Here is a 57,671-nt window from a genome sequence, read left to right as displayed (position 1 = left end):
GCACTATACCGAAGGCCTGCGAAACTGGAACCCGATCTGGCGGAACCACGGCATACGCATTCTGCCGGGGCCTTCCTCCATGTGGTTCGACGCGACAGGAAATCGCCTTCCGGCACCTTATCTGCCCGGTTTCGACACGCTGGGCACTCTCAAGCACATCCTCTCGACGGGATACGATTATTCATGGTTTATCCTGACCGAGAAGATCATCCGCAAGGAGTTTTCCCTGTCCGGCTCGGAACAGAACCCGGATATTACCGGCAAGGATTGGAAGCTTCTGCTCAAAAGTCGTCTCGGCAAATCCCCGCCTCCCCCGGTCAAGGCATTTCTCGACAACGGCGCGGATTTCCTGACCGCCGGAAATCTGGAAGAACTCGTTGCCGAAATGAATGGGTTGACACGGGAAAAGCTCCTCGATCCGGCGCATATCCGGCAACAGATAGAAGCAAGAGACCGCGAGATCATGAACCGCTATTGCAAGGACGCTCAGCTCATGGCGATCAACAATGCCCGAGCCTATATCGGCGACCGTCTTACGCGAGCTGTGTCACCTCACTGTCTACTGGATAAAGCGAATGGCCCGCTTATCGCCGTGAAGCTTCATATTCTGACCCGCAAGACGCTCGGCGGGCTGCATACCGACATGAAAGCGCGCGTGCTGAACGAGGCAGGCGACCCGGTGCCAGGTCTCTATGCGGCTGGTGAAGCCGCAGGTTTCGGCGGCGGAGGTTATCACGGTTATAATGCCCTGGAAGGAACCTTTCTCGGTGGCTGTATTTTCTCGGGCCGGATAGCCGGACGCTCGGTGGCAACAGCGTAGGTAAAGATTGAAAACTTGTTGAATCAGCCGCATTATACTTCGACAAAAAGGAGCATAGTCTGTTGGCCAAGCAAAGCCTGTCCGATGCTCTCAACCGCCCGGAACCAAGGCTTTGTCAAACCCTGGACCGCCAGACAACAGGTGACGGAGGTACGTCGTGGTCGAACTGGTCAACAATATCGAGAATCTCGAATTCATCATCGCCAAAGCGCGGGAATATGACGTTCAGGTTCCTGCCGTCGACGAGAATTCCGGCTCCAATCCCAGTGACGACGAGGATGTCGATATCCTCGACGCCTCCTCTGACAACCCCACCCGGAAAGAACTCTTCGCGGCCATAAGGTCGCTTAACATCGATGAACGTCAGGAATTGCTCGCGCTGATGTGGCTGGGGCGCGGCGATTTCAGCGCGACCGAATGGGAGGATGCCCTTTCGACCGCCGCCGACCGGGACAATGGCCGGGAAGCCAAGTATCTGATTGGGACGCCACTTCTGGGAGACTATCTGGAAGAAGGTTTGGCTGCTCTCGGTTTCGACATCGAGGCCTACGATAACGAATAAGAAAAATTTATCTTTCCTTAGAGCCTGAATCAAAAAGCGACATGTCTGTGCGAAAATGGTGATTTTCGAGTACCGGAGCTTAAATAGTACTGGACGTACATGAGCACCGGAACGGAGGCAAATTGCCATTTGCAGCCACTCATGGCGACTTTTGGAACAGGCTCTTGAATTCTTCTGTTTTGACGCCGCCTTATGCGAACATTAAGGTCGTGTAATACTGGATCGTTCGGTATGCTGACGCGATAATGATAAAAACGTCGGTCTATGTCAGATCGGCTTTTTTGTTGAAGATGACAATAGTGCGGCGATGTGCGGAAATTTTCGCAAAATTACCAGGAAACAGGATTAGCAGAACGGTCGTCATATCCGATGTTCCTGTCAATAATTCCAGTTTAAAAATCATGGCAAACGCGCGAAACATGAACTGCAGTTGCTCACGAGAGCGCCGCACATACCCCCGCGCCCATCCCGCGTGTTCGGCATAATGCGCTACCGATCGTTACGGGATGGGCCAATGGCGCTCTAAATCCTTGCGCGAACGTGACGATTACGCCAAAGCTCCGCAGCTTTTTCCATAAACTGTCCATAGCTTTCATTTTCCGCAGATACCGTTGTCATCATCGCCATCGCAGCAGAAGCGACGATCGTATTCTCCGCCCGCTTGTCAACAGCCGCTCCGGACCAGACGCTGTACCAGAACTCGAAGGAACTGAGACTTGAATGTCTGTCGCTGCTTTCCCTGGAAAGCGTCGGCAACAGCAGGTCACTATGATGCCCGTTCAGCAGTCTGTAGATCGTATGCGATCTATGCGGGACTAGTTCCGCTACATCACGGCTGGTCGATACCACCGAGACAGATTGCGTCCCCAGCAGAGCACTGGCGTCCCGGTGCAGTTCCCTGTAAGCCGGTTGTGTAACACCCAGAAACGAAGCCTGCAGATTCATTGGGTTGAGCAGGTGTACGAGGCTGTTCATCGACGAGCGCGATTCGAACAGGGGATAAAGCGCCAGAAGGGCGTGGATTTGCGGCGCGAAGCCGACCAATGGCATAAAGCAGATACCATGTGCCTCCAACGTGCTTCGAGCCATGGAAAGCGATGTCGCTATCGGGAGATTGATCGCTTCCGCAGCCTGTTCAAGCTTGCCTGAAAGTTCCCCCGTGCCGCAATTGCCGTGCAACACAACCGGATATCCCGCCCGGGCTACCAGCATTGCCGAAAACATAAACCACGGCAACTGGGTGGAATTGGGGGACAGGTAGGCCGGCCAATCAAGCGACGGAATGTCGATGCCGCTGTCTGTTGAATAGAACCGGCGTGCCGCACGGGCCATACCAGCGAGTTCGGGAGCGGTCTCACCGCGATAGTGGATCAGGCGTATCAGCGCACTGATCTGCATTGGGTCGGCGTTACCGGAAAAGACGGTCGTAAATGCATCGTCCGCTTCGGCCATTTCCAGCGGACGGGTATGCCCGGCCTTGCGTCCGATCACCGCGATATACTTGGCAAGTCTGCGTATGGGATCTTCAACACTCTGAATGTTTGCAAACTGGTTGGCAAGCTGTTCCGGGGTCGGATGGTTCTCAAGTTCAACGACTTTGCGGATTCCAAGTGGCGGTGGTGAAACGATAGCGCTTCGCTTCCATCCGTGATGTCCGCTGCAACTCGGCTTCGACATTTCGGTTAAATCCATATCCAGAAGCGTTTCCGCCTCATTTGCCAACCGCCGCAATCGTCCGCGTAAGGCTTCAGCCTTGGGCGTAGCGACCATGTTGCGTCCGGAACGAACCAGAATGGGATCGTCGAACGCCTCACGAATCTGACCAAGCAAGCGACTCATGGCGGCAATACTCAACCCCATCTGCCTTGCGGCCCCACCGACGCTGCCTTCCACAAGAAGCGCATCGAGGGCAACAAGCAGACGCAACTGCCCCAGACGAGAGCTTTCATTCCCGTCCGTCCGCGTTCGTCGCGGGGTTTTCGTCAATGTACCCGCCATAGCCTTATTGCCCGCTCAATTGCGAATTTCGAAATTTAGAATGCTTATAAAACATGACGATTGACGTCACCTTATTGTCTTACATAAGGAGAGTTTAAAACTCAACTTTAAACGGTGACGAAAATGACCAGCTTGTTTCGGGGATTGTGGACCGAGAGTGCACAAAACAGGCATTTGGCCAGCAAATCGCTCGTTTCGGGGGCGATACTTGCAGGGACATGCCTTTCCACGGCGTTATTGATGAGCGGAGGCACCTCCCTCGCTCAAACCGCATCTGAAACGGCCGAAGAAACCGTAGGAAAAAAAGAAGCTGCGCAAACGGTCGCTACAACCGCCGATGGCGCGATCAAGCTCAACCAGATTGTGGTGACTGCGACCGGCTTCGAGCAGAACATCACCGACGCTCCTGCGAGCATTACGGTCGTTCCGGGCGAGGACCTGGAAAAGGGCGTATATCGCGATCTCACCGATGCGCTGAAAGATGTTCAGGGCGTTGCGGTTACTGGACCGGCAGCGGAACGTGACATTTTCATTCGCGGCCTTCCCGGCTCCTATACGCTGCTTCTCGTGGACGGCAAACGCCAGAGTACTCGTGACGCCCGCACCAACGGCAATTCCGGTTTTGAGCAAAGCTTCCTGCCGCCAGCGAACGCTATCGAGCGCATCGAAGTCATTCGCGGTCCTATGTCCTCGCTTTACGGTTCGGACGCCATGGGCGGCGTTATCAACATTATCACCAAGAAAGTATCCGATACGTGGAGCGGTTCGTTCACGATCGACGGAACAGTGCAGCAGCATTCGAAATTCGGCAATTCGCTGCAGGGTTCATACTACATGACCGGGCCTCTGGTTCCCGACCTCGTCGGAATCCAGATTTGGGGGCATGGTCTCAAGCGCCAGGAAGACAGTATCGTCAGCGGCACTCCAGAGCAGAAAGATATCGACATTACAGGGCGGATCACCCTCACCCCTAATGAAGATCACGACATTCAACTGGAACTGGGCACGACGCGCCTTCGCCGCGATTCGACTGTCGGCAATACAACCGCATCCGGTTCCGATGCGTACAACTACAACGATCGTGACCATTGGTCGATCAGCCATATCGGTCGCTGGGGACCGACAACGTCGGAATTCTCCTTCCAGCAGGAATGGGCTGAGCGCACCAACTTCAACTGGGACGGCAAGACGAAAAGCTACGTTGAAAACCTGCGCTCGCCGCATATCCGCAACTCTGTGCTCGACGGCAAGTTCACGACACCATTTGAATTCCACGGCAATCACACGCTGGTAACGGGCGGACAGTTCATGCAGTCGGTGCTGACCGACCAGAATCCCGGACGGCGCACCGGTCTCGATGAGGAGTTTAGCGTTCGTCAATGGGCGCTTTTTGCCGAGGATGAATGGTGGATCACACCCGATTTCGCCCTCACCGGCGGTCTGCGTATGGACGATCATGAAATTTATGGCTCGCACTTCAGCCCTCGCGGCTATGCCGTCTGGCACGCCACCGAACAACTGACGTTGAAGGGGGGCATCTCGACCGGCTTCCGCGCCCCGGAAATTCGCACGATTGCACCGGGTTACGCCTATACGACTGGCGGCGCGGGCTGTTCATACGGCCCGAATGGCACGTGCGGCGTAATCATCGGCGATCCTGATTTGCAGCCGGAAAAGAGCACCAGCTATGAAGCAAGCATCCTTTGGGACAATCAGTCCGGCCTTCGTCTCGGCGCGACGTATTTCTATACGGACTTCAAGGACAAGATCACCAATGCGCTGGTGACGGATGCAAACGGCGATCCGGTTCGCTGGAGTGAAGATCCGAACTATCGTCTTTGGTACAGCTTCAACATTGACGAAGCCGTTATGCAGGGCGTGGAGCTTACGTTCAACTGGGAAGCGACTGACACGATTACCCTGCGCGGCAACTATACCTATACGGACTCGGAACAACAGACCGGCGATTACGCAGGACTGCCTCTAGCGCGCACGCCGAAGCACATGGCGAGCTTGCGCGCAGACTGGATAACGCCGGTCGAAGGTCTCGGCGCATGGGCTGCGGGCAATTACCACGGCGAGGAAACCAATGCCGGCGCCCGCATTGGAACTGCCGGCGAACCAATCTACCGCAATGGGAAGGTTATCGCCCGCAAGTACAAGCCATATGCGACGTTTGATTTTGGCGGCTCATACGACTTCAGCGAGAACGTTACCCTGAATGCCGCCGTCTATAACGTCTTCGACAAGAAGGTGGATGTGGATGACTTCAACTTGGTTGTCGATGGCCGCCGTCTCTGGATCGGTATGACCTCCCGCTTCTGAATTCTGGAAACACGACGCCAGCCGAAACGCTGGCGCCCTCTCGCTTGAATGGATGATCTTATGAGCGTTTTGTTTAAGCTCGCAAAAAAGATGCCGCTTGCAATGGTCGGAATTTTCCTGACTTCAGTCGTGCAGGCCGAAGACCCCGTCACTGCTTCCTTCGATATGGAAGCCAATGGCATCGATTACAGAATCCTTACAGCCTCCCCGACTGAAGCACCTCCTGAAAACGGTTATCCCGTTGTCTATATGACTGATGGCAACAGAATGTTGCCTATCGCAGCCAGACTGTTGGCGGACAATCCCGCATTCAAGGCAATACTTGTCGGTATCGGTTATCCGACCGGAGACAAGGACGAGATCGTCCGCAAGCGCTATTTCGATCTCACGCCGCCAACGCCCGATCATCTCACTCCAGTTCATTTCAACGTACCGAAGACCGGTGGGCGCGACGCCTTCTTCGACTTCATCGAACATCGGGTAAAACCGGAGATCGAGAAGCGCTTTGCAATAGATAAGAGCAAGCAGGCCCTGTTTGGTCATTCGCTCGGTGGGCTTTTCACACTCTATGCACTGTTCAACCATTCGGATTCTTTCCAGGCCTACAGTGCTGCCGACCCGTCAATCTGGTGGAACGGCGGCTCCATCATTGCCGACAAAAATCGCTTCGTGGACACCTTCAAAGCTGCCCCCAGACCGCTCCGCCTGCTGATCGAAACATCGGGCAAGCGCGGTGAGCGTCCCGGACAGTCGAAAGAAGATATCGAACGCCTGAAGAAACTGCGTAGCGGACCATCCGGAGCGGATATCCAGGCGGAACTGAAACAGTTGCCGGATATGGATGTCGCCTACCATCGTTTTGAAAATGAGAGCCATGGCTCGATGATCCCGCTGACCGTTGAAGACAGCCTGAAATTCATACTGCTCGACCGGATTCCAGCCGCACAAAACAACTGAATTTCCTCCGTCCGGCTTTGACCGGAAGAAAACTGGACTATAAATCGCAAGATTGACGAAAGGACTGATTGTCATGCTGAAATTCAGCCGAGATGCCGCCCGTCTAGTCGGTGCGGCACTTGTTGCCACAGCGCTCGCCTCCAGCGCAAACGCAGCCGAGATTACCGTCAAAGATGCGCAGGGCGAAACGGCAGTCGCAGCCAATCCCGAAAAGGTGGTCGTGTTCGATTTCGCAACGCTTGATAATCTCGACCGCCTCGGTGTCAAAGTCATCGGTGTCCCCGGCGGTATCTCTTTCCCGGAATATCTGAAAAAATACGACAACGCCGATTACGCAAAGGTCGGCACGCTTTTCGAACCGGACTACGAAGCCGTCAATGCTGTGGAAGCCGACCTCATTATCGTCGGCGGACGCTCGGCTGCTAAATATGGTGAACTGGCGAAAATAACGCCGACCATCGATCTTACAGTTCCGACCAGGGAATTTATTTCGGGTATCGAAGCCAATGTCGAGAAACTCGGCAAGGTTTTTGCCAAGGAAGCGGAAGCCAAGGCAGAAATCGATCAGCTCAATAGCGAACTGGCTTCGCTGAAAGACAAGGCGAAGGGCAGAGGCAAGGGCCTGATGATCTTGACTTCCGGCGGCAGGGTCAGCGCTTATGGTCCCGGCTCCCGTTTCGGCGTGCTGCATGACGGTTTTGGCGTCGAGCCCGCTGCGCCCGACCTTTCGGTCGGCAATCACGGCCAGCCGATCAGCTCGGAATTCATTCTCGAAACCAATCCCGACTGGCTTTTCGTGCTCGACCGGGACGCAGCCATCGGCCGTGAAGGTTCATCCGCCAAACAGCTTATCGACAATGACCTCGTACGCCAGACCAATGCCTGGAAGAAGGGGCAGGTCGTCTATCTGAACGCACAGAACTGGTATCTCGTCGGCGGTGGTCTGGGCGCGCTGCACGATACGATCCAGCAGCTTTCCGAAGCATTCGACAAGGCGAAATAATCTTTTCGACCCAGTCGGTTCGGGTCCCCGCGATATGTGACCCGAGTTCACGATAAGGCATGAATACAGGAACTGAGCGTGAAGGCACTCGCCACAACCATCGTTGTCATTGTCGTACTGGCATTCATAAGCCTGTTTATCGGCGTCAGCGACGTGTCGCTTGACACTCTTTTCGGCACTGGCCGGACGGACCGCGCGACAGAAGTGCTATTGATCAGCCGCATACCCCGCACGCTCGCCATTATTCTTGCTGGGATGTCGATGGCGGTCGCGGGCATGATCATGCAGATGCTGACCCGCAACCGCTTTGTCGAGCCGTCTACCGCAGGCACGGTTGAATCAGCAAGCCTCGGCATCCTTCTGGTCATTCTGTTCGCGCCCGATACACCGGTCTTTGGCAAGATGCTGGTCGCTTTCGTCACGGCACTTGCCGGTACGGCCCTTTTTCTCCACATCCTGCGCAGCATCCCCTTGCGATCCGTTCTGGTCGTACCGCTTGTTGGTATCATGCTGGGCGGCGTCGTCAGCGCGGTCGCGACATTCATCGCCTATCGTTTCGATCTTCTGCAATCGCTCAATTCATGGACGACGGGCGATTTTTCCGGTGCCCTGCGCGGGCGTTACGAGTTGCTCTGGCTTTCCTTCTTCCTCACGGTCATTGCCTATGTTGCCGCCGACCGATTTACCGTCGCGGGTATGGGAGGGGATTTTACGACAAATCTGGGCCTCGACTATCGCCGCGTCGTGACACTCGGACTCATCATCGTTTCGATGATCAGCGCCTGTGTCGTGGTGACTGTCGGCATGATCCCGTTTCTTGGTCTCATTATACCTAATGTGGTGAGCATGTTCATCGGAGATAATATGCGCCGCGCCGTGCCGTGGGTGGCTGTTCTCGGCGCCGGACTGGTTCTCGCCTGCGATATTGTCGGACGCCTGATCCGGTTCCCGTATGAAATTCCCATCGGCACGATGATGGGAGTCGCGGGAAGCGCGATATTCCTCTGTCTGCTTTTGCGTCGAGGATCGCGCCTTGCTTAAACGTCCCGGCTTCGTCATCTCATTTCTTGCGATATCGGTTATTGTCGCCTGCGCTGCTTTTATGACTCTGGGAGCCAAGGGAAACTGGGCGTTTACCCTGGGCTTCCGCGGCACGAAGCTCGCCGCCATGATACTGGTCGCATACTCGATTGCGGTCTCCACCGTGCTGTTTCAGACCGTCACCGGCAATCGTATCCTGACCCCGTCGATCATGGGTTTCGATGCTCTATACATCCTTATCCAGACGGTTGCCGTATTTGTCTTTGGCGCTGTTCATATCAACGGAATCGGACCCAACGCCCGTTTTTTCGCTGAAACCGTAATCATGGCGGTATTCGCAAGCCTGCTCTACGCTTGGTTGTTTTCCGGTGTTGCGCGCAGTCTGCACCTCATCATGCTGGTAGGTATCGTGTTCGGTGTATTTTTCAGCAGCCTGTCCAATTTCATGCAGCGCATGATAGACCCGAATGAATTTGCCGTGCTGCAGGACCGCTTCTTTGCGAGCTTCAACAGCATCAACGCAGACATCGTGCTTCTTGCGACGATCATCGTCGCAATCGTTACACTCTACGGGCTGCTTTTTTTGAATGTCTTCGACGTCCTAACACTCGGGCGCGACCCGGCGATCAATCTCGGCGTCGATCATAGAGGCGTGGTACATCGCATCCTGCTGACCGTCACAATACTTGTTTCGGTATCGACAGCACTCGTCGGCCCAATTACTTTCTTCGGTCTGCTGGTCGCCAACCTGGCCTATATGATAGCGCCTTCATCAAAGCACCGGATCGTTCTGCCAATTGCAGTCTTGCTCGCCATTCTCTGCATTGTCGGAGGGCAGACCATTCTCGAACGCGCCTTCTCATTCAACACCGCGCTCAGCGTCATCATCGAATTTCTGGGTGGACTCGTCTTCATTATCCTTCTCGTCAGGGGGAACGCACGTTGATCGAAATAAGTCAGGTCAGCAAATCCTATAACGGCACCATCGTCGTCGATGGCGTGTCACTGCAATTGCCCGCAGGCGGCATCACATCGATCATAGGGCCGAACGGCGCTGGCAAATCCACTTTATTGTCCATGGTCAGCAGGCTTCTGCCAATGGATAAAGGTCGGGTTACGGTAGATGGACTGGATGTTGCGACCACGCCGGGCGATGTGCTGGCAAAGCGTCTTTCGATCTTAAGACAGGAAAATGCCATCAACTCGCGCCTGACCGTGCGCGATCTTGTAACGTTCGGCCGCTATCCGCATTCCAAGGGGCGTCCGACCCGCGAAGACCACGATCATGTGGAACGGGCAATCGGTTATCTGGGGCTTGGAGAACTTGGCGAACGCTTTCTGGATGAGCTTTCGGGCGGGCAGCGGCAGCGCGCCTTCGTCGCGATGGTACTGTGTCAGGATACCGATTATGTATTGCTCGACGAACCGCTCAACAATCTGGATATGAAACATTCGGCTTCAATGATGAAGTTGCTCCGGCGTGCGGCGGACGATCTGGGCAAGACCGTTGTGCTGGTGCTGCACGACATCAATTTCGCGTCCTGCTATTCCGACCATATCGTTGCCATGCGTAACGGCAAGGTCGTGCATCAGGGATCGCCGGAAGAACTCATTCAACCGGATATTCTGCGAGATATTTATGAGATGGAAATTGCCGTCGAAATGATCGACGGCAATCGTATCGGCATCTATTATCTGTGATCAGGCTAGCGGCTTGCTCGGGAAGAGAAGCTGCAACGCATCATACGCCGAGAGAACCGTTTCCATCTGTGCGGTATGTCCCTTTATGAAGGCATCGCCGTAGACGGTTTCATCGGGATATTCGGTAATCAACGTCAACGGCACTGTGTGGCGATCATCGACGCCGACCAGACACGGGAAGCCGTTGATGATGCGGAAGCCCGTTTCGCCAGCGTGCTGCTCGAAAAGCCGTATCTGCGCGTCATTGTAGTCAAGAAGACCGTCGATTGCGCCGAGATGCCTGGTCACATGATCGATAAGTTGCTCTGCCTCCTTTTCCCACGATGGATGATACCGAATGATCAGGAAAAAGCCCTTGGGCAGCGTCCACATAGCAAAGGAACGCGGAACATAACCCGACAGCGGTCGCGTCCATTCATGCGAAGGATAGCCGTGCAAATTGACGTGGAGCTTCGCGCCGGTGCGGGCCTCGGCCTCGACGCGGATCGCTTTTTCATAAAGGTTTTCGCCGCTGCGATATTCGAGATCGTCGCCCAAGGCGGTGTATCGTGCAGCATGATGCATATGATGCGGCTGTAGCATACAAAGGCGTTTGTGGATTTCGTATCCGTCGGGATTTTCCTGTGGCGAAATCGTGAAATGCGCCCCGTCTAGCTGCACCAGACGACTTGCAGCACGCAAAGCGCCAACGATACCTGTCGTCTCATTTGCGTGCTGGCCCGCGCTGATCATCATCGACGCGTGGTGACCTGCAACATAGCTTGCGCGGACTGTACGGCCCGAGCGCGTCCGCGCTTCGAATGGCGCGCCGCCAAGCTTTACCAGTTCGCGGCGTATCTGATCGGCAGAAAGCGGGGCTTGCGCCTTGTCCAACACCTGTTCCGCGGTCAGTGCATCGGTTGTCGAAAGCGGACGCGTTTCGACCTTCACTGAAGCTTCGGTATCGAGAAAGCGTACTTCCGGAACGATCTGGCCCGGCTGCAAACCACGGTCCCCGACCGGACGACCGGATTTCTTCTGGAAAATTTCCAGCAGCGAGAAATAAATATCCTCGTGCAGCGCTTCGGTAAGGCTCAACACTTCTTCGTCGTAAGGCAGACGGCGGTCGGTGATCGGCAGGCTGACCGAAATGTTCAGTTCGTCAAAATAAGGTTCACCCCTACCCCAGTCATGGTCCGCAATCGTGGAGATCGTGTCGTGAAACAGCTTTTCATAGGCTGTCTCGAAGCGTGCGTTTTCCATCTGGCCTTGATGTTCGACAATCAGCCAGCCGGTCGGAGAGACGAGCCTCTCACCAATGAAGTCTTCATGCACGCGGTTCGGCGCAAAAACGCGATGGCTTTCATTGCGGCCATCGGCAAAAACAAGATCGACTTCGTAAATAAAGTCGTCCTTGCCTGAAGCAGCAAAGCTTACCTTCGCCTGCGGCAGCAGCGCGGAAAGCGGATAGGTTTCCAGCAGAAAGCGGTTATCCACACACGCATCGTGACGCGGATAGCGGATGGACACCGACTTCAATGCGGGGCCATCGACCTCTTCAAGAAAGAAATGCAAAAGTGGCTTGTAGGCTGAACGCAGACGCGCATCGACGCCTGCTTCGCGCAGTTTCGTCTCCGCTGCATAACGGCTCGGCTCATCATCGAACAACCACGCCTCTATTTTGGCGCCACGCATTTCAGGCTTCGCAAAGCGTTCGATCAAAACGTTGACTGAACGCGCATAGGTCTTCTCGAAAATCATGCTCATCGGGAGGTTCTGCCGGTTGGATCAAGGCTGTCGCGCAGCCAGTCGCCAAGAAGGTTGAGGCCGAGCACGGTGAATAGAATGGCAAGGCCGGGAAAAAGGCTTACCCACCATGCCGTCTGGAGATAGGTGCGGCCGTCGGCGAGCATTCCCCCCCAGCTTGGAATGGTTGCATCGATACCGAAACCGAGGAAGGTCAGGCTGGATTCCAGCAGAATGTTGTTTGCGACATTGAGCGTCATCAAAACGATGACCGGCCCAAGCAAGTTCGGCAGCAGATGCTGGAAGATAATGCGCCTGTCCTTCACTCCGATGGCGCGTGCCGACAGGATAAACTCACGTTCACGCAAGGACAGCACGGAACCGCGCACAAGGCGGGCATATTGCACGCATTGCGACACGATCAGCAAGATGATCGTATTGACCAAGCCGCCACCGAGAATGGCCATAAAGGTGATCGCGAGCAGAATGAACGGCATGGCAAGCTGCACATCCACAAAGCGCATCAGCGCCATATCCCAGAAGCCGCGATAATAACCGGCAACCAATCCCATGACGGTACCGACGATTACCGAGCCGACAACAGAGACAAAGCCGACAAACAGTGAGATCTTGCCGCCAATGATGACACGCGCCAGAACATCGCGCCCAAGCGGATCAGTGCCGAAAATATGCGCCGGATTGACGAATGGCGGGGTTAGCCGGGCCAGAAGATCGATCTTGTTCGCGCCTGACGGAAACAGATAACCGGAGAAGATCACAGCCAGACAGATCGCGCCGGTCAACAGGAAACCGACAACGAATTCCAGGCTCGCGAAGCGGGAAAGCTGAAGCGTTGAGATTCTGGTTGCCATGGGCCCTATTCCGTACGAATGCGCGGATCGACAAGGCCGTAAGCGATGTCTACCAGTAAATTGACGCCGATAATCAGCATCGAGAGAATTGCTATCGTGGCCTGCAGAACCGGGTAATCGCGTCCGGCGACGGCATCGAATGCGAGCGTTCCCATGCCCGGCCAGTTGAATACGCGCTCGACCACGACGATACCGCCCAGAAGCCCGCCAAACTGAAGACCGATATAGGTGATCAGCGGAATGGCGCAATTGCGCAGCGCATGTTTGTAAAGGACCTTGTTTTCGCTCAGCCCTTTGGCTCGCGCCACCATGATATATTGCGATTGCAGCGTCTCGAGCATTGAGGTGCGGACCAGGCGAACATTGGTTGCTGTAAGAATGATACCCATGGTCAGCGCTGGCATGACGAAACTCGCCACACCGGTCATGCCACTTGGCGGCAGCCATTGCAGATAGATGCCGAACAGCAGCACCAGCATGGTGGCGAGCCAGAAATTTGGAAACGACAGACCGATAAGCGAGCAGACGCGGATGAGCTGGTCCGCCCACTTGCCGCGCGATACCGCAGCCTTGATCCCCAACGGCACCGAGATCACGATGGAAACGAACAGCGATGCGAAGGCCAGCATCAACGTCGCCGGCAAAGCGCTTCCAACAAGGACTGAAACCTTGGTGCCGCCGAGGAAACTCCGCCCAAGATCAAGTGTGAACAGCCCCTTGAGGAATTGCCAGTACTGAACAAGGAATGGCTGGTTAAGGCCAAGCCCTTCACGAATACGCTCAAGATCGGCTTCGGTTATACTGCCCGCGCCCTGTGTCAACATCAGTGCAGGATCGCCGGTAAGGCGGATCGCAAATGCGACGAGCAGCGTCATCGCGACCAGCACGAACAACGCCTGCAAAATTCGTTTTATGAGAAATCCGGCCACCAGAGCGCCTCCAGAATGCTGCGGCAAGCCGATAAACCGGCTTGCCGTATCAACTATTTTACTCGACGGTCACGTCCGTGAGACGCAGACGGCTATCTGGAACCGGCACGAAATTCTTCACGCGCTTGTTGACGCCGAAGATTGCCTTCAGGTTGTAGAGCGGCATTTCCAGAGCGCGGTCGGCGGCGTAATGCGCGATTTCCTGAAGCAGTTTCTCACGCTCGCCACGGTCGAGAACCGAACGCTGTGCTTCCAGCATCTTGTCCAGCTTTTCGTCCTTGTCATACGGGTTCCACTTTTCACCGGAATGGTACATCGAGTAAGCGGTATTATCGTAATCGAAGGTCCAGCCGCCCCAGGCCTGCTGGAACATTGCGCCGGTTTTGCCCTGCGGGATGATGTCGTTGAGCAGAACATTGGTATCGTAAGGCTTGATGCTTGCGTTGATACCGACGATCTGCAGGAAGCTTGCGACAGCCTGGGCAACTTCGTTAAAGCTCGCATCCTGGCCGCGCACATCGATCTGCACCGTAGCACCCGGCTGAACACCTGCTTCCGCAAGCAGCTTCTTGGCCTGTTCCGGATCGTAAGGAAGCGGCTTCATCTTCGGATCGAAACCGAAGGAAAGCGATCCCTGGAAGCTTGCGATCGCTTCAGCCTGACCGGCGAGGATCGACTGGATGATGGCATTGCGGTCCACGGCCATGATGAGCGCCTTGCGAACGCGTTCGTCCTTGGTGATGCCGTCGCGCGTGTTGAAGCGCAGTGCGTAAACCGATGGCCCTGCGGCGGTTGCCAGTTCCAGTTTCGGATCGCCCTCAATCGTCGGGATCATGCCGATCGGAATGGTTGGCGGGATGACAAGGTCGACGCGCCCGGCTTGAAGTTCCGCAACGGCGGTGGAAGGCTCGGTAATGAAGCGATACTCGACTTCCGAAAGCTTCGGCGCGCCACCCCAGTGGTCGGCGAAAGCCTCGAGTTTGATATTGACCTTCGGCTCGTATGAAACGAACTTGAACGGACCTGTACCAACCGGATGGCTATTGAAATAATCATCGCCCTTTTCGGTGATGTATTTCGGTGGAACGATCATGGCGCCATAACCGGCCAGCTTGGTAACCAGAACCGGATCGGGCGACTTAAGGTGAAAATCAACCGTCTTGTCGTCGATGACCTCCACCTTGTCGATAGCGATATAGTTGGAACGCTGCGGACCCTTGGCACCTTCGTCTCCGAGCAGGCGCTCGAAGGTAAACTTCACGGCTTCTGCATTGAAAGGCTCGCCGTCATGGAACTTGACACCTTCGCGCAGATGAAAGCGTATGCGCTTGCCACCGTCCAGTTCCTCCCAGGAGGTAGCGAGGGCCGGAACGATTTTCAGATCGGGGCCGCGATAAACCAGCCCGTCGAAGATATTGGTCGCTACCGACGCCCAATTGACCAGAAACGTATCGATCGGGTCCCAGCTGCCCGGATCCTGCGGCGACGAAATGGTGAGCTTTCCAGCCGCAAAGGCCGGAGTGGACGCAAATGCGACCGCCGATAGGGCGGATGCCAGCAGAGCGGTTTTCAGAACTTTCTTTATCATTATTTTCCCCTTTGGGTCTGGTTGAGCTTTGGGTAATCAGGCGCCTTCCGCAACGAAATGACCCGACGAAACCTCGCGATGAGGATAGATGGTCGGCTTGTCATCGATCCGGCGTGTCGTGCTTGGAATTTCGCCTTCCAGTGCCGCGCGTTCGGTACGGGCGGAAGGGTCGGCAACCGGCACAGCCGAAAGCAGGCGCTGCGTATAGGGGTGCGCGGGCGTCTCGAATACTTGCCGGCGAGAGCCAAGTTCCATGATCTGGCCAAGATAAAGTACCGCAACGCGGTGGCTCATCTTTTCGACAACAGCCATATCGTGACTGATGAAAAGATAAGCCAGATCATGCTCTTTCTGAAGGTCCATGAACAGATTGATGATCTGCGCCTGAATGGAAACATCGAGTGCCGAAAGCGCCTCATCGGCGATGATCAGCTTCGGTTTTGAAGCCAGTGCGCGCGCAATGCAAATACGCTGGCGTTGCCCGCCTGAAAACTCATGCGGATAACGCGAAGCATGTTCAGCTCCCATGCCCACCCGTTCCAAAAGTTCAGCCACACGCGCATCGATCTCCCTGTTATTGTCGAGGAGACCGTGGGTGCGTATTGGTTCTGCAATTGAGAAACCGACTGTTTTTCGCGGGTCAAGCGAGGCAAACGGGTCCTGAAAAATATACTGCACTTCACGGCACATCGCGTAGCGTTCCGAAGCGCTCATCCCTGAATAAGCCTTGCCGCTGAAGCGGACATCGCCCGAAAGCGGCGACTGGAGTTGCTGGATCGTGCGCCCGATGGTCGATTTACCCGAACCGGACTCGCCGACCAAAGCCAGTGTTTCACCTGGATAGATGTCGAAAGCGACCTTGGAAACCGCGTTGCAGACATGAGTGACCTTGCCGAACAGGTTCTTCTTGATCGGAAAGCGCACATAAAGATCATCGACCGAAAGAAGCGGCTGGTCACTATACCGGGCCGTATCCTGAATGCGTTCCTCACCCGACAGGACCGGCACGCCATCGCGCATAATCATCACCGGCATCCGCTTCGGAAACGCTTCGCCCGTCATGCTGCCAAGCCTCGGAACCGCCGACAGAAGGGTCCGTGTATAAGGATGTTGGGGCGCCGCGAAGATGCGGTCGACAGGACCTTCTTCTACCTTCTTGCCCTTCCACATGACGACCACATCGTCGGCCATTTCCGCCACTACGCCCATATCGTGCGTGATGAAAATGACAGCCATTTCAAGTTCTTTTTGCAAATCCTTGATAATGTGTAATATCTGGGCCTGAATGGTCACATCAAGCGCCGTGGTCGGTTCGTCGGCGATCAGCAGCTTCGGACGGCAGGCAAGAGCCATCGCGATCATGACGCGCTGGCGCATACCGCCCGACAGCTGATGCGGATAACGCTTGAGCAATCCTTCGGCATCCGGCAGGCGCACCATTTCCAGTAACCGTTTGCCTTCCGCTAGCGCTGCGCTTTTGGACATCCCTTCATGGAGCATCAGCACTTCTGATATCTGGTTGCCGATGGTGAAGACTGGATTGAGCGATGTCATCGGCTCCTGAAAGATCATCGCAATGTCTTTGCCGCGAATACCGCGCATTACTTTCTGATCGGTTTTCAAGAGATCACGTTCGCCGTCGGACCCATTGAACAGGATACGGCCGGAAGGGAATTTCGCACCGCTCATATCGGCGAGACGCATGATCGAGAGCGACGTGATCGACTTGCCCGATCCGGATTCGCCGACCACCGCCAGTGTGCGGCCCGGTGTGACCGAAAAGTTCAGATTATCGATTACCCGGCTCGCACCGAATTCGACGCTGAGTCCTTCGACCGTCAGCAGAGGCTTTGAAGCAGATGATTTCAATCCCGTTCCGTTCAAGCTCGTGACCTTCTTATAATGTGATGGCAGACCGCGTGGCCTGATTGAACGCGCCAGACATGAAGCGCAGCAAAGCTGCCACTTCGGACAATGTCTCTTCTGACGGTCGTGCATTCGCTGTGGAATCGACCAGAAGCCGCTCGCGAATCTGGGCGTAGCGGGCGCAGGCTTCCGCCCCCTTCTCCGTGATTTTGACCGTCTTTTCCTTAGCGGCCCTACCGGTCGTGAGCAGCCCGGCTTTTTCCAACTTACGGATAGCGTAGGTGGCGATATGGGTATCTTCGATATCCAACACGAGGCAGATGTCCGCGAGCTTCTTTTCACGCCCCCGATGACGGATCGAATGCAATATCAACACTTCCATGGGAGACAGCCCCGGCAAACCAGCCGCCGCCATGCAGCGAACCATCCAGCGCGAGAAAGCGTGCGAAGCCAGAATAAGGCCGTATTCCACCTCGGACATTCCCGGAGAGCTGCCTTCGGCAAGATGAGCAGAAGAAACAATAGGGCCAAGCGAGGCAACCGAGCGCAAATGCTTCGGAAGGGAAACTTCATCGAAACCCTGCCCTGCGGCCATGGCGGGCATTTCAGGAACGAACTCCGATTTCCTCTTATTCCCCATTTTTACGCTCCCTTATTTATGTGAATTTTATGTCATCATCTTATCGACATTTTGTCAATAAAGTGGGAGTATCAAAATCTGAAAAGATTTCAAAAATGCACTGTCTTCATGCATGAGGGAGCCAAGAATGAGCGGAACGGGTAGCGGCGTATGGGATTTCTGGATCGACCGCGGCGGCACGTTTACCGATGTGATCGGGCGTGATCCGCAGGGTGCTCTGTACGCGCGCAAGGTTCTCTCCGAAAATCCGAGCGCCTATCGCGATGCTGCCGTCCATGGCATCCGCCTGCATCTCGGCCTCAAGACAGGTCAGCCGGTTCCCGCCGGACTGATCGGTGAAGTTCGCATGGGCACGACTGTCGCCACGAACGCACTTCTCGAACGCAAGGGCGAACGGCTGGCGCTCATCACCACCAAGGGGTTTCGCGATGCCCTGCGCATCGGTTATCAGGAACGCAAGAACATCTTCGCGACCGAGATCATCAAGCCGGAAGCGTTATATGAAAGCGTGACCGAACTTAATGAACGTATTCGGGCTGATGGAACCGTCGAGCAGGACCTCGATATCGCCGAGGCTGAAACGGCCCTGAAGTCCTTGAAGGATCTGGGTTATAAATCGATCGCGATTGCGCTCATGCACGCCTACAAATTTCCGCGGCACGAAGCGGAAGTTGCGCGCATTGCCCGGGAACTTGGCTTTGAGCAGGTATCCGTCAGTCACGAAGTTTCACCGCTGATCAAGTTGGTCGGGCGCGGCGACACCACTGTCGTCGATGCCTATCTCTCCCCTGTTCTCCGCCGTTATGTGGCGCAGGTTTCGAGCGAACTCGATGTCGAGCGCACCGGTGCTCGCGTGATGTTCATGATGTCGTCGGGCGGCCTGACCGCGGCCGACCTGTTCCAGGGCAAGGACGCCATTCTGTCCGGCCCCGCAGGCGGGGTGGTCGGCCTTGCCCGTACCGGCGAGACCGCTGGCTTCGGACAGGTTATCGGCTTCGATATGGGCGGCACCTCCACGGATGTTGCCCATTTCGACGGAGAATATGAGCGCGCTTTCGAGACGGAAGTCGCGGGCGTCCGCGTGCGTGCACCCATGATGCTGATTCATACGGTTGCGGCAGGCGGTGGCTCTATCCTGCATTACGACGCTGGACGCTTCCGGGTCGGGCCGGATTCGGCGGGCGCCAACCCCGGCCCAGCCTGTTATCGTAATGGGGGCCCCCTCGCCGTGACCGACGCTAATGTCATGCTCGGCAAGCTGCTTCCGGATTATTTCCCGGCGATTTTCGGACCTGAACAAAACCAGCCGCTCGATGTCGAACGCGTGCACACATTGTTTACCGCACTCGCCGGAGAAATCGGAGACGGTCGCTCACCTGAGGCAGTTGCGGACGGATTTATTCGTATTGCAGTCGCCAACATGGTCGAAGCGATCAAGAAGATTTCTGTTCAGCGCGGTTACGATGTCACCCGCTATGCATTGAGTTGTTTTGGCGGCGCTGGCGGCCAGCACGCCTGTCTGGTTGCGGACGCGCTTGGCATGAAGAATATTCTTCTTCATCCAATGTCAGGCCTGCTTTCGGCTTATGGAATGGGTCTGGCAGATATTCGCGCAACACGCCAAAAGGCGCTCGGCGTATCACTTGATGCTTCCGCGCCGGCATCGCTCAAAGCTCTCGGTGAGGAACTGGCGCGCGAATGTATTACTGAACTGGCTGGCCAGGGCATCGAGGAACGCGCGATTGGCCGTCATTTGCGCGCGCATATCCGCTATGCAGGCACCGACACGGTGCTTTCCATTGAAGCGGTCTTCCCAATGGAGGACAGTGCCGAACGTCTGCGCGCTGAATTTGAAGCAGCCCATAAGCGCCGCTTCGGCTTTATCGCTGAAAACAAGGCGCTCGTGATAGATGCCGTCGAAGTTGAAGCGGTAGGCGGCGGCGCGGCCGAAACCGAAACGAGCCAGCCGCTCGAAAGCGATCTGGAAGCTGAAACCACCAGACGGACGCGCTTCTTCTCGCAAGGAGAGTTCCACGATGCGGGAGTCGTTCTTCGCGAGCGGATTTGCCGCGGTCAGACGGTTACCGGCCCTGCGATCATCATAGAGAAGAACCAGACAATCGTTATCGAGAATGGCTGGCAGGCCCGCCTGACCGAACATGATCACATTGTTCTTACCCGCATCAAGGCCCTGCCCGCCCGTACGGCAATTGGCACGGAAGCCGATCCGGTGATGTTGGAGATATTCAACAACCTTTTCATGTCCATCGCGGAACAGATGGGAGTGACGCTTCAGAACACAGCTTATTCGGTGAACATCAAGGAACGCCTCGATTTCTCCTGCGCCGTTTTCGATGCGGAAGGAAATCTGGTCGCCAATGCACCGCATATGCCGGTTCATCTCGGTTCCATGGATGCCTCTGTCGCCACCGCCATCCGCGAAAACAGGGATATCAAGCCGGGCGATGTGTTCCTGATCAATGCGCCTTACAATGGCGGTACGCACCTGCCTGATCTTACCGTCTGCACTCCTGTATTCGATGACGACAGCCGTGAAATCCGCTTCTGGGTTGCCAGCCGTGGTCACCATGCCGACATTGGCGGCATTGCGCCGGGCTCCATGTCGCCGCTGGCGGTCAATATCGAGCAGGAAGGCGTCTATATCGACAATTTCAAGCTTGTGGACCGCGGCGCTTTCCGGGAAGACGCGCTTGCCGCACTTCTGACCGGTGCGACTTATCCGGTCCGTAATCTCACTCAAAACGTCAATGACCTGAAAGCACAAATCGCTGCCAACGAGAAAGGCGTAGCCGAACTCAAAAAGATTATCGGCCTCTTTGGCGAAGACGTCGTGAAAGCTTATATGGGGCACGTTCAAGACAATGCGGCTGAAAGCGTGCGCCGCGTTCTGGACAAGCTGCCGGACGGCCAATTCGTCTATGAAATGGACCAAGGTTGTCAGATCGAGGTCCGTGTGACCATTGATCGCGAAAAACGCGAAGCGACGGTCGACTTTACTGGAACGTCCGGACAGCGCGCCGACAATTTCAATGCGCCCGAACCCGTCACCCGGGCCGCAGTGCTTTATGTCTTCCGCGTGCTGGTCGAAGGCGACATTCCGATGAATGCAGGCTGCCTGCGCCCGATCAGGATCATCGTACCCCAAGACTCCATGCTATCGCCACGCTATCCAGCAGCGGTCGTGGCAGGTAATGTCGAAGTCAGTCAGGCCGTCACCAACTGTCTGTTCGGTGCAACCAAGGCGATGGCCGCGGCGCAGGGAACCATGAATAATCTGACATTCGGCAACGACGAATATCAGTATTACGAGACCATATGTTCCGGTGCTCCCGCCGGACCGGGCTTCAACGGTGCCGATGCTGTCCATACTCATATGACCAATTCCCGCCTGACCGACCCTGAGATCCTGGAAACGCGGTTCCCTGTCCTGCTGGAAGATTTTCATATCCGCGAAGGTTCGGGCGGCAAGGGCAAATGGCACGCGGGTGACGGCACCAAACGCACCATCCGCGCATTGAAGACGCTCGATTTCGCGATCCTCTCCGGTCACCGACGCGTAGCGCCGTTCGGTCTGGAAGGTGGAGAACCGGGCCAGACCGGCCGCAATGAAGTCCGCCGCAAGAATGGCACGGTCGAGGTACTTGGCAACTGCGACCAGACCGTGCTGGAGGCGGGAGAAGCCTTTACCGTCATAACGCCCACAGGCGGCGGCTTCGGTAAAGCGTAAAACGGCTCCGCCAAAAAGCTGTTACAGACCTTTCCTGATAGGACTTTACCAATGAAAATGCTGCCTCACGGCGGCATTTTCATTTCCAGTTGGAACGATAAATTGCGGAACTTCCATATATGGATTCAGTTTGCGCTGAACCCCGCATCAGAAGAAATAATTTCCTAAAACCGCATAATGGAGGTTATTTTCGACGCTTCATTAGAATGAAATTCCTGTATTCTGCATCTCATCGAATAATTTTACAGGCAGCCTCAAAATGAAGTTCGCAAAAATCTTCGCTACGGTCGGTGTTCTCCAGGCAGCGCTTTTCTCCACTGCACTGGCGGGCGAAAACCTCGACGCCATCAAGTCTGCGGGTGTGCTCAAGATCGGCACGGAAGGCACCTATGCACCGTTCACCTTCCACGACAAAGACAATAAGCTCGTCGGTTTCGACGTGGAAATTGGCGAAGCCGTGGCCCAGAAGCTGGGCGTGAAAGCCGAGTTCATCGAAGGCAAATGGGACGGCCTGATTGCCGGTCTCGACGCCAACCGCTATGACACCGTCATCAATCAGGTCGGCATCACGGAAGAGCGCCAGAAGAAGTTCAATTTCTCCAATCCATATATTGTTTCGAAGGTCGTTCTCATCGTCAATGAAAAGAACGATGAGATCAAAGGTTTTGCCGACCTGAAAGGCAAGAAATCTGCCCAGTCGCTGACCAGCAATTACGGCAAGATCGCCAAGGAGGCTGGTGCCGAACTCGTCGCCACAGACGGCTTCGACCAATCGATCCAGCTGGTGCTGACCGGACGCGCCGATGCAACGCTCAATGACAGCCTGTCTTTCCTCGACTTCCGGAAGCACCAGCCGAAGGCTCCTGTGAAGGTGGTGGCAGAGAAGGAAAATGCAGACGCATCTGGTATCATCATGCGTAAGGGCGATGACGATCTGGTGGCTGCAATCAACAAGGCGCTGGATGAGATCAGAGCCGACGGCACCTACGACAAGATTTCGCAAAAGTACTTCGGCCAGGACGTTTCCAAGTAAAGGCCGCGTTTTCCCTGTTGGCGAAGCCGGAAGCTGTTTCCGGCTTCGTTTCTTTGTGGTCTTTGCAAAATATTTTTCCAAGCCAAGGATGTCGGCCTGTATAAGATAGGCTCGACATTATTCTCGCGCTTGAAACAAGTCTGTCCTCACGCATTCATAAGGAGCCGAAACCAGTGCCCGATTGGCTTCAACTTATGTCAGAATCCCTTCCCACCCTCCTCTGGGCGGGACTGATATTTACCATTCCACTGACCCTGTTGTCTTTCGCCTTCGGTCTTGCGCTTGGGCTCCTGACTGCTCTCGTCCGGCTTTTTGCCCCGCTCTGGCTTTCGTCCGTTGCCCGGTTCTATGTGTGGATATTCCGCGGTACGCCTCTGTTGGTCCAACTCTTCGTGATCTTCTATGGCTTGCCAAGCGCGGGTATTTATCTCGATGCGTTTCCCGCTGCCGTGATCGGTTTCACGCTCAGCGTCGGAGCTTACAGTTCCGAAATCATCCGCGCGGTCATATCTGCCGTTCCAAAAGGTCAGTGGGAAGCGGCTTACTCCATCGGAATGAGTTGGCGCCAAGCGCTCGCCCGCACCATTTTGCCTCAGGCGACAAGAACTGCCGTACCACCGCTATCCAACTCGTTCATTTCTCTGGTTAAGGATACGTCTCTCGCCGCCGCGATCACCGTGCCAGAACTGTTTCAGTCCGCCCAACGCATCGTGGCAACGACCTATGAACCACTCATTTTGTATATTGAAGCGGCTTTGATCTATCTGGTGATGAGCTCTGTTCTGTCCGCGATGCAGGTAAGGCTGGAACGGCGCTTCGGACGCTACGGCGGAACGCTGGAGACAAACGCATGATTGAGCTGCAACATATCGTCAAACGCTTCGATGAGGCGGTCATCCTCAACGATATCAATGTCGCTATTGCTGAAGGCACGGTGACCGCCCTCGTCGGCCCTTCCGGCGGAGGCAAAAGCACGCTGCTGCGCTGCATCAATCTTCTGGAGATTCCGACAGCCGGCACGCTGGTACTGGGCGGGCAGACCATTGCGTTCGAGCCGAACCGAAAGCCAAGCTGGCAGGCGATCCAGTCGATCCGCAAGCAGACCGGCATGGTATTCCAGAACTTCCAGCTTTTCCCTCACCAGACCGCGATTCAGAATGTCATGGAAGGTCTCGTTACCGTTCTGAAATGGCCGAAGGAAAAGGCCCGGGAACGCGCGATGGAATTGCTCACGAAGGTGGGCATGGCTCATAAGGCCGATGCATGGCCGGCGACACTTTCGGGCGGGCAACAGCAGCGTATCGCCATAGCGCGTGCGCTTGCTCCATCCCCGCGCGTCCTGCTGTGCGACGAACCGACCTCCGCTCTCGATCCGGAACTGGCATCTGAAGTGGTCGACGTTCTCAGCAAACTTGCAAAAGAGGGAACAACGATGGTCATTGCCACGCATGACCTGCGCCTTGCTTCCAAGATCGCGAGAAACGTCGTTTTTCTCGAATCGGGGAATATCGTCGAGACGGGTTCCGCCCACGAGATTTTCACCAGACCGACCCGTGAGCGTACACGCCAGTTCGTTGCGACCATCAACGCAGCCCACACTTACGACATTTAGCGGTATACTTCCGGCATTTTTATCCTCCAGATACAGCGCCGGGCAGATACCGAAATCGAACTAACACTAATATCTTTATGTATTTAGTGGATTTTTTGAATTTAGAGTCTGAGAAAGATTCTCACTCAGCTGGGGTTCAGACGTCAAATTCAATCTGCTCGTGCTCTTCTGTCAGGCAAGGGCTTTCGCAACCAGCGAAAGCCCTCCCGGCACACCGGGCGGTCAAAACTCTTACGTGCTTTCAAAAATTTTCCGGCGGCTTCCTACAGCCTGCCCCTTGGTAAAACGGAAAACCACTGTTACATTATGCACAACGTAAAATTTGAAGCGCCTTGCTTGCGTCCTCATGGGTTCGCGCGGCGCCATAAGGACAAAAACCTTGAAAAACCCCGACGAGGGCACCGCCGAAATGGTGCGCCAAGGGGCGTCCGGCGGACATTCGGGCAATTTGCAGACCCGGAATCCGTCCGAAAACGGCAAGCGCAGACAGCGCAAGAACGCCGTGGCAGAGGTCGGAAATGCGCGTGGCGCTTCCGATTCAGGACGCTCAAAACCGCAGGATGACCCGCAGAACAAGGGCTCTCAGAGCCAGCGTAAGCGTGCGCGCCGCCGTCGGCGCGGAAAGTCGCCCAACGCGGAAGCTTCAGATCAAAAGGCTCCTGTTGCCGAAACAGCGAACGTCGAACAGCGCCCTTCTGGCAAAATATCCAATCGCCGTCGGCGTGCTCGCAAGAAAAAGCAGGCTCGCCAGCAGGGTGGTCAGCAGCCTCACGCACAGGAGAACGCAGCAAAGGCTCTGCAAAACGTGCTGGGGATCGACAATCCGCAGCCGTCGACACACAAGCGTAAGGTCCATCCGGCCCAAACCGTACGTGATACAAACAGCGCGCACCATAACAGGAGCGAAGCATCTCTCTATGCCGCGCTGGACCTTGGAACCAATAATTGCCGTCTGCTGATTGCATCGCCAACGAGACCCGGACAATTTCGTGTCGTGGATGCGTTTTCGCGTATCGTTCGCCTCGGTGAAGGTCTCAGTGCAACCGGGCGGCTTAGCGACAACGCCATGAGCAGGGCCGTGGAAGCGTTGAAGATCTGCCGCGACAAACTGGCGGGCAAGAAGATACGCCGGTCGCGGCTGATAGCCACCGAGGCCTGCCGTTCGGCGGCCAACGGTGAGGAGTTTCTGGCGCGCGTTCGCGAAGAAACCGGGCTTGAGCTGGAGATAGTCGACCGGCAGACCGAAGCGCGCCTTGCCGTGTCGGGTTGCGGAACGCTCGTTACCCGTGATACGGATGCGGTCGTGCTGTTCGATATTGGCGGCGGTTCGTCGGAAATCGCATTGATCGATGTTTCGCGGCGGCGTTCGCCTCGCCTGGCGGAGCATATCATGGCCTGGACCTCGCTTCCGGTAGGCGTCGTGACGCTTGCCGAGCGTTTCGGCGGGCGCAACGTCACGCAGGAAGGCTTCGATTCCATGGTCAACCATGTGACCGATCTGCTTTCTCAGTTTGCCGAGCGCCAATGTCTTGGGAAGCTGACGACCAGCCCGCGCTTTCATCTGCTCGGCACATCGGGAACAGTAACGACACTTGCTGGCATTCATCTCGGTCTCGAGCGCTACGACCGGCGTCGCGTGGATGGTATGTGGATGGACGCGGAAGACGTGACGCAGATGACCAACCGTCTTCTCTCGTGGGACTTCGAGGCCCGCGTCGCCAATCCATGCATTGGCGCCGACCGTGCCGATCTGGTATTGGCCGGCTGTGCCATTCTCGATGCCATTCGCAAAGTATGGCCAAGCGAAAAACTACTCGTTGCCGATCGCGGGTTGCGCGAAGGCATTTTGACCGAACTGATGTCGCGCGATGGCGCATGGCGGCACAACCGCGCGGCAGGCGCTAGAAACAGGCATTAACAATGAGCAAGGCAGGCGGAAGCAAGGGCGGAGCGAGAACGGGCGGGCGCGGCGGCGCCGGTACCAGCAATCTGCACGTGCGTGTAAAAAAGAAAGCCGGGACCATCAAGGAGTCTTCGCGCCGTTGGCTGGAACGCCACCTGAACGATCCTTATGTGCACAAGTCAAGGCAGGACGGTTATCGCTCGCGCGCGGCTTACAAACTGCTCGAAATCAACGAGCGCTATAATCTGCTCAAAAAGGGTCAGAAAATCATCGATCTCGGCGCTGCCCCCGGCGGCTGGTCGCAGATCGCCGCCAGGATCGTCGGCTCCACCGATGAGGAGCCACAGGTTGTCGGGATCGACTATCTGCACGTCGATCCCCTGCCCGGTGTCATTTTGCTGGAAATGGATTTTCTGGATGACGAAGCCCCGCAAAAACTGATGGAAGCCCTGGGCGACAAGCCCGATCTCGTCATCTCAGACATGGCTGCTCCGACGACAGGTCATCGCAGAACCGACCATTTGCGGACTGCGCATCTTTGCGAAGTGGCCGCCGAATTTGCGATTTCCGTACTCAAGCCCGGCGGCCATTTTCTGACCAAAACTTTCCAGGGCGGCACGGAAAATGAGCTTCTGGCACTTCTCAAGCAGAAATTCCGCTCGGTGCATCACGTAAAGCCACCGGCATCCCGCGCTGAATCGGTCGAGCTTTACCTGCTGGCACGGGACTTCAAAGGCTGACCCTTATTTGCCGGCAGATGTGCTGGCAGCTTCAACAGCCGTACGTTCCTTGCTGCGATGCTTCGTAACGGTTGGCGCGGCCAGTTCCTTGCCAGCATCCGGCGCAAGGCGTGCAAACCATATGAAAGCCAAAGCAGAAACAGCGGCGACCACGAAGAAACCGATATGGAAATCCGTCAACGCGATATCCGAACCGCGAAGCGACGTGCTGATTTCCAGGATTCCGCCTGCCAGTGCTACGCCGATGGCGATTGAAACCTGCTGGGCAACAGCCGTAATGGGCGTGGCTTGACTGGTTTTCTCGTCGGGTATTTCGGCGAAAGCCAAGGCGTTGACGCCGGTAAAAAACAGTGAGCGAGCGAAACCACCGACCAGCAGAAAGCCGATAATGACCCAATAAGGCGTTGACGGTGTAAACAGGCCGTTGACTGCAATGAACCCCGCTGAAATCAGAGAACCGGTCATCAGGGCGCGCCGGAAACCGACCCGGGCAAAGATGCGCTTTGCTCCGAACTTCATGCTGATGGCACCTATCGCCGAGACAAATGTCATCATGCCCGATTGAAACGGCGTAAGACCAAAACCCAGTTGAAACATCAATGGGAGCAGGAAGGGGATGGCGCCGATCCCGAACCTGAAGATACTGCCACCGATCACAGCCGACCGGAATACCCGGTTCTCGAAGAGCTTCAGATTGAGCAGCGGCGCGTCCACCCGTCTCGAATGCCACAGATAGAGAATCGTGCAGGCAATACCGATAGCAAGCGTCGCGAAACCGACTGCCGGCGGCAACGCCGGAAGGCTGACCACGGAAAGTCCGAACACAACGCCGGACATCGCAATTCCGGAAAGAAAGAACCCTGTCCAGTCCAGCCGTTTTACAATGCGCTCGTCATTATCGGGAAGGAAACGTGTCGCGAACCAGATTCCGGCAATGCCGATCGGAACATTGATCAGGAATATCCAGTGCCACGTCAGAAAGGTCGTTATGAAACCTCCGACCGGCGGTCCGACGAGCGGTCCCACCATTGCCGGTATCGATAACCAGGCCATGGCCGAAACGAGTTCGCTACGCGGCGTCGAGCGGATAAGCACCAGACGGCCGACTGGCGTCATCATGGCCCCGCCCATGCCTTGCAGAAAGCGTGCGACCACGAAAGCAGCCAACGAATTCGATACCGCGCAGGCAACGGACCCAACAACAAATACTGCAATCGCTGCCCTGAACACATTCTTCGCACTGAAACGGTCCGCCATCCAGCCACTGATTGGAATAAATACCGCAAGCGCGACGAGATAGGCCGTAAGCGCCAGTTTGAGCGCAATCGGACTTGTACCTATATCGGTTGCGATAGCGGGTAGCGACGTCGAAATGACGTTCGAATCCATCTGCTCCATGAAGAGAGCGATGGCTAATACAAGAGGAATGATTCGATTCACGATGATCTTCCGAAGCAACGGACCTGGCGAAACCGATACCCCTATGTAATGCAATACTCAAAATTGCCAGCTAATAAGCTGTCACATTGAGGTGAACAAGCAAAAAAACAGGTTATTTTATAGCTACTAGGCTGGTGTTCACGAAACACCCGGCTGTCCCTCGTTTACCTCACGCCAGATTTCAGTCGTTCACATTTGTGCGAAACAGGGTTGCGCTACCCGTAACAGCTTGTTACATTTTGTTACAGTTTCACGCGGCTTCGAACCGGAACGGGGTGCTGGTTCAAGGAGGTAGGAAATGAACGATATTACAAGAACAGCACTTGTCTACGGTATGATGATCATATCGCTAAACACCGCGCTGGCGTTAGGGCTCCTGGGACTGGACTTCCTGCGTTAGAGCCTTGACCTGATTCAACCGGATCGAAAAGCGCGGTAGCGCGGGCCTCACAGATCTTTACTTTGCCCTCCAGGCAAGCACGAAAAAGAGCGTTTCCGATAATAGGGAAACGCTCTTTTCATTTCAGTAAGTAACGTCGCTCGTTCGGCGAGAATGAGCGCTTATGTCACCTTCCAAAAGTCAATGTTACGCCCTCACCCAATTTACAGGAGAACGTTTTGATATCAGTCCCGATATCGTAGGTTTTCGGTGGCAACGCTCGCATGGTGACAAACACCGTATCGTCGGGCTGAACCACATAACGCGTGAATTCAGTAATCGGCGTATAATCTTCCCCTATGATGAGGATAGTACCTGTAAAGACTATAGCCTTGTCTTGAGTCGATGATTTTACAGGCGAGGGAACGATCTCATGCCAAAAGCCGCGGGGCGCTTGAATAGTCAGACCAGTTAGCTGTCGACATTTATCCAGGTTCAATGACGACCTGGCTTTATCCCCCAAGAGGGCGCGCGCTTCCAGCGAAGCAAAAACGGCTCCGTCTTCTGCGGCAGATGCTCCCGTGGCGAATGTCAAATTTACAAGCGTCGCGAAACTCATCCGCCCAAGCGTGGCAAATGTTCCTATTTTGCGGGTCATGGCGTAAAGTTAAACCGCTTGGCGCACGATACTAGTCCAAACATTGACCCGCAAATATTTGATCCTACAAAATTCGCGTCTGCGTAGCTGGATCAAAGAATACGGACTTGTCCAGATTGAAAGCGAGCCGCGAAGACTGCCCCGCGATGATGCTCGCATCGGCACGTAGACGCGCCACCACATGCTTGCCACCAAGGCGCGTGACGGCAAAAGTGTCCGAACCGGCCGGTTCTACCACGTCGATCAGACAGTCACCTTCAACGACAGCACGCGCGTTGCGATCGGCACCATCGGGATCGGTAAGGGCCTCGGGACGAATTCCGAATACGATCTCCTTGCCAACATAGTCGCCAAGACCGCTCGGGGCGTGCTTCAACGGGAGTGTCAGAGCGTCGCCTTCACCACGCTCGAGCGAAATCGCATAATCCGAACCGTTCTTTTCCACCCGTACGGTCAGAAGATTCATCGCAGGCGACCCCATGAAGTCAGCGACAAACATGTTTGAAGGATTATTGTAGATTTCAGCAGGTGTACCGAACTGCTGCAAAACGCCGTCCTTGAGAACTGCAATCTTGGTGGCAAGCGTCATGGCTTCAATCTGGTCGTGCGTCACATACACGATCGTGGTCTTCATGCGGCTGTGCAGCCGTTTGATCTCGGTGCGCATATCCACACGCAGCTTTGCGTCGAGATTGGAAAGAGGTTCGTCGAACAGGAAGACCTGCGGATTTCGAACCAAGGCGCGTCCCATCGCAACGCGCTGGCGCTGACCACCAGATAGCTGGCTCGGTTTGCGGTCGAGCAGATGGCCGATCTGAAGGATATCAGCAACTTCCCGAATGGCCTTGTCACGCTCGGCCTTCGGCACTTTGCGGATTTCCATGCCAAATGCGATATTACCTGCCACCGTCATATTCGGATAAAGCGCATAGGACTGAAAAACCATGGCGATATCGCGCTGCGACGGATGCAGGCTGGCGATCGACTTGCCGTTGATCGCTATATCGCCCGAGGTGATCGGTTCCAGCCCGGCAATTGTGTTCAGAAGAGTAGACTTGCCGCAACCCGATGGACCGACGAGCACCAGAAAGCCACCTTCATCGATTTCGATATTGATATCCTTCAATACCGGAACATTGCCGTAGGACTTGTGGAGGTTGTTTATTTTCAGAAAAGACATTTGCAACTTATCCCAGAACTAGCCCTTGACGGCACCGGACATCAGACCGCGCACGAAGTAGCGACCCGAAACGATATAGACGATCAGCGTGGGCAGAGCGGCCAGAATGGCGCCTGCAAAGTGGACGTTATATTCCTTGACGCCGGTGGAAGAGGAAACGAGGTTGTTGAGCGCCACCGTCATCGGCGTCGAATGCGCGCCGGAGAAGGAGGCACCGAACAGGAAATCGTTCCAGATATTGGTGAACTGCCAGATCACCGACACCACGATGATCGGTCCCGAAGACGGCAGCAGGATACGCCAGAATATCTGGAAGAAGCTGGCGCCGTCGATCTGTGCAGCACGCACCAGCTCGGTCGGAAAAGCCTCATAATAATTGCGGAAATAAAGCGTCGTAAAGCCAATGCCATACACCACATGCACGAGAATGAGGCCCCACAAGGTCCCTGCAATGCCAAGAAAACCAAGAACGCGCGCCATCGGAATGAGCACGATCTGAAACGGGATGAAACAGGATAGCAACAGAAGCCCGAAAAAGACGTTCGCCCCGCGAAAACGCCATTTTGTCAGCACATAGCCATTGAGAGCGCCGATGATGGTCGAAATCGCGACAGCGGGCACCACCATCAATATGGAATTGATAAAGAACGGCTTCAGCCCTGTGGGTTGGACACCGATCTGTGCCGTGGACCAAGCGGAGAGCCACGGCTCAATCGTCCAATGCTGTGGCAGATTCAACATGCCGCCCTGGCGGATTTCGTCCAGAGGCTTGAACGAGTTGACGAGCATCACATAGAGCGGCAGCAGATAGTAAAAGGCGAACAACAGCAGCGCGCTATAGATCAGTGCGCGTGTCAGCTTTCCGCTATTGATGGCATTGTCCTGCGACTGGGTGCTCATGACCGCGACCCTCCGCGAATTTCGGAGTAGAGATAGGGAATGATGATTGAGAATATCATCGCCAGCATGATGATCGCCGACGACGCGCCGATGCCCATCTGATTACGGGTGAAGGTGTAGGAATACATGAAGGTCGCCGGCAATTCTGTTGCCTGTCCGGGGCCGCCGCCGGTAAGGGCTATGACGAGATCGTACGCCTTGATCGCCAGATGCGCGAGCACGACAAAGGCCGACAGAAACACCGGACGCATCAGCGGAATGATGATGCGGCGATAGATCGTCCCTGTCGAAGCACCGTCAATCTGGGCAGCCTTGATGATTTCATTGTCGACACCACGCAGCCCCGCAAGGAACATCGCCATCACGAATCCGGACGATTGCCAGACGGCCGCAATCACCAGGCAATAGATCGCCATCGTATTGCTCTTGATCCAGTTGAAGGAGAAACTCTCCCAACCCCATAAATGCATTGTGTTTTCCAGACCTATGCCGGGATCGAGGAACCATTTCCAAGCCGTTCCCGTCACGATAAAGGACAGAGCCATAGGGTAGAGATAGATGGGGCGCAGAACACCCTCGCCGCGGATTTTCTGGTCCAGAAGGATCGCGAGAAAGAGGCCGATAATCGAACAGACGATAATGTAGAGCGACGCAAAGATTGCCAGATTGGTTATTGCACGCCACCAGTGGGGCAAAGCCCAGAGCTTTTCGTAATTCGTCAGTCCGACGAAGCCATAGGATGGCAGCATCCGGCTGTTGGATAGTGAGAGAATACCGGTATAGACAATAAAACCGTAGACGAAGACGAGCACTATAAGAAAGCTCGGCCCCAGAACCAGTTTTGGCACCAGTTCCTGTAATCGGCTGTTACGCTGCATGTTTGCGTCACCTTGTTTATGCTGGCCGTCTATAATCCTGATGGCCAGCGGACCGCCGCGTGCGGCTTGTTTCACGTACGCGGCAACGGGCCGCGCCGGATAAAAAACGTCCGGGATGAACTCCCGGACGTCTATTACCTGTCGTTACTTCGCGGCTTCTACAGCCGTAACAAGTTCCTTGACGGCGTCTTCCGAAGAAAGCTGACCGTTGAACTGACGGGTTACCACGTCATAGATGGCGTTCTTCACAGCAGCCGGATTGGCATAGCCATGTGCCATAGAGCCAAGCATGGTTCCCTTCTCGCTCGCTTCCTTTTCGTCGGCGATAGCCTTCTTACCGCAAGCATCAAAATCGGTGTCAGGTACGTCTGTGCGTGCAGGAGCCGACCCCTTCACCACGTTGAAGGCCGACTGGAAAATCGGGCTTTCGATTGCCGAAGCCATTTCGAGCTGGGCTGGAACCTTGTCTTCCGAGACCTTGAACATCGCGAACATGTCAGAGTTGAAAGTTATGGCGCCCTGCGTGCCCGGATAGCGCATGCAGACAAAATCTTCGCCCGGCTTCTTGCCAGCCTTGATGAACTCGCCCTTTGCCCAGTCGCCCATGAACTGGAGGCCCGCCTTGCCTTCGATGACCATGGCCGAAGCGAGGTTCCAGTCACGACCGGAGAAGTTGTCGTCCACATAAGAACGCAGCTTTGTCATGCGATCGAAAGCCTGCTTCATCGTATCGCTGCCGAGGGTTTCAGGATCGAGATCGATGAAGGCCTTCTTGTAGAAGTCCGTACCGAAAGAAAGTACAACTGCATCGAATATCGTGGCGTCCTGCCATGGCTGACCGCCATGAGCGACCGGCGTAATGCCCTGCTCCTTGAATTTGTCGAGGAGGGCAATCAGTTCGTCCCAGTTGGTAGGCTCCTTACCGCCAGCCTTGTCGAGCGCTGCCTTGTTGATCCACATCCAGTTGGTGGAGTGAACGTTTACAGGAGCGGCAATCCAGTGACCGTCATATTTTGCAAACTCCTGCAGAGGAGCCGGAATTACCTTTTCCCAACCTTCCTTGTTCGCGACATCGTCAAGATTTCCGAGAGCGCCCTGTTCCGCCCAGTCGCGAATGTCGAAGCCGAGCATCTGCACGGCTGTCGGTGCATTGCCGGCAGTTACGCGTGCGCGCAGAACGGTCATGGCTTCCGTGCCACCACCACCGGCAACCGGCATGTCGGTCCAGCTAATACCCTTCTTTTCGAGATCCTTCTTGAGGACATCGAGTGCGGCCGCCTCGCCGCCGGCGGTCCACCAATGCAGAACTTCAACATTCTGCTTGTCCTGCGCATTGGCGACAGGCGCCATTCCGGCGAGCAAGGCACAGGCTGCTGTACCCATCGCGGCGAGCTTCAAAAGTTTATGCATATCTACCTCCCGTAGAAACAAACGAAACCATAGTCCCGGATTGCCACTCGTGCCTCTGCACCAGTTCGGCATTCCGCCTCGTTATCCCATCCGCGCCTTTCGGCGCGGGCTCGAAACCGGCAACATCAAACAGCCGGTTCCTCCTGTTCACTGCCGCAATACGGTGCGAAAGCTCATGCAATCGCCTGTGCCCGGCCCTTGCTTGCGGCGCTCATCCCGGAATCCTCCACCTCACTCTTACGCCGCTTTACCCCGATTGACAACGTTGTCTTTTAGGAATGTGAGCCATTCCCAAAGACAAGATGTGGATCGCAGGATAGGCTCAAACACCGCTACGGTGTCAATATCCCCCGCTGGAGAATGTGTACGAAATTTAATCGATTAAAATAGAGTATCGAAAGACAACATCCAAAAGCTCTTTTAAAACAAAGAGTTATTTTATCCCATCAAACCAAACTCATAGGAAACTCTCAGCGAATAAACCGGAAAACCCTCGACGGGCAATTCTCCGATGAGAGGCGGAAATCTCTTCGGGCGGGCTGGACAAGTACCTGGCGCGCAGCTACGTTCGCTCCGCTTGCACAATGGTGTGCGAGTTTGTTCTCGGGGCGGGGTGAAACTCCCCACCGGCGGTATAAAGCTTACGCTTTGAGCCCGCGAGCGCTTGGAAAAGGGACTTTGCCTTCATCCAAGGTCAGCAGATCCGGTGAGATGCCGGAGCCGACGGTTACAGTCCGGATGGAAGAGAGCGAAAGAGCGTAGCGCTTGTGCTGTTCTGGCACGGACTGTGCGTTCCTTTGTACGCCCTGATTCTAGTTTCTTGAGGAACCTATGAACCAGAGCTATCCGAACAAGACTTCATTCAAAATTGCTTTTATTCAAGCCCGCTGGCACGCCGATATTGTCGACGAATCCCGCAAAAGCTTCATCGAGGAACTAGCGGCAAAGGCCGGAACCAATGTGGAAGTGGAAATCTTCGACGTTCCGGGAGCTTATGAAATCCCGCTGCACGCGAAGACCCTTGCCAGGACGGGAAGATACAGCGCCATTGTCGGATCGGCTTTCGTCGTGGACGGCGGCATCTATCGTCATGATTTCGTGGCAACCGCCGTTATCAACGGCATGATGCAGGTCCAGCTTGAAACCGAAGTACCCGTGTTGAGCGTCGTATTGACCCCGCATCATTACCACGAAAGCAAGGAACATCACGATTTCTTCCACGCACACTTCAAGGTGAAAGGGGTGGAAGCCGCCCATGCAGCCTTGCAGATCGTTGGTGAACGCAGCCGCCTCGCTGCGCTCGTGTAAGTGCTTTGGACCGGCCTCCAATAAGAGGCCGGTCATTCCTCCAAGATGCGCTCCGCATGGGTATAAATATCGAACTCATCGCCGCGAACCAGCGCGACAAGCGTCAGGTTTGCTTCTTCTGCCGTTCGGATTGCCAAGGCTGTCGGGGCCGAAATAGCCGCCAGAACTGGTGCACCGAACATTACGGCCTTTTGCACCATCTCCACCGAGACACGACTGGTAATCGCTACAACTCCCTGTCCTGATGCGACGCCCGCGCGCGAAACCGCCCCGACAAGTTTGTCGAGCGCATTATGGCGACCAATGTCCTCCCGGACGGCAACAAGCCCATCACCCGGCACAAAAAAGCCCGCCGCATGGACCGCCCTGGTCTCGGCGTTCAACTGTTGCCCCTCCGCTAGCGAAGCGATGGCGGAGCAGATTTCTCTCGCCGAAAACCGCCTGCCTTTGCAATCCAGAGCTTTCAGCGGGCGCAGTGCGTGTTCGATCGAGTCAATGCCACACAACCCGCAGCCGACAGGCCCGGCCATAAATCTGCGTCTCGCTGCAAGCCGCTGTTCCTGAGGTTCGGCCAGTCTGATCTGTATGTCTATGCCCTTTTCGAAGGCGACAGTTTCAACGGATTCGATCTCTGAAATATGATCGACAATATTTTCAGTCAGGGTGAAACCGATGGCAAAGTCTTCAAGATTGTCAGGCGTTGCCATCATAACGGCCTGCGTGGAGCCATTGTAGCTGACCGCTACAGGTACCTCCTCCGGTACTTTACGAATGTCTTCATGAAAACGCGAAGCACGATGTGCGACATGAGCCGCGTTCCGACTTGTCTTCTGGATGGTCATCTCGTTCGCTCGCCTGCCATCGCATTATGAACCTAACAGTTTCATGTGGCATGAAATCAGCTTTTATGTAAGGTGCCATCGGACAAGTCGCTGTAGTCCAGCGGCAAGCGAGGAAAAAATGGATATTCGCCAGATAGACGATAATTACTCGGTCACGGGGCAGATCGAACCCGACGATGTACGTGATATTGCAGCGGAGGGGTTCCGCACAATTATTTGTAATCGCCCCGATCACGAAGGCGGGCCTGACCAACCTGAATTCGCTGAAATTACGCGCGTAGCAGAAAAGGCAGGGCTTGCCACCTACTATGTCCCGGTCGTCGGCGGACATTTGACCCAGGAGAATGTAGACGCGATGACGGCAGCTCTGGAGGAAGCGGAAGGACCGATCCTCGCTTACTGCCGCTCAGGCGCACGCTCTACGAATATTTACGGGATCGCACAGAGCCAAAAGCGCGGATAAAAAACGAGCGCAGGCTACGCGGGCGGTGAAGTCTTAAAGGCATTTCGACTGTCTTTGCAAACATGACGATCACCGCCCCGAAAGCCGCGTGCGTCCAGAATGAACGCCGCGTGACGTATGTGCACAATACTGGCGATAATAGCCCATACCGGTGCGTGCCACGGTCGCAGCCACGCCGCCGAGTACCAGAAGCCAGCCTATGGCCTGCGGCCAACTGAAGCTTTCCAGCCCTCCACTCAAAGCGACAACAAAGATACCGCCCCAGAGTAAAGCGGCCGTGCGGCGCCAGAACACAGGATTGAGTTCGTCAAAAACAGCCTTCCACAACGAATGAACGAGGCAGGCAAAGAAAAGGGCCGCGGCCAGCCCGATATTGAGCAACTCGACCGGAAGCCATTGTGGCGAAGTAAGCATTGTTTCCGTCATCCACTTAAACCAAAACTTATAACGATTGATCTTTCAGTATCGTCGTTACGATCTGGAGTACTGTTACCGTTTGCTCCATTCAGCTTTCGCTTTGTGGCCGCAAAATGTTAGAAGCACGGAAACTGGCCTTGGATAAACTCACTTATTATTGCGATCACGCGAAATATCGTGTTGAAAATATTGCCTTATTCACGCTCATCGACGGGATAGACGCGGGGCAACTCCTTCCACGGACAGGGAAATTCGGCGTTCAATCACGATTGGTTGCACCCGTCACATTACAGTTACAATCGCTGCCGGTAACAGCTTTGTAACAATTAGAGACAGCATTCCGCCCGATAAAAAACTGACCGGCGCAACTTATAACAAACGAAGCGAGTCAGCGGCTCTTGCCAAAGCGCCGCCCCACGCGGGCAAGCAGGATCACCGGCAAGATGCCGACGATAACGATTGCGAGAGCTGCTATGGATGCTTCCTCATAGGTCCCCCGCGCTGCTTCACCATAAAGATGGGTAGAGAAAGTTTCGATATTCAGGGGACGCAACAGAAGCGTTGCCGGTAGTTCCTTTACGCAATCCACGAAAACCAGAAGCCCTGCAGCAATGATCGCGGTTTTGGAAAGAGGCAGGTGAACCGCACGGAACGTCGCCCCCACGCCGCGCCCCAAAGTGCGCGACGCATGATCGAGCGACAGAGGTATACGTTCCAGTCCGGAATCGATGCCGCCAGCAGAGATTGCCAGAAACCGTACGACATAGGCATAAACGACCGCTCCACCCGTGCCGATCAGCATCAGCGCAGCAGAAAATCCGAAGAGGTCGGATGTAAACTGATTGAACAAGCGATCGAAGCCTCCCGCAAGCACCAGAATGCCGATTGCTATCACCGTGCCCGGTGCTGCATAGCCCATGGTGGACAGGCGATATAGCCAGCGCGAAACTACCCCGGGAAAAAGCCGAACGGTATAAGCGACAAGCATACCGCAAATGAGAACCAGGGCCGTTGCGATCGACGCCAGGGCGATGGTGTTGAAGGCCTCACTGGCCAACCGTGACGAGATACCAGCAAAACCTACCCTTTTAGCTGCTTCGGCAACCAGATAGGTAGCGGGCAAGACAAATCCGATCAGAACGGGCAACGCACACAGGCACAAAAGTCCGATGCCCTGGAAACGACCTGTCTTTACCGGATCGAACCCGCGTGAATGTCGGATATTCGAAGAAAAGCGTTGTTTGCGACGCGCCCACCGCTCTACTGAAACAAGTGCTACAACGAGAAATAACAGCGCCAGCGCCAGTTGGGCCGCGCCCGGCAGATCGGACCGCGTGATCCATGTTGTATAGATCGAAACTGTCAGCGTGCGCACGCCAAGAAACTCGGCCGCGCCGACGTCATTCAGCGTCTCCATCAGGGCGAGACTGACGCCGACCGCCACCGCCGGACGGGCGAGTGGTAGCGCTACACGCCAAAAAATTCCTCTCCGGCTCACACCCAGCGTTCGGGCGGCTTCGATCAGACTGGCGGACTGGGTGAGAAACATCGCCCGTGTCGGAATATAGACATAGGGGTAGAGAACAAACCCCAGAAGAATAATACACCCTGTCATGGAGCGGATATCGGGTAACCGAAACTGACGCGGGCTGTCGTACCCCAGCAAAAAGCGAATAGCGCCCTGCACTGGCCCGATGGGATGAAGTATATCGAGATAGGCGTAAGCGATAATGTAAGTCGGCACGGCCAGCGGAAGCAAAAGCGCCCACTCCAATATGCCGCGTCCCCGGAAGTCATAGGCAGTCACCAGCCATGCCATGGAGGTTCCAACCGTCGCGGCAATAATACCGACGCCTGCAAGCAGAATGATCGTATCGAGAAAAGCTGTCGGCAAACTGGTAGACAGCAGGTGTGTCCATAGCCCCGCCGAACCATGCATGGCCTCCAGCATGAGCGCCAGAACCGGCAACATAACCAACGTCGCTACCAGCGCTGAAAGCCAAAGCCAGCCGCGCCCTGCCCGTACCGGCTGCGAAGTCAGTTTTCGCATCGCTGTAAATGCTTCTATCATTGGCCTCTCGATACTGCGGCGCCGGCGCATGACTGCACCGGCGCCGCTTCACGCAATTTGCCCGGCTTTTTAGTTGTCAAAGCCCACTTTGTCGACCAATTCGCTTGCTTTTTTGCGATGCGCGACAATTTCAGAAAGAGGTACGCTGTCAACCTTCAGTTCGCCAAAGGATTCCACGATTGGATCGAGCGGCGCGCCCGGCTTCACCGGATATTCGAAGTTGGCCTTCGCATAGAGTTTCTGGGCCTCGTCCGAAACCAGATATTCAAGCAGCTTCACTGCTTCTTCCTTGTGGGGCGCGTGTTTTGCAACGGCAGCACCGCTGATGTTGACCTGCGTACCGCCGTCCTTGAAGGTCGGCAGCAGAACCTTGATGCCCTCGCCCCAGGTCTTTTGCTCATCGCCACCCTTACCCGAACGCATCAGGCCGACATAATAGGAATTGGCCACAGCGATATCGCAGATGCCGCCGACAATATCCTTTGCGCCGTCGCGGTCGCCGCCAGCAGCCTTGCGGGCTAGATTGTCCTTGAGACCCTTCAGCCATTCCTCGGTCTTTTCCGCACCGTAATGAGCGATGTAATCGGCAAAGAGAGCTGTATTGTAAGGATGCTGACCTGCGCGGATGCAGATTTTGCCCTTCCACTTTGGATCGGAAAGGTCTTCATAATTGATCTTGTCTAATTCCAAATCCTTGGCCGCATATACGATACGGGCGCGCAGAGAAAGAGCAAACCAGTTGTCCTTCGCGTCGCGAAGCTGTTCAGGAACGGCATCCTTCAACACCTTGGAGTCAACCGGCTGGGTCAGGTCTTTTTCAACAAGGTCCACCAGATTGCCGGCGTCAACAGTCATGAGAATGTCCGCAGGCGAGTTCTCGCCTTCCGATGCCACGCGTTCGGCCAGACCATCCTTCAGGAATACCGTGTTGACGGTGATGCCCGTAGACGACTTGAAGGCGTCGAGCAGAGGCTGAATGAGCCCCGGTTCGCGCGTCGTATAGATGTTCACTTCATTTGCTTGGGCTGCGCCTGCAAGGAGCGCCGCTGCCACGAAAGCAAGGCCGGAACGCGTGAACTTGGACATTTTACCTCCGAATGAATCTGTTCATTTTGAATCATGAGCTTATTGATCAACTTATATGGCGCGCTTTGCTCACGGTCAATTGGTCAGGACAGGTCAGATGCAGATATTTTCTTTCACGCAGAAAAAACGAGTACCTTCTCCCAATGCGGGCAGATCAACACTTCGGCGGCAGACATGGGAATATGCTGATGTGTGCGGATTCTCAGGCGCGGCCCCGTATCGGTTACACGCACCACCAGTTCCTCGATTTCTCCCAGGAATGTGCGCGCTTCTATCCGACCTCGCAGCGAGGTTCTATCGATGTTGTCTTCGGTCAGAATGGTGAAATCGCGCGGGCGCAGATAGAGGATCGTTTCCGCCCCCGCTGGCAACGCCTTCGGCACCTTGACGGCCCCAAAGGGTGTAATCAGTGCCCGCCCGTCAAAATTTCCCGATATCACATTGAAATCGCAAAAAAAGTCCGCCGCGTACCTGTTCACGGGCCGCTCATGCAGATCGCGGGCGGAGCCGCTTTGAACTATTTCTCCCGAACGCATGAGCACCACCCGATCACCGGTCGAGAGCGCTTCCTCCGCTTCGTGGGTCACAATTATTGCCGTTGTCCCAAGCTTTCGCAGCAGAGCGACTGTTTCGCGTCGCACGGTGGCGCGCAGGCCCCTGTCGAGATTGGAAAAAGGTTCATCCATCAGCAAGAGATGCGGCTTGGGAGCAAGCGCACGAGCCAGTGCGACACGCTGCTGCTCCCCACCTGAAAGCATATGCGGATAGCGGTTGGCCATATGGGACAGCGCAACGAGATCAAGAAGCTCGCTCACCCTCGCATTCGCCTCGTCTCGATGCATTTTCCGCAAGCCAAAGAGCAGGTTTTCCTTCACCGTGAGGTGTGGAAACAATGCATAGTCTTGAAAAACTACGCCGACATTGCGCTTTTCCGGCTCGACGAAAACCGAAGGCGAAACAAGTGCCTCCCCTCCCATGGTGATAAGACCGCTATCTGGAGCATCGATTCCCGCGATTACCCGCAGGAGAGAGGTTTTGCCACAACCGGAATGTCCCACCAGACAAATGATTTCACCGGGATGCACGTCCAGCGATATATCGTTGAGCGCGCAAACACGACCGAACCGGCGGCTGACACCTGTCAGCGTTAGCGCCGGACCGGCGTGATTCAAAGCTTGTCGTTCATCGTGTGGATTGCGTGCATCCATATGCCTGGCCGCGTGTTCAAATTACTGTTCAACCGCATATAGAGGCTCATCTCACGGAAAGCTATAGAAACAAGACCACAAGCCTCATGAATATGAAAATTTGATATTTGCCGAGCCGGTTATCCAGTTGATATTGAACAAAAAGCGGGGCATGTTCGATATGCTTCCGCATACTCAACTCACCCGCACGCATTCAGGAGAATAATGAAATGGGTCCGGTCACGGATAAGATCGCGACGGCCGAAACGTTGCCGCATACCACCAGTATCGCCATCATCGGCGGTGGCATAATCGGTGTATCTACGGCCCTTTTCCTGTCTGAACGTGGCATCCCCGTCGCCCTGTTCGAGAAAGGCGAAATCGCGGGCGAGCAATCGAGCCGCAACTGGGGCTGGTGCCGCCGTACCGGTCGCGACAGCCGTGAATTGCCGCTTATCATCGAGAGTATGCGCCTATGGGAAGGCATGAACGAACGAACCGGACGTGAAACGGGCTTTCGGATTACCGGGATTGCCTATGCTGCGGAGAAAGAAGAGCAGTTGGCGCTCTACGCCAGATGGATCGACATTGCACGCGAACACGGTATCCAGACCGATCTGCTTAATGCCCGCCAGGCCGAAGAACTCGCACCCGGTATGAGCCGCCGCCTCGCAGGCGGCATGATCACCCCGCTTGATGGGCGCGCGGAGCCACAGAAAGCAGTTCCGGCGCTTGCGGCGAAAGCACAGGAAAATGGGGCGATCATCCTCCAGAACTGTGCCGTGCGCGGCATAGAAACCACGAATGGCCGGATAACGGGCCTCGTGACAGAAAAGGGTCGCGTGTCTTGCGAAGCCGTTGTCGTGGCAGGAGGCGCATGGTCACGACTGATCCTGTCGGCCTTCGATGCCCACCTGCCTCAACTCAAGGTCCGCTCATCCGTCTTTCGCACCGCTCCAATCGACACAGGTGTCGAGCAGGCGATTGCCTTTTCGGATTTCGCACTGCGCAAGAGGCTGGACGGCGGCTACACGGTCGCCAGCCTCGGCGGTTCCATCGCCGATATCGTGCCTGACAGTTTCCGATTCTTCCGTGATTTCGTTCCGTCGCTTTCGACCGAATGGCGCTCACTGCGATTCCGCTTTGGTGAGCGTTTTTTCGAAGAAGCCTTCCAGTGGAAGCTTCGCCCTGCCGATCAGGTTTCAATCTTCGAGAAAATACGTACTCTCGACCCCGATCCGCATCGTGCGGCCAATGCGCAGATTCTTAAAAAGCTCAAACAGGCTATCCCTTCGTTTGCATCGGCGACAATAGCACAGGAATGGGCAGGTCTTATCGATACCATGCCCGATGTCATTCCGGTTATTTCGCCTGTGCCGGGCATCGAAGGATTGATCGTGGCCACAGGCTTTTCCGGACACGGTTTCGGAATCGGACCGGGCGCAGGGAAGCTCGTCGCCGATATGGTCAGTGGTGAAACGCCGGTTGTTGATCCCTCACCGTTCCATATCTCGCGGTTTTCGAATGGTTCGAAAATCCGCATCGAAAACTGGGGATAGGGTTTGAAACTGCTGCGGTCTATTCGATCAGACCGCAGGCGGAGCAAGTCCCCAGTGTTGTTCGGCGATTATGGCACCACAATTAATGACCGCGCAGTCGATCAAGCCGCGCGGTCATCTCTACGCTACAGCGTCACAAACTGAGCCATCATACCGACGTCTTCATGTTCCAATACATGGCAATGAAACATGAACGGGTGACTGCGGGCTGCTTCCCGGTCGAAATGAACGAGAATTTCCGCCTTGCCGTCGATCAGCGCAGTATCCTTCCACCCCGAGCGGTGAACAGGCGGAGCCTTGCCATTCAGCGTCAGGATGCGGAACGATGCCCCGTGGATGTGGAACGGATGCGGCATCTCCTTGGTCGTAAGTTCCCATATTTCCCACGAACCAAGCTTCGCTTCGACATCGATACGCCCCATGTCGAACGGCTTTCCGGCAATTGCCATCTCCACGCCCGACGTCAAGGCCTCCAGCGCCGGACCGGCATTGGAGGAACTTCTACTCCCGTGCATGTCGTGATCCATGGCGTCGCCTTGCATTGCCCCCATATCCATGGCGCCCATATTGTGTCCCGTACCCGGATTGGTAGACGGTTTTACCGGCTCCAGCTTCATGTTCTCCGACAGGCGTTCATCGAAAAAGAATGAACGCCGGCCTGCAGCGGATTTTTCGTCCGGCGCATCGGGACCGTCGAGACTGGCTGGCAATTTTGTGATTTTCCCCACCAGTTCAGTGTCCACGGAAAAACGCATCAAGTGCAGTTCGTCACCGCCATCATCCCTATCGAAGGTAAGCAGATCCGCACCGTTACCCCTGGAAAAATCGACAAGCACCTCGTAGCGCTCACCGGGGCTGATAGTCAGTCGTTCAACAGGTTCGGGCTTTTCGATATAACCACCGTCGGAGGCGATGACGAGCAAAGGCCGGGTGTCGCTCAGCCGGACATGAAAGTTTCGAGCATTTGCGCCGTTCAAGAAACGCAGACGAACGATCGACGCAGGAACACGCGCCTCTGGCGAAACCGCTCCATTCACGATCAGTTTATCGCCACGGAAACCGTGCAACAAATCCATCATGTCGGGCCGATAAACATCGTTGCCCTCAATGACCCGACGGTCCTGCAGTACCAGCGGAATGTCATCCACACCGTAATCTTCAGGCAATCCACGCTCGGTATCCTTGCCATCGCTGACAATCATCAGACCGGCAATGCCCATATGCGCCTGACGAGCGGTATTTCCGTGCAGATGAGGGTGGAACCAATTGAACGAGGCTGGCTGGTTGATCGTAACTTCGGGTTCCCAACGCCCGCCCGCGGAAATGGGGTTATGCGGCCCGCCATCGAGAACAGAAGGGACGAAGAGTCCGTGCCAATGAAGGGTTGTTTCTTCCTCCATGGCATTTTCAACCGACAATGTAACCCTTTCGCCGTTTTTTAAACGGACGAGAGGGCCGAGATAGGCTCCATTGATGCCCGCGGATGCCGCTTCGCTTCCTTCTTCGAAACTGTGCCGGCCCGTTTGCACTTTGAGTTTGACTATACCGGTTGCATCCGGCTCTACGAGCGGCGGCAGAGGTAATATCCGGGTTCCGGACGGCAAAGGTTTCTGCCCGTGCCCCATTTGTTGATGCATGTCCTGCGCCGCGCTCTCGAAAGGGCGGACAGCAGCAAGAAAAGCCACACCTGCACCGAGTGCGAGCAGGCGGCGACGTGTAATTCCAGTCATGGTAAGTCTCCAGACAATAATCATCATGGCCGCAGAAAACGGCGGCATTTACCCGATTATGTCCGCAAGATGGGCGGTCGCAAATCCGTCTGCAGCGCGCTGCCGCTTAACGCCGCGACAAGGGGCGGCAAGCCGAAAGCCCGAATGGGCACGAACATATGCAGGCCCGCTCCAATCTGGTGCATACCGCCGCATGTTATCATGACACAGGCGTTTGGTGACTTGACGCCGTGATCCGTGGGAGCGGCTTTTTCACTATCGGTTGCCATTGTGACGTGATCCATATGACCAGCCACACTCTCCTGCATGTCGAAAACCGGTGAAGCGGGCGACACATCGTGTGCCATGGCATAACAAAGCTGCGTCGAAACAAGAAAGAGAAACGACAGCAAGGCGATCAGCGTACGAGAAGACGAGCGCAGGGCAGCATGGCCCCGTGTCATACCTCTTGAACCAGACTGATTTTGCGAGCGACGCATCGTTCTCCCCATGCAGGTGATGCAGGAAACTTAATCGTCAGCCAAGGCAAATTAAAGACCGGAACCGTTAAGAGCACAGATTTTGAGCATTTTCACTTTTCTTTCGAAAAACAGGCTCCCGAAATCATAAAATTTCTCAAGCGCCCTTTTCCGCTTGCGGTTTCATCTTCCTGCGTTTTAAAGAGGCGCCACCTCGGGCCCCTCCCAGCCTTTCGACGGCCCACAATACTGGATATGAAACAATGACTGTCGCTATAGCGGTTGTACCGCTGAAAAACTCTGCGCGCCGCGTTCTGGCCGCGAGCATGATCGGAACAACGATCGAATTCTTCGACTTCTACATTTACGCTACCGCTGCGGTGATCGTGTTCCCGCATCTTTTCTTTCCCGCAAGCGACGGCAACTCGGCGCTGCTCCAATCGCTGGCCACGTTCGCAATTGCGTTCTTTGCCCGCCCCATCGGCGGTGCACTGTTCGGGCATTTCGGCGACAAGGTCGGCCGTAAGGCAACGCTCGTTGCAGCCCTTATGACCATGGGCATTTCCACAGTCGCTATCGGCTTCCTGCCTACCTACGATTCCATCGGTGTCTGGGCGGCATTGCTGCTCGCATTCTGCCGTCTGGGCCAGGGCCTCGGCCTTGGTGGTGAGTGGGGCGGCGCCGTCCTGCTCGCGACGGAAAATGCACCCCAAGGCAAGCGCACCTGGTATGGCATGTTCCCCCAACTCGGCGCTCCGGTGGGGTTCATTCTGGCAACGGGCATCTTCTTCCTTCTGGCCGAAACTTTGACGGAAGAGCAATTCTTCGCCTTTGGATGGCGCATTCCCTTTATCGCCAGCGCCCTTTTGGTTGGTGTCGGCCTTTTCATTCGATTGAAGGTCGCGGAAACGCCGGAATTCCAGAAGGCCATAGACAAGGCCGAACGCGTCGAAGTTCCTGTTGCCACCTTGTTCAGGCAACATAAGATGAGCCTGTTTCTAGGCACTATCGGAGCGGTCGCAACCTTCGTTCTGTTCTACCTTATGACCGTGTTTTCGCTCGGTTGGGGTACGCGTGCGCTTGGCTATAGCCGTGAAGAATTCCTCGTCATGCAGATGGTCGGCGTCGTATTCTTCGGCCTCACCATTCCGGTTGCGGCCCTGCTCTCCGACAGATACGGAATGCGAAAGGTAATGGTTGCGGTGACGGCTCTCATCGGCGTTTATGGCTTCGTCATGGCCCCACTCTTCATGGCTGGCACAGCTGGCGTTCTTACCTTTCTCATCATCGGATTCAGCCTGATGGGGCTGACCTATGGTCCAATCGGTGCAGCGCTTGCCGAACCATTCCCAACCTCCGTTCGGTATACGGGCGCTTCGCTCACTTTCAATCTGGCGGGAATTCTGGGCGCATCGGTGGCCCCTTACATCGCAACATGGCTGGCAACGCATTATAGCTTCGACTATGTCGGCTATTACATGGTTGTCGCCGCCGTAATCTCGCTTATTGGTTTCGCCTTCATCTCGTTCAAGCGCAACGCGTAAGCAAATGCTCTAACGAAAAAGAAAAATCCCGCGCAGATCGCTCTGCGCGGGATTTTTACTTGGATCGCCGGACCGAACTCTATTCGGTATCGGCCGCTTCCAATGCAATAGCGACTGACTGGATGATCGAGGCAAAACGCGCAGCCGTGTGAATCACTTCCGTCGAAACGCCAGCCTTACGAAGCACATCCTCGTGTGCATCGATGCACATGCCGCAGCCATTGATCGCCGACACAGCCAGCGACCAGAGTTCGAAATCAATCTTGTCCACGCCCGGATTGCCGATCACGTTCATGCGCAGCTTTGCCGGCATGGTGCGGTAATCCTTGTTCGTGGCCAGATGCACGAAGCGATAATAGACGTTGTTCATGCCCATGATGGCCGCAGCCGACTTTGCAGCCTGAATAGCGGCCGCGTCGATCTTTCCTGTTGCTTCCGCAACCAAGGCCTTGCGCACATCGGCATTACGCGAAGCGATACCGCAAGCGACAAACAGGCCGTATTTCTGCTGAAGCGTCAGCGTTTCGTCGCTCGCCATGGACGACAGGTTGAGACGGACATCCTTGGCAAAATCCGGGATTTTGGACTTCAGATCGTCAATGGACATGGTATCCTCGTTAGTCTGCAAATTCTGAATAAAAGAAAGGCGGGCCTTGACCCGCCGTTCCACTCATAGTCAGAGCCGGTCAGGCTGCCTTGAGCGTGTCGCCACCGACTTCGCGGTTGCACGGGCACAATTCATCGGTCTGCAGTGCATCGAGAACGCGCAGCGTATCCTTGGGAGCGCGGCCGACATTGAGGTTGGTCGCGTAAACATGCTGGATCGTGTTGTCCGGATCGACAACGAAGGTGTAGCGATAGGCCACGCCATCCGGCGAACGAACGCCAAGACCGTCAACCAGCGAGCCGTTGGTGTCGGCAAACGACCAGATCGGCAGCTTGTCCAGATCCTTGTGGTCGCGACGCCATGCGAGCTTTACGAATTCATTATCGGTCGAACCGCCGAGAACGACGGCATCACGGTCTTCGAAATCCGGAGCCAGACGTGCGAATTCAGCAATTTCGGTCGGGCAGACGAAGGTGAAATCCTTCGGGTAGAAGAAAATAACCTTCCACTTGCCTTCGAAGCTGGCTTCGGTGATTTCTTCAAAAGCCGAAACGCCGTTTTCTTCATGGAAGTTGAAACCCGGCTTCACGCCAGTGACTTTGAAAGAAGGAAGCTTATCGCCAATACCGAGCATCTCATACCTACCTGTAAACTCAATTGTTGTGCAGAAATTTCGGAATTTTCAGAAATTTCCGCTTGCGAGTCATTTATAGTCGGCATAGTCACATCGGTCAAAGCGATTAAAGCGATTAAAACAATCGTTAAAAACGATGGCACTCAAGGCTTGAACATGCCCAATATAAGCGTGCGGCAACTCCATTATTTTCTGGCTCTCGTTCAGGTCGGTTCTTTTTCACGCGCAGCCGATATGGTGGGTGTCACGCAGTCCACCCTGAGTGCGGCCATCCAGACACTGGAAGCCGAACTCGGCGTGAAATTGATCGATCGTTCGGGACGGCGCATGCAGCTTTTACCCGCTGGTGAAGACTTCATGGCGCGTGCGCGCAATATCGTGGCGCTCATTGAGGAATTGCCGGAACACGCGCGACAAGCCGAACGTCCCTTGACGACCAGGCTGCGCATGGGAGTCATTCCTTCGATTGCTCCCTTTCTCCTGCCCAAGGTCCTGCCTGCAACTACCTGTGCTTTTCCTGAGCTGCAGTTGACGGTTCGTGAAGGGATTACCCGTTCGCTGCTTGACAGTCTGCGTTCAGGTTCACTTGACGTGGCGCTTGTTGCTCATCCGTATGATCTCGATGAGTTTGAAATGGTCGAACTTGGACAAGACCCATTCTTTTTGGCTGTATCCCGCGATCACGCGTTGGCAAACCGTGACCGGGTCGACGCCAGTGACCTGCGAGACCAGCCGTTTCTCTTGCTCGAAACCGGACATTGCCTTCGTGAGCATGTCATGGCGGCGATAGGTTCAAAGCCCACGCAGACCGACAGCGGCGTTCACGCCACATCCATCATGACACTGGTGCAGCTTGTCGATTTCGGTATGGGCGTTACGCTCTTGCCCGAAGTGGCCGTCAAGGCTGGCGTCACGCGGGGAACGAATCTGAGCATCGTCCGCTATGAGGGGCAGAATAATTTCAGGTCGCTGGTACTCGTCTGGCGCGCCAATGCCGCCCGCCGCAGCGAATTCCAGCTTTTCGCAAGCCATCTGCGCAGCAGTTGCATGAAGCTTACCTAAAGAATACCCCAGGCCCGGAACCGACCGCGCCCGGTGATTTCCCGCAGATTGAGTTCCGCTATAAGTTTCAACGCACCTTGCTGCGTCACTTGCAGTTCTTTTTCGACCATCTGACTGGAAACAAGCGGACTACGCAATACAAGTTCCATCAATTGTGGCAACCGTGAATTCGAACGACGCCCCTTGAGCTTGCGCTGCATCTGCTCGCGTGCCAGGAGCAGCCGGTCATGTTCCTTCATCATCGTATCCGCAGCGTCCTCGATACTTTCGAAGAAGCTCCTGAGGCGAGTAAGCCGATTGGGCGAACGACGATCGTCCGGTCGTCTGGAACGTAGCCCAAGGCTGATCGAAGGGAGATGACTGGTTGCAATGCCGCTCTGACGCAAGAAAGCCGAAGTCAATAGCCGCCCGATCCATGAGGAGCGCTGCAGCACTTCCATAGAAAACCACGCGTCATGAATAATTGCGGCGCGCATGAGGGGCGGCAGGTGTCTTGTTGAAGTGAGGCAATTCCGCCACGCTTCCAAACGGGCATCCTCGTCCCAGTCATCGTCATAAAGCAACGCGTCGCGCGAAACGACGTCCGGTTTGGCCGTGTCTGGGACGGCATTTTTTAACAGCGCATCGGTGCGTGCAAGCAAGCTGTCTATATCATCGAGTAGCGGATCGGCATCGGCAGTTTCAGCGACAGTTGAGCTGGCAATCTCCCGGTCAGGAGCCGTATCAACGGCACGACCAAGCAATTGCTGTATTCCGGCCGAACTGAGAGCCCAGCTCTCAGATCGACCGGCGATCTGCCGACGCATACGCAACACCGCATGAGCAATAGTGAGTGCATGGCTCGGCATACGGCTGTCCATGAGGGCGTCGTGGAGGACGAGATCTTCCATATGCACCAGTTCGCCTTCAAGCCACATCGACGCAACCGCATCTTGCATATGCATCCGCGCTACCATTCCGTCACGAATAGGTGAGCGGGAAATCCGTTCGTCGAGCCGCACCACTGCGGCCGTTGCCTTGCTGACGGGCACGAAAAATTCTTCGAACGGCAGGTTGTCGATCTCGTAGGCCATATTCTGCATATCGCAGCCGAATGCATAAAAAGGCAAACGAAATTGCCGCGTTATCCGAGAACTTCCGCAATTTTGATGGTCCGGGCTTCCCGGACCGAACGAAGCGCGGCTTCAGCAAGTGCCAGGGCTTGCAATCCATCTTCGGCGGAGGGAAGCGGTGCCTTGCCAGTATCGAGCGCATCTATGAATGAGGCAATTTCGGCCGCATAGGCCGCCGTATAACGCGTCATGAAAAAATCGTGGAGTGGCGGGCGGTTATAACCGTCCTTGGAAGCAATTTCTATGGAAACGGGACGCTGGTTTTCCGCCGAAACTGCTCCGAGTGATCCGTGAACCTCGATACGCTGATCGTAGCCATAGGAAGCGCGCCGCGAATTGGAGATCACGCATTGACGTCCCGAAGCCGTGGTCAGGATGACGCTTGCACTGTCGTAATCACCAAGCTCGCCGATCTTCGGATCGACCAGCACCGACGCCGATGCGGACACGCTCTCGATCTCCTCACCCAGCAGAAACCGCGCCATGTCGAAATCATGTATCGTCATATCGCGAAAGATGCCGCCGGAAACCTTGATATAATCGGCGGGCGGCGCACCGGGATCGCGGCTGGTGATAGTGACCATTTCAACATTACCGATACCACCTTCTTCGATGGCTTTGCGAACGGCTGCAAAATGTGGGTCGAAACGGCGATTGAAACCGAGCATCACTTTCGCACCGGTCTGGCGAATGACCCCAAGACAGACTTTCACCCGTCCGATATCGAGATCGATTGGCTTTTCGCAGAACACAGCCTTGCCTGCCTGTGAAAACCGTTCAATAAGATCGGCGTGCGTGTTCGTCGGCGTGCAAATCAACACTGCATCGACATCGTCCGACTTTTCGATAAGGTCGATCGTGCGAACTTCGGCGCCCGTTGCATCGGCTATTGCCCGGGCCGCTTCGTCGTTGGCATCGGCGACCGCAACCAGTCGTGCGCGTTTATCCGCCGCGATTGCGTCTGCGTGAACCTTGCCAATGCGGCCTGCGCCGAGCAATGCCAGACGTGTCACCATTGCCTCATCCTCCCCAGAACAGCCTTCTTCAATCGGTCGAAGATATGATATGGAATATTTATTCCATTTTGCTAGAATGCGGCATAACAATTGTCAAGAGACCATATTGAAAGGATAATAATGGATTCTCCGATCCCGTCATCGACCAGCGTTCCAACAAATATCAAGGAGTTCGAAGCGAAACTGCTGGAGGTTTCGGACCGCCTGCCAAAACGACTCAAGCAATGCGCCGATTTCGTTGCCGCCAATCAGGATCGTATCGCTGTATCGACCGTCGCGGAAATGGCCGAAGGTGCGGGGGTGCAAAGTTCAGCCTTCATGCGTTTTTGCCAGATCATGGGGTTTTCCGGCTTCTCGGAAATGCAGAAACTCTTCCGGGAGTCCTATGCGGGCGGTTGGCCCGATTATTCCACGAGATTGCAGCATCTGCGGGAAACGGCCGCAGGAAGCGCCCCGGCCCTGCTCGCGGAATTTGCCGAAGCTGGCCGCACCTCACTTGAAGGATTGCTCAAAACCGTCGACCCGGAATCGCTTGAGAAAGCCGTTAAATTGCTGGCCAATGCACAGACAATCCACATTGTCGGCATCCGCCGCGCATTTCCCGTCGCAAGCTACCTCGCCTATGCGCTGGAGAAGATGGAAGTTCCGGCCATGCTGCACAGCGCGGTCGGCAAACTCGAAAACCTGCATGCAATTCGCGAAGGCGACGTACTGCTTGCAATTACCTTCTCACCCTATTCTCCCGAGACGGTGGCCATGGCCGAAGCCGTGGCTGCGCGCGGCATAGACGTTGTCGGTATAACCGACACTTTTGTCAGCCCCATGAGCAAGCATGCCAAACAGACGCTGCTCGTATCCGAAGTCGACTTCGGTGCGTTTCGTTCCCTCTCGGCAACACTTTGTCTCGCAATTGCACTCGCCGTTTCGGTCGGAACTGCCCGCCAAAGTGACTGACGCCTCACCCCGCATTCTATTTTTCGGTTGAAATGGAATAATAAATCTATTTTAATCGAAAATGGAATAAAGGTCGAGCGCGGCGCGATAAGAAGCATTGAGGGATGAAAATGGCGAAACGGCTGGATTTGATCACGATTGGCCGATCCTCGGTGGATCTTTATGGTGCGCAGGTCGGGGGCCTTCTGGAAGATATGGCCTCCTTCAACAAATATGTCGGCGGCTCTCCGACCAATATTGCAACAGGAACAGCGAGACTCGGTCTTAAATCGGCGCTTATTACCCGCGTGGGTGATGAGCATATGGGGCGCTTCCTGCTGCGTGAACTGGAACGTGAAAGTGTCGATACGCGCGGTATTGTTACCGACCCCGAACGTCTCACCGCTCTTGTCATTCTGGGGATTCGCGATCAGGAACATTTCCCTCTTATCTTCTATCGCGAGAATTGTGCCGATATGGCTCTTTGCGAAGACGATATCGACCCGGATTTCATCGCGGAATCCGGTTGCTTGCTCGCCACCGGTACGCATCTGTCGCATCCGCGCACAGAAGCAGCCGTACTGAAAGCGCTGCGGCTTGCCCGCGAAAACGGAAGTCGCACAGCCCTCGATATTGATTTCCGCCCCAATCTCTGGGGGCTTTCCGGCCATGGCGACGGTGAAAACCGCTTCATCGAAAGCGAGGCCGTTACAGCCAAACTGCAATCGACGCTGCATCTTTTCGACCTGATCGTCGGCACGGAAGAAGAATTCCACATAGCAGGCGGCTCTACCGATACGCTGGAGGCGCTCAGGTCCGTACGTAAGGCGACGAAAGCGGCGCTCGTATGCAAGCGTGGGCCGATGGGCGCGGTGGTTTTCGAAGGAGAAATACCCGACGATCTCGACAAGGGACAAAGCGGTCAGGGGTTTCCCATCGAGGTCTTTAATGTGTTGGGCGCGGGCGACGGGTTCATGTCCGGCCTGCTTCGCGGTTGGCTGAGGGGCGAAGACTGGCCGACCAGCCTGAAATTCGCCAATGCTTGCGGCGCCTTTGCGGTTTCGCGCCACGGCTGCACGCCCGCTTATCCAAGCTGGGAAGAACTTCAATTCTTCCTGCAACGCGGCATTCGCGACAAGGCATTGCGTAAGGATGCGGAACTGGAACAGGTGCACTGGTCTACCAACCGCAATGGCGACTGGCCTCATATGCGGGTTTTTGCTTTCGACCATCGTATCCAACTGGAAGAGATGGCGGCGGAAGCAGGCGTCTCGACGGAAAAGATCGGTGAATTCAAGCAGCTTTGTCTGGACGCGGCCATGCAGGTTGCGGATGGAGCAGATGGCTATGGCATCCTTTGCGACAGCAGACTCGGACGCGACGCGCTTTACCGCGCCGCCGGAAGCGGTCTCTGGATCGGCCGCCCAACCGAATGGCCCGGTTCGCGCCCGCTTGAACTTGAACCGGAACTCGGTGCCGATTGCGGCGGGCTCTCGGAATGGCCTGTGGAACATGTAGTGAAGCTGCTCTGCTTCTATCATCCCGACGACACCGCGGAATTAAGGGCCGAACAGGAGAAAACGGTTAAACGTCTTTTCACAGCCGCTCGGCGTAACCGTCTGGAATTTCTTTTGGAAATCATACCGTCCAAGGCTGGGCCGGTGGATGACATGACCACCGCGCGCGTAATCGAGCGTTTCTATGAAATCGGCGTCAATCCCGACTGGTGGAAGCTGGAACCACTGAAGACGAAGGCCGCGTGGGCCGATGCCTGCGACGCCATCACCCGAAACGACCGGCACACACGCGGTATTGTCGTTCTGGGACTGGATGCACCCGCTGAGGAACTGGAATCCAGCCTCACTATCGCAGCCGGTTTCGATCTGGTGAAAGGGTTTGCGGTCGGCCGCACAATCTTTGGGGAGGCCGCCCGCAAATGGCTGAGCGGTTCAATCGGCGATGCGGAAGCCATTGCTGAAATGGCCTCGCGTTATCGAAGCCTTTGCGATGTCTGGGACAAGGCGCGCTCATACTGAACACTTCCCGTCAGGAGGGATGGAGGAGACATGAAAACCGTTCGACTGACCGCTGCGCAGGCTCTGGTGCGCTATCTGGCAAATCAGATGACGCCGGAGGGCGACAAGTTTATCGCAGGGGTGTGGGCCATTTTCGGGCATGGCAATGTGGCCGGGCTTGGCGAGGCTTTGTATGGCATCCGCGATAAGCTGCCCACATGGCGCGGCCATAACGAGCAGACCATGGCCCACGCGGCCATTGCCTATACCAAGCAGCTTGGGCGCAGACGCGCCTGCGCGGTCACGTCCTCGATCGGCCCCGGTGCGACCAACATGGTCACGGCCGCAGCGCTCGCCCATGTGAATCGCCTGCCCGTCCTCCTTATTCCGGGCGATGTCTTTGCCAATCGCGGCCCCGATCCGGTGCTCCAGCAGATCGAGGACTTCAACGACGGTACCATGACCGTCAACGATTGTTTCCGTCCGGTAAGCCGCTATTTTGATCGGATCACCAGACCGGAACAGCTGCTTACCGCCCTTCCCCGTGCTTTCCGAACCATGACTGACCCGGCCGACTGCGGTCCGGTAACCCTTGCTTTTTGTCAGGACGTGCAGGCGGAAGCCTACGACTGGCCGGAAGAATTCTTTGCGCCCAAAATCTGGCATTGGCGCCGTCCGCCCCCGGATGAGCAGGAACTTACGGGCGCTGCCGCTGCCGTTAAGAACGCGCTGAAACCCGTTATTGTGGCGGGTGGCGGTATACATTATTCAGCCGCGCACGAGGCGCTGCGCGATTTTGCCGAAACTCACGGCATTCCCGTCATCGAAACACAGGCGGGTAAATCCGCGCTGCCATGGGACCACCCGTTGAACTTCGGTCCCGTCGGCGTGACCGGAGCTGACAGCGCCAACGCGGTTGCTGCGGAAGCCGATCTGATAATTGGTGTCGGCACACGCTTTCAGGATTTCACCACCGGTTCGTGGGCCTTGTTCAAACATCCAGGCCGCAAACTGCTTGCGCTCAACGCACAGCCCTATGACGGATCCAAGCATAGCTCCCTACCACTTGTAGCCGATGCAAAGGTTGGCCTTAGGGCGCTTTCCAACGCCATCGGCGCATACAGGCGCCAGCCCGTCGACGCCACCCTCAAAACGAATTGGTTTGCCGCCGCCGACCGTTTCACCGTCGCGCCAAGTGATGGCAATGCACTACCAACCGACATGCAGGTGATCGGCGCAGTTCAGCGTCAGGCGCGCGAAAATTCCGTCGTCATGTGCGCGGCGGGCACCATGCCGGGAGAACTGCATCAGCTCTGGAAGGCAGGACGCCCAATGTCCTATCATATGGAGTATGGCTTCTCCTGCATGGGCTATGAGATCGCCGGCGGGCTTGGCATCAAGATGGCTGAACCCGACCGCGACGTGATCGTGATGGTTGGCGATGGTTCCTACATGATGGCGAATTCGGAACTCGCCACCAGCATTATGATGGGGCAGAAGATCACGGTGGTTGTCACTGACAATCGAGGCTTTGGCTGCATCAACCGGTTGCAGATGGCAACGGGCGGCGGGGAGTTCAATAATCTGCTCGATCATGCCGCGCATGTGAACCCATCACAGATCGATTTTGCCGCCCACGCCGCAGCCATGGGCGCTGATTCAAAGAAGGTAGGTTCGATCCGCGAGCTCGAGAACGCGTTGGCCGAAGCCCGTAATAGCCTGCGCACCACAGTCATCGTCATCGACACCGATCCGTACCCGACGCCGGAAACCGGTGGCTGGTGGTGGGATGTGGCCGTACCGGAGGTTTCGGAACGTGAACAGGTGCGCGCCGCGCGCCAAAACTATGAAGCCCAGATCAAGGAAAGAAACTAACCTATGATCCTCTACGGCACCAATCCCATTGCCTGGTCGAACGATGACGACCGCAGTCTGGGCGCACATATCACACTGGACCAATGTCTCGATGAAGCGGCGAAAATCGGCTTCGATGGAATTGAAAAAGGCCATAAATTCCCACAGAAGGCCCCAGCACTTAAAGCAATACTGGAACCGCGCGGCCTGCGCTATGTTTCGGGCTGGCATTCGCTCAATCTGCTGGTCAACTCCGTAGAAGATGAAAAGGCGGCGATGCAGCCCGCGCTTGATCTTCTGAAAGCCATGGGTTCGAAAGTCATCATCGTCTGCGAAACCTCAAACGCCATTCATGGTGACAATGAAAAGTCTCTGGCGGAACGCCCTGTTCTTGAGGATACACGCTGGGAAACCTTCGGTCGTGGTGTAGAAGCGCTTGCCCAACACGCCGCTGCGCAAGGCATTACACTCGTCTATCATCACCACATGGGCACGATCGTGGAAACGGAAGACGAGATCGACAGGCTGATGCGCTCCACCGGGCCGTATACAAAGCTTCTGCTTGACACCGGTCATTGCCTTTTCGGGCGGGGCCATCCTGAACGGGTTGCCCAAAAGCACATGGCCCGCGTCGGACATATCCATGCCAAGAATATCCGGCGGAACATAGCGAACGAAGTGCGCGACCAGAGCCTTTCCTTCCTCGAAGGCGTACGGCGCGGCGTCTTCACCGTGCCGGGCGACGCGGACGGTTGCGTTGATTTCGTGCCCGTGCTGAAAATTGCCGCCGAGCATGGCTATCAGGGCTGGCTGGTCATCGAAGCAGAGCAGGACCCCGATGTGCGCAATCCTTTTGAATATCAGTCTCTGGGGCTGAAATCCTTGAAGGCTTTCGCGCGCGAGGCAGGACTCGACAAGGGAGTTTAGGACATGGTCGAACTGTTGCGTAAACCCAAGGCCGCGAGCGGCAAGGTTCACGACATTACCCCTGAAAACGCTGGCTGGGGCTATGTCGGTTTCGGCCTCTATCGCCTAAAGCCCGGTGAACGTGCGTCCGAGAAAACTGGCGCGACGGAAGCTATCCTTGTTCTGGTGGAAGGTAAGGCCGAGATTTCCGCTTCCGGCGTAGCCTTTGGCGAAATGGGCGAACGCATGAGCCCATTCGAGAAATTGCCACCGCACTGCCTTTATGTTCCCGCCGAAAGCGAATGGAATGCCACGGCCACTAGCGAATGCGTGCTGGCGGTCTGCACGGCGCCGGGCAAGCCCGGTCGCAAGGCGCAGAAGCTCGGACCGGAAGGACTGACGCTCGAACAGCGTGGCACGGGTGCCAATACCCGCTTCATCCACAATATCGCGATGGAAGGCCGCGACGTCGCCGACAGCCTTCTGGTAACGGAAGTCTTTACGCCGCAGGGCAACTGGTCGTCCTATCCGCCGCACCGGCATGACGAGGACAACTTCCCGGATATGACCTATCTGGAGGAAACCTATTATCACCGGCTCAACCCGGCCCAGGGCTTCGGCTTTCAACGCGTTTTCACCGAAGATGGTAGCCTCGATGAGACTATGGCGGTCTCCGATGGCGATGTGGTTCTGGTACCCAAGGGCCATCATCCCTGTGGCGCGCCCTATGGCTACGAGATGTATTACCTCAATGTCATGGCCGGACCTCTACGCAAATGGCGGTTCAAAAACCATCCCGACCATGACTGGATTTTCAAACGCGACAATCCTTGACCGGAGGAGCCCCGGAAATCCGGGGCTTTTCATAGACCGACAACATTTTTCAGGTCGTCCACCGCACCGGGCGCGGCGGCGAAAACCCTGTTGCCGCTGGTGAGATTTTCGCCGTCGGTCGGGAA

49 protein-coding genes, 1 pseudogene and 1 riboswitch (2 of these 51 only partly in view) are annotated in these 57,671 nt (G+C 55.7%); of the genes and pseudogenes, 24 read left to right on the top strand and 26 right to left on the bottom strand.

The window, feature by feature from the left end:
• Both FHS76_RS03610 and FHS76_RS03605 read left to right on the top strand, forming a co-directional pair.
• Positions 1 to 820, top strand: partial view of an FAD-binding dehydrogenase gene (locus FHS76_RS03610; RefSeq protein WP_183648195.1) — the 3' end only. Its footprint begins 833 nt before the window's first position; 820 of the gene's 1,653 nt are visible here — the last part of the coding sequence; its start codon lies beyond the left edge, outside the window; it ends in the stop codon at positions 818 to 820.
• Positions 821 to 977: 157 nt separating this feature from the next.
• Positions 978 to 1,382 (top strand): DUF3775 domain-containing protein, encoded by a 405-nt coding sequence (locus tag FHS76_RS03605; RefSeq protein WP_183648192.1) that lies wholly within the window; start codon positions 978 to 980, stop codon positions 1,380 to 1,382.
• 12 nt (positions 1,383 to 1,394) lie between these two features.
• Here the strand turns inward: FHS76_RS03605 and FHS76_RS22860 are convergent.
• Both FHS76_RS22860 and FHS76_RS03600 read right to left on the bottom strand, forming a co-directional pair.
• A pseudogene (locus tag FHS76_RS22860) lies at positions 1,395 to 1,511 on the bottom strand (flagellar basal body P-ring protein FlgI); the annotation flags it as partial.
• Positions 1,512 to 1,904: 393 nt separating this feature from the next.
• Positions 1,905 to 3,380: a glycosyl transferase family protein gene (locus FHS76_RS03600; RefSeq protein WP_183648190.1), complete on the bottom strand. Its 1,476-nt coding sequence runs from the start codon at positions 3,378 to 3,380 to the stop codon at positions 1,905 to 1,907.
• Between the two features lie 123 nt (positions 3,381 to 3,503).
• Here FHS76_RS03600 and FHS76_RS03595 point away from each other — a divergent pair, with 123 nt between their 5' ends.
• The 6 genes from FHS76_RS03595 (at position 3,504) to FHS76_RS03570 (ending at position 10,407) form a co-directional block, all read left to right on the top strand.
• On the top strand, positions 3,504 to 5,705 hold the full coding sequence (locus FHS76_RS03595) for a TonB-dependent receptor domain-containing protein (RefSeq protein WP_235992553.1): 2,202 nt from the start codon (positions 3,504 to 3,506) through the stop codon (positions 5,703 to 5,705).
• Positions 5,706 to 5,765: 60 nt separating this feature from the next.
• Positions 5,766 to 6,662: an alpha/beta hydrolase gene (locus tag FHS76_RS03590; protein WP_183648189.1), complete on the top strand. Its 897-nt coding sequence runs from the start codon at positions 5,766 to 5,768 to the stop codon at positions 6,660 to 6,662.
• Positions 6,663 to 6,735: 73 nt separating this feature from the next.
• The gene (locus FHS76_RS03585) at positions 6,736 to 7,665 is read left to right on the top strand and encodes a siderophore ABC transporter substrate-binding protein (protein WP_183648187.1); all 930 of its coding nucleotides are present in this window, start codon (positions 6,736 to 6,738) and stop codon (positions 7,663 to 7,665) included.
• Positions 7,666 to 7,743: 78 nt separating this feature from the next.
• A complete protein-coding gene (locus FHS76_RS03580) occupies positions 7,744 to 8,706 on the top strand; it encodes an ABC transporter permease (protein ID WP_183648185.1) in 963 nt (320 codons plus the stop codon).
• Positions 8,699 to 9,652 carry an iron chelate uptake ABC transporter family permease subunit gene (locus tag FHS76_RS03575; RefSeq protein WP_235992552.1) on the top strand — a complete coding sequence of 318 codons (954 nt, stop codon included), beginning with the start codon at positions 8,699 to 8,701 and terminating at the stop codon, positions 9,650 to 9,652. Before FHS76_RS03580 ends, FHS76_RS03575 begins: the two co-directional genes overlap by 8 nt.
• The gene (locus FHS76_RS03570) at positions 9,649 to 10,407 is read left to right on the top strand and encodes an iron ABC transporter ATP-binding protein (RefSeq protein ID WP_183648183.1); all 759 of its coding nucleotides are present in this window, start codon (positions 9,649 to 9,651) and stop codon (positions 10,405 to 10,407) included. The genes FHS76_RS03575 and FHS76_RS03570 overlap by 4 nt, the downstream gene beginning before the upstream one ends.
• On the opposite strand, the gene FHS76_RS03565 is transcribed toward FHS76_RS03570, so the two are convergent.
• Genes FHS76_RS03565 through FHS76_RS03540 form a run of 6 tightly spaced genes read right to left on the bottom strand, consistent with a single transcriptional unit; the run spans position 10,408 to position 18,027 of the window.
• Positions 10,408 to 12,153, bottom strand: coding sequence for a M14 family metallopeptidase (locus FHS76_RS03565; RefSeq protein WP_183648179.1), 1,746 nt, complete (start codon positions 12,151 to 12,153; stop codon positions 10,408 to 10,410).
• Positions 12,150 to 13,004: an ABC transporter permease gene (locus FHS76_RS03560; RefSeq protein WP_183648176.1), complete on the bottom strand. Its 855-nt coding sequence runs from the start codon at positions 13,002 to 13,004 to the stop codon at positions 12,150 to 12,152. The genes FHS76_RS03565 and FHS76_RS03560 overlap by 4 nt, the downstream gene beginning before the upstream one ends.
• A gap of 5 nt (positions 13,005 to 13,009) precedes the next feature.
• Positions 13,010 to 13,933 carry an ABC transporter permease gene (locus FHS76_RS03555; protein ID WP_183648173.1) on the bottom strand — a complete coding sequence of 308 codons (924 nt, stop codon included), beginning with the start codon at positions 13,931 to 13,933 and terminating at the stop codon, positions 13,010 to 13,012.
• Between the two features lie 58 nt (positions 13,934 to 13,991).
• Entirely contained in the window at positions 13,992 to 15,521 is a 1,530-nt protein-coding gene (locus FHS76_RS03550; RefSeq protein ID WP_183648171.1) for an ABC transporter substrate-binding protein, read from the bottom strand.
• Between the two features lie 36 nt (positions 15,522 to 15,557).
• Positions 15,558 to 17,390: an ABC transporter ATP-binding protein gene (locus FHS76_RS03545; RefSeq protein ID WP_374828557.1), complete on the bottom strand. Its 1,833-nt coding sequence runs from the start codon at positions 17,388 to 17,390 to the stop codon at positions 15,558 to 15,560.
• Between the two features lie 28 nt (positions 17,391 to 17,418).
• Positions 17,419 to 18,027: a winged helix DNA-binding protein gene (locus tag FHS76_RS03540; RefSeq protein WP_374828556.1), complete on the bottom strand. Its 609-nt coding sequence runs from the start codon at positions 18,025 to 18,027 to the stop codon at positions 17,419 to 17,421.
• Positions 18,028 to 18,139: 112 nt separating this feature from the next.
• Here FHS76_RS03540 and FHS76_RS03535 point away from each other — a divergent pair, with 112 nt between their 5' ends.
• From FHS76_RS03535 to FHS76_RS03510, 6 genes are all read left to right on the top strand, one after another.
• A complete protein-coding gene (locus FHS76_RS03535; RefSeq protein ID WP_183648165.1) occupies positions 18,140 to 21,775 on the top strand; it encodes a hydantoinase B/oxoprolinase family protein in 3,636 nt (1,211 codons plus the stop codon).
• 259 nt (positions 21,776 to 22,034) lie between these two features.
• Positions 22,035 to 22,808, top strand: a complete 774-nt coding sequence (locus tag FHS76_RS03530) for an amino acid ABC transporter substrate-binding protein (protein WP_183648162.1) — start codon at positions 22,035 to 22,037, stop codon at positions 22,806 to 22,808.
• 173 nt (positions 22,809 to 22,981) lie between these two features.
• Positions 22,982 to 23,662: an ABC transporter permease subunit gene (locus FHS76_RS03525; RefSeq protein ID WP_183648159.1), complete on the top strand. Its 681-nt coding sequence runs from the start codon at positions 22,982 to 22,984 to the stop codon at positions 23,660 to 23,662.
• A complete protein-coding gene (locus FHS76_RS03520; protein ID WP_183648156.1) occupies positions 23,659 to 24,420 on the top strand; it encodes an amino acid ABC transporter ATP-binding protein in 762 nt (253 codons plus the stop codon). The genes FHS76_RS03525 and FHS76_RS03520 overlap by 4 nt, the downstream gene beginning before the upstream one ends.
• A 379-nt stretch (positions 24,421 to 24,799) precedes the next feature.
• A complete protein-coding gene (locus tag FHS76_RS03515) occupies positions 24,800 to 26,338 on the top strand; it encodes a Ppx/GppA phosphatase family protein (RefSeq protein ID WP_183648153.1) in 1,539 nt (512 codons plus the stop codon).
• Positions 26,339 to 26,340: 2 nt separating this feature from the next.
• Entirely contained in the window at positions 26,341 to 27,063 is a 723-nt protein-coding gene (locus FHS76_RS03510; protein ID WP_183648151.1) for an RlmE family RNA methyltransferase, read from the top strand.
• 3 nt (positions 27,064 to 27,066) lie between these two features.
• Here FHS76_RS03510 and FHS76_RS03505 read toward each other — a convergent pair whose 3' ends face one another.
• The 6 genes from FHS76_RS03505 to FHS76_RS03480 all read right to left on the bottom strand — a co-directional run bounded on the left by FHS76_RS03505 (position 27,067) and on the right by FHS76_RS03480 (position 33,908).
• Entirely contained in the window at positions 27,067 to 28,503 is a 1,437-nt protein-coding gene (locus FHS76_RS03505) for a DHA2 family efflux MFS transporter permease subunit (protein WP_183648148.1), read from the bottom strand.
• A 566-nt stretch (positions 28,504 to 29,069) separates the two neighbouring features.
• Entirely contained in the window at positions 29,070 to 29,540 is a 471-nt protein-coding gene (locus tag FHS76_RS03500) for a VirK family protein (protein WP_183648145.1), read from the bottom strand.
• Positions 29,541 to 29,604: 64 nt separating this feature from the next.
• Positions 29,605 to 30,720 (bottom strand): ABC transporter ATP-binding protein, encoded by a 1,116-nt coding sequence (locus tag FHS76_RS03495; protein ID WP_183648142.1) that lies wholly within the window; start codon positions 30,718 to 30,720, stop codon positions 29,605 to 29,607.
• Positions 30,721 to 30,738: 18 nt separating this feature from the next.
• The gene (locus tag FHS76_RS03490) at positions 30,739 to 31,620 is read right to left on the bottom strand and encodes a carbohydrate ABC transporter permease (RefSeq protein WP_183648139.1); all 882 of its coding nucleotides are present in this window, start codon (positions 31,618 to 31,620) and stop codon (positions 30,739 to 30,741) included.
• Positions 31,617 to 32,498: a carbohydrate ABC transporter permease gene (locus FHS76_RS03485; RefSeq protein WP_183648136.1), complete on the bottom strand. Its 882-nt coding sequence runs from the start codon at positions 32,496 to 32,498 to the stop codon at positions 31,617 to 31,619. Before FHS76_RS03485 ends, FHS76_RS03490 begins: the two co-directional genes overlap by 4 nt.
• A 144-nt stretch (positions 32,499 to 32,642) precedes the next feature.
• A complete protein-coding gene (locus FHS76_RS03480; RefSeq protein WP_183648133.1) occupies positions 32,643 to 33,908 on the bottom strand; it encodes an ABC transporter substrate-binding protein in 1,266 nt (421 codons plus the stop codon).
• 595 nt (positions 33,909 to 34,503) lie between these two features.
• Positions 34,504 to 34,662: riboswitch (FMN riboswitch) on the top strand.
• Between the two features lie 77 nt (positions 34,663 to 34,739).
• Between FHS76_RS03480 and FHS76_RS03475 the strand changes: the two genes are divergently transcribed.
• On the top strand, positions 34,740 to 35,216 hold the full coding sequence (locus FHS76_RS03475; RefSeq protein ID WP_183648130.1) for a 6,7-dimethyl-8-ribityllumazine synthase: 477 nt from the start codon (positions 34,740 to 34,742) through the stop codon (positions 35,214 to 35,216).
• 32 nt (positions 35,217 to 35,248) lie between these two features.
• Here FHS76_RS03475 and fdhD read toward each other — a convergent pair whose 3' ends face one another.
• Positions 35,249 to 36,058: a formate dehydrogenase accessory sulfurtransferase FdhD gene (gene fdhD / locus FHS76_RS03470; protein ID WP_183648127.1), complete on the bottom strand. Its 810-nt coding sequence runs from the start codon at positions 36,056 to 36,058 to the stop codon at positions 35,249 to 35,251.
• Positions 36,059 to 36,176: 118 nt separating this feature from the next.
• On the opposite strand from fdhD, the gene FHS76_RS03465 reads away from it, so the two are divergent.
• Positions 36,177 to 36,521: a TIGR01244 family sulfur transferase gene (locus FHS76_RS03465; protein ID WP_183648124.1), complete on the top strand. Its 345-nt coding sequence runs from the start codon at positions 36,177 to 36,179 to the stop codon at positions 36,519 to 36,521.
• A 69-nt stretch (positions 36,522 to 36,590) separates the two neighbouring features.
• Here the strand turns inward: FHS76_RS03465 and FHS76_RS03460 are convergent, their stop codons facing one another.
• The 4 genes from FHS76_RS03460 to FHS76_RS03445 form a co-directional block, all read right to left on the bottom strand.
• Positions 36,591 to 36,935 (bottom strand): hypothetical protein, encoded by a 345-nt coding sequence (locus FHS76_RS03460; protein WP_235992551.1) that lies wholly within the window; start codon positions 36,933 to 36,935, stop codon positions 36,591 to 36,593.
• Between the two features lie 391 nt (positions 36,936 to 37,326).
• Positions 37,327 to 39,009 (bottom strand): ABC transporter permease, encoded by a 1,683-nt coding sequence (locus tag FHS76_RS03455; RefSeq protein ID WP_235992550.1) that lies wholly within the window; start codon positions 39,007 to 39,009, stop codon positions 37,327 to 37,329.
• A 69-nt stretch (positions 39,010 to 39,078) separates the two neighbouring features.
• Complete coding sequence (locus tag FHS76_RS03450) at positions 39,079 to 40,095, bottom strand: Fe(3+) ABC transporter substrate-binding protein (RefSeq protein WP_183648114.1); 1,017 nt, start codon at positions 40,093 to 40,095, stop codon at positions 39,079 to 39,081.
• 113 nt (positions 40,096 to 40,208) lie between these two features.
• Positions 40,209 to 41,303 carry an ABC transporter ATP-binding protein gene (locus tag FHS76_RS03445; protein WP_183648110.1) on the bottom strand — a complete coding sequence of 365 codons (1,095 nt, stop codon included), beginning with the start codon at positions 41,301 to 41,303 and terminating at the stop codon, positions 40,209 to 40,211.
• A 209-nt stretch (positions 41,304 to 41,512) separates the two neighbouring features.
• Between FHS76_RS03445 and FHS76_RS03440 the strand changes: the two genes are divergently transcribed.
• Positions 41,513 to 42,841, top strand: coding sequence for an NAD(P)/FAD-dependent oxidoreductase (locus tag FHS76_RS03440; protein WP_183648107.1), 1,329 nt, complete (start codon positions 41,513 to 41,515; stop codon positions 42,839 to 42,841).
• Between the two features lie 125 nt (positions 42,842 to 42,966).
• On the opposite strand, the gene cueO is transcribed toward FHS76_RS03440, so the two are convergent.
• The gene (gene cueO / locus FHS76_RS03435) at positions 42,967 to 44,571 is read right to left on the bottom strand and encodes a multicopper oxidase CueO (protein ID WP_183648104.1); all 1,605 of its coding nucleotides are present in this window, start codon (positions 44,569 to 44,571) and stop codon (positions 42,967 to 42,969) included.
• Between the two features lie 56 nt (positions 44,572 to 44,627).
• Entirely contained in the window at positions 44,628 to 45,014 is a 387-nt protein-coding gene (locus FHS76_RS03430; protein WP_235992549.1) for a hypothetical protein, read from the bottom strand.
• A 278-nt stretch (positions 45,015 to 45,292) separates the two neighbouring features.
• Here FHS76_RS03430 and FHS76_RS03425 point away from each other — a divergent pair, with 278 nt between their 5' ends.
• A complete protein-coding gene (locus FHS76_RS03425) occupies positions 45,293 to 46,573 on the top strand; it encodes an MFS transporter (protein ID WP_183648101.1) in 1,281 nt (426 codons plus the stop codon).
• 79 nt (positions 46,574 to 46,652) lie between these two features.
• Here the strand turns inward: FHS76_RS03425 and FHS76_RS03420 are convergent, their stop codons facing one another.
• Entirely contained in the window at positions 46,653 to 47,180 is a 528-nt protein-coding gene (locus FHS76_RS03420) for a carboxymuconolactone decarboxylase family protein (protein ID WP_183648099.1), read from the bottom strand.
• A gap of 79 nt (positions 47,181 to 47,259) precedes the next feature.
• Positions 47,260 to 47,814, bottom strand: coding sequence for a peroxiredoxin (locus FHS76_RS03415; RefSeq protein ID WP_183648097.1), 555 nt, complete (start codon positions 47,812 to 47,814; stop codon positions 47,260 to 47,262).
• A 156-nt stretch (positions 47,815 to 47,970) separates the two neighbouring features.
• Between FHS76_RS03415 and FHS76_RS03410 the strand changes: the two genes are divergently transcribed.
• Positions 47,971 to 48,876, top strand: coding sequence for a hydrogen peroxide-inducible genes activator (locus tag FHS76_RS03410; protein WP_183648095.1), 906 nt, complete (start codon positions 47,971 to 47,973; stop codon positions 48,874 to 48,876).
• On the opposite strand, the gene FHS76_RS03405 is transcribed toward FHS76_RS03410, so the two are convergent.
• Together FHS76_RS03405 and iolG are read right to left on the bottom strand one after the other, a co-directional pair.
• The gene (locus FHS76_RS03405; protein ID WP_183648092.1) at positions 48,873 to 49,949 is read right to left on the bottom strand and encodes an RHE_PE00001 family protein; all 1,077 of its coding nucleotides are present in this window, start codon (positions 49,947 to 49,949) and stop codon (positions 48,873 to 48,875) included. The two genes, FHS76_RS03410 and FHS76_RS03405, sit on opposite strands and share 4 nt — an antisense overlap.
• A 50-nt stretch (positions 49,950 to 49,999) precedes the next feature.
• Positions 50,000 to 51,004 (bottom strand): inositol 2-dehydrogenase, encoded by a 1,005-nt coding sequence (gene iolG / locus FHS76_RS03400; RefSeq protein ID WP_183648090.1) that lies wholly within the window; start codon positions 51,002 to 51,004, stop codon positions 50,000 to 50,002.
• Between the two features lie 120 nt (positions 51,005 to 51,124).
• Here iolG and FHS76_RS03395 point away from each other — a divergent pair, with 120 nt between their 5' ends.
• From FHS76_RS03395 to iolB, 5 genes are all read left to right on the top strand, one after another.
• Positions 51,125 to 51,958: a MurR/RpiR family transcriptional regulator gene (locus FHS76_RS03395; protein WP_183648087.1), complete on the top strand. Its 834-nt coding sequence runs from the start codon at positions 51,125 to 51,127 to the stop codon at positions 51,956 to 51,958.
• 110 nt (positions 51,959 to 52,068) lie between these two features.
• Entirely contained in the window at positions 52,069 to 53,973 is a 1,905-nt protein-coding gene (locus FHS76_RS03390; RefSeq protein ID WP_183648084.1) for a bifunctional 5-dehydro-2-deoxygluconokinase/5-dehydro-2-deoxyphosphogluconate aldolase, read from the top strand.
• Positions 53,974 to 54,003: 30 nt separating this feature from the next.
• Positions 54,004 to 55,827, top strand: a complete 1,824-nt coding sequence (gene iolD / locus FHS76_RS03385; RefSeq protein WP_183648081.1) for a 3D-(3,5/4)-trihydroxycyclohexane-1,2-dione acylhydrolase (decyclizing) — start codon at positions 54,004 to 54,006, stop codon at positions 55,825 to 55,827.
• 3 nt (positions 55,828 to 55,830) lie between these two features.
• Positions 55,831 to 56,733: a myo-inosose-2 dehydratase gene (gene iolE, locus FHS76_RS03380; RefSeq protein ID WP_183648078.1), complete on the top strand. Its 903-nt coding sequence runs from the start codon at positions 55,831 to 55,833 to the stop codon at positions 56,731 to 56,733.
• 3 nt (positions 56,734 to 56,736) lie between these two features.
• Positions 56,737 to 57,546, top strand: a complete 810-nt coding sequence (gene iolB / locus FHS76_RS03375) for a 5-deoxy-glucuronate isomerase (RefSeq protein ID WP_183648075.1) — start codon at positions 56,737 to 56,739, stop codon at positions 57,544 to 57,546.
• A gap of 29 nt (positions 57,547 to 57,575) precedes the next feature.
• On the opposite strand, the gene FHS76_RS03370 is transcribed toward iolB, so the two are convergent.
• Positions 57,576 to 57,671: the 3' portion of an inositol monophosphatase family protein gene (locus FHS76_RS03370; RefSeq protein WP_183648072.1), read on the bottom strand. 705 nt of this gene lie beyond the right edge of the window; only the last 96 of its 801 coding nucleotides appear in the window; the start codon falls outside the window, past its right edge; its stop codon occupies positions 57,576 to 57,578.

The sequence above is a fragment of the Brucella daejeonensis genome (assembly GCF_014199265.1).
Taxonomy (GTDB): Bacteria; Pseudomonadota; Alphaproteobacteria; order Rhizobiales; family Rhizobiaceae; genus Brucella; species Brucella daejeonensis.
Note: the sequence above shows the minus strand (reverse complement) of the source record. Positions and strands in the feature narration are given on the sequence as shown.

Excerpts from the sequence above, each read along its gene's own strand:
- FHS76_RS03600 (WP_183648190.1), bottom strand. The coding sequence starts at position 3,380 with ATGGCGGGTACATTGACGAAAACCCCGCGACGAACGCGGACGGACGGG.
- FHS76_RS03595 (WP_235992553.1), top strand. The coding sequence starts at position 3,504 with ATGACCAGCTTGTTTCGGGGATTGTGGACCGAGAGTGCACAAAACAGG.
- FHS76_RS03590 (WP_183648189.1), top strand. The coding sequence starts at position 5,766 with ATGAGCGTTTTGTTTAAGCTCGCAAAAAAGATGCCGCTTGCAATGGTC.
- FHS76_RS03585 (WP_183648187.1), top strand. The coding sequence starts at position 6,736 with ATGCTGAAATTCAGCCGAGATGCCGCCCGTCTAGTCGGTGCGGCACTT.
- FHS76_RS03565 (WP_183648179.1), bottom strand. The coding sequence starts at position 12,153 with ATGAGCATGATTTTCGAGAAGACCTATGCGCGTTCAGTCAACGTTTTG.
- FHS76_RS03560 (WP_183648176.1), bottom strand. The coding sequence starts at position 13,004 with ATGGCAACCAGAATCTCAACGCTTCAGCTTTCCCGCTTCGCGAGCCTG.
- FHS76_RS03550 (WP_183648171.1), bottom strand. The coding sequence starts at position 15,521 with ATGATAAAGAAAGTTCTGAAAACCGCTCTGCTGGCATCCGCCCTATCG.
- FHS76_RS03540 (WP_374828556.1), bottom strand. The coding sequence starts at position 18,027 with ATGGGGAATAAGAGGAAATCGGAGTTCGTTCCTGAAATGCCCGCCATG.
- FHS76_RS03535 (WP_183648165.1), top strand. The coding sequence starts at position 18,140 with ATGAGGGAGCCAAGAATGAGCGGAACGGGTAGCGGCGTATGGGATTTC.
- FHS76_RS03530 (WP_183648162.1), top strand. The coding sequence starts at position 22,035 with ATGAAGTTCGCAAAAATCTTCGCTACGGTCGGTGTTCTCCAGGCAGCG.
- FHS76_RS03520 (WP_183648156.1), top strand. The coding sequence starts at position 23,659 with ATGATTGAGCTGCAACATATCGTCAAACGCTTCGATGAGGCGGTCATC.
- FHS76_RS03510 (WP_183648151.1), top strand. The coding sequence starts at position 26,341 with ATGAGCAAGGCAGGCGGAAGCAAGGGCGGAGCGAGAACGGGCGGGCGC.
- FHS76_RS03500 (WP_183648145.1), bottom strand. The coding sequence starts at position 29,540 with ATGACCCGCAAAATAGGAACATTTGCCACGCTTGGGCGGATGAGTTTC.
- FHS76_RS03495 (WP_183648142.1), bottom strand. The coding sequence starts at position 30,720 with ATGTCTTTTCTGAAAATAAACAACCTCCACAAGTCCTACGGCAATGTT.
- FHS76_RS03490 (WP_183648139.1), bottom strand. The coding sequence starts at position 31,620 with ATGAGCACCCAGTCGCAGGACAATGCCATCAATAGCGGAAAGCTGACA.
- FHS76_RS03485 (WP_183648136.1), bottom strand. The coding sequence starts at position 32,498 with ATGCAGCGTAACAGCCGATTACAGGAACTGGTGCCAAAACTGGTTCTG.
- FHS76_RS03480 (WP_183648133.1), bottom strand. The coding sequence starts at position 33,908 with ATGCATAAACTTTTGAAGCTCGCCGCGATGGGTACAGCAGCCTGTGCC.
- FHS76_RS03475 (WP_183648130.1), top strand. The coding sequence starts at position 34,740 with ATGAACCAGAGCTATCCGAACAAGACTTCATTCAAAATTGCTTTTATT.
- fdhD (WP_183648127.1), bottom strand. The coding sequence starts at position 36,058 with ATGACCATCCAGAAGACAAGTCGGAACGCGGCTCATGTCGCACATCGT.
- FHS76_RS03465 (WP_183648124.1), top strand. The coding sequence starts at position 36,177 with ATGGATATTCGCCAGATAGACGATAATTACTCGGTCACGGGGCAGATC.
- FHS76_RS03460 (WP_235992551.1), bottom strand. The coding sequence starts at position 36,935 with ATGCTTACTTCGCCACAATGGCTTCCGGTCGAGTTGCTCAATATCGGG.
- FHS76_RS03455 (WP_235992550.1), bottom strand. The coding sequence starts at position 39,009 with ATGATAGAAGCATTTACAGCGATGCGAAAACTGACTTCGCAGCCGGTA.
- FHS76_RS03450 (WP_183648114.1), bottom strand. The coding sequence starts at position 40,095 with ATGTCCAAGTTCACGCGTTCCGGCCTTGCTTTCGTGGCAGCGGCGCTC.
- FHS76_RS03445 (WP_183648110.1), bottom strand. The coding sequence starts at position 41,303 with ATGGATGCACGCAATCCACACGATGAACGACAAGCTTTGAATCACGCC.
- FHS76_RS03440 (WP_183648107.1), top strand. The coding sequence starts at position 41,513 with ATGGGTCCGGTCACGGATAAGATCGCGACGGCCGAAACGTTGCCGCAT.
- cueO (WP_183648104.1), bottom strand. The coding sequence starts at position 44,571 with ATGACTGGAATTACACGTCGCCGCCTGCTCGCACTCGGTGCAGGTGTG.
- FHS76_RS03430 (WP_235992549.1), bottom strand. The coding sequence starts at position 45,014 with ATGACACGGGGCCATGCTGCCCTGCGCTCGTCTTCTCGTACGCTGATC.
- FHS76_RS03425 (WP_183648101.1), top strand. The coding sequence starts at position 45,293 with ATGACTGTCGCTATAGCGGTTGTACCGCTGAAAAACTCTGCGCGCCGC.
- FHS76_RS03420 (WP_183648099.1), bottom strand. The coding sequence starts at position 47,180 with ATGTCCATTGACGATCTGAAGTCCAAAATCCCGGATTTTGCCAAGGAT.
- FHS76_RS03415 (WP_183648097.1), bottom strand. The coding sequence starts at position 47,814 with ATGCTCGGTATTGGCGATAAGCTTCCTTCTTTCAAAGTCACTGGCGTG.
- FHS76_RS03410 (WP_183648095.1), top strand. The coding sequence starts at position 47,971 with ATGCCCAATATAAGCGTGCGGCAACTCCATTATTTTCTGGCTCTCGTT.
- FHS76_RS03405 (WP_183648092.1), bottom strand. The coding sequence starts at position 49,949 with ATGGCCTACGAGATCGACAACCTGCCGTTCGAAGAATTTTTCGTGCCC.
- iolG (WP_183648090.1), bottom strand. The coding sequence starts at position 51,004 with ATGGTGACACGTCTGGCATTGCTCGGCGCAGGCCGCATTGGCAAGGTT.
- FHS76_RS03395 (WP_183648087.1), top strand. The coding sequence starts at position 51,125 with ATGGATTCTCCGATCCCGTCATCGACCAGCGTTCCAACAAATATCAAG.
- FHS76_RS03390 (WP_183648084.1), top strand. The coding sequence starts at position 52,069 with ATGGCGAAACGGCTGGATTTGATCACGATTGGCCGATCCTCGGTGGAT.
- iolD (WP_183648081.1), top strand. The coding sequence starts at position 54,004 with ATGAAAACCGTTCGACTGACCGCTGCGCAGGCTCTGGTGCGCTATCTG.
- iolE (WP_183648078.1), top strand. The coding sequence starts at position 55,831 with ATGATCCTCTACGGCACCAATCCCATTGCCTGGTCGAACGATGACGAC.
- iolB (WP_183648075.1), top strand. The coding sequence starts at position 56,737 with ATGGTCGAACTGTTGCGTAAACCCAAGGCCGCGAGCGGCAAGGTTCAC.